Source organism: Nocardiopsis ganjiahuensis DSM 45031, from assembly GCF_000341085.1.
GTDB lineage: Bacteria > Actinomycetota > Actinomycetes > Streptosporangiales > Streptosporangiaceae > Nocardiopsis > Nocardiopsis ganjiahuensis.
In genome coordinates this window covers 1-52,605 of the sequence record NZ_ANBA01000023.1, presented here as the reverse complement: position 1 = coordinate 52,605, position 52,605 = coordinate 1, and the positions used below count along the sequence as shown (strand labels likewise).

The window sequence follows — 52,605 nt, the reverse complement described above, 5'->3', positions numbered from 1 at the left end:
AATCCGGCCAAACCCACCAGCGTCACCACCCCTGACGGGGACACTCTGGAGATGTCCTACGACGACGCGGGCAACCTGAACCGCGCGGTCCAGGAGGACATGGACATCACCGTCTCCGACATCGACTACACCGGCCAAGGCCTGGTCTCCTCGATGACGGACGCTAACGGCAATACCACCAGCTTCTCCTACGACAGTGTCGGGAACCTGACCGAGATGGCCGAACCCGGCCCGATCGGCGCAACCACCTTCGGCTACGACACTTTGTCCCGGGTGACGTCGGTGACCGACGGCAACGGCACCAAGTTGGACTACGGCTACGACCGGCTGGACCGGATCGTGTCCATCTCCCACGAGGGCGACGTGCTCCAGAGCGTGGAGTACGACGGCAACGGCCGCCAGGTCGCCACGCACACCGACCAGGCCACTACTACCTGGTCCTACAACGGTCGCGGCGACCTGACCGCATCCGAGCGCACCGACTCCGCCGGTACGGAAACCACCAGCTACACCCACGACGCGGTCGGCAACGTCACCGCCGTCACCGAACACGGCCAAAAGACCGAGTACGGTTACGACGCCGCGTTCCGCCTCACTTCCCTGGTCGACCACACCGGAGCCGAGACCACCTTCGACTACGACGCCAACAACCAACGCACCACCATCACCCACCCGGACGGTGCCGAGGAGAGCCGCGGCTATGACGCCTCGGGGCGGTTGACGGACATCACCACCACCGGCGCCGCCGACCAGATGCTGGTGGAGGCTTCCTACACCTGGGACACCGCCGAGGGCGAGGACAGCGACCAGCTCCAGTCGCGCACCGTCAACGGCGAGGAGGAGAACTTCTCCTACGACGGCCTGCAGCGCCTGACCAGCAACGGCACTGTGGACTACACCTACGACGACGCCGGCAACCTGCTTACCTCGGGGGAGGAGGAGTTCAGCTACAACGACGCCGACCAGCCCACCCGAGCGCGCGGTGAGGACGTGGCCCATGACGGGGCCGGGAACATGACCGGTCGGGGTGAGTACGTGCTGGACTACAGCGTCACCAACCAGAACACCCGTATCGATGACGGTGAGGGTGACCTGGCCGCGTGGTTGAGCTATGACACCACCGACCAGACCCAGCTGCGGGGCATCACCGACGTGCACGACGGCGACCGGATCGAGCGCCAGCTGTCCAACACCGCCCTGGGGGTCACCAACATCGCCTCCAAAGGCGAGCGCACCAGCTTCGTCCGGGATCCGAACGGTGAGTTGATCTCGATGGTGGCCTGGGAGGGGGAGGAGCGCTTCCACTACACCCTGGACCACCAGAACACCGTCCTCGCGGTCACCGCTGAAGGCTCTGAGGCCGATGCTCCGGACGCGGTCTATGAGTACAGCCCCTACGGTGAACAGAACAGTGACACCCTGGACGGGACCCGGGCGGGGGAGCTGAACCCGTTCGGTTACACCGGCGCCTACCAGTTCCAGGACGGGACCGTGCACCTGTCCCACCGCTTCTACGACACGTTCACGTTGGGCTTCACCCAACCGGACCCCTCTCGGCAAGAACTGAACAACCACACCTACGCAATGTGCGATCCCATCAACAACACCGACCCCACCGGACTGTGCACGGGGAGCTCGGCCTGGGGACTGGCATCAGGCCTCGCAGGACTTGGCATCTGGGTCATTTGGGGTGGTCCTGCCGGTCTCATCGGAGGTGTGGTGGTCTTTGCTGCCGCTGCCATATTCGCCTTGGTTGGGGCAATTCAATTTGGCATATCGTGTGGGCAAAGGGCCAACTGGTAGATAATAACCTTGGGGTGGCCTTTGCTCGGAAAGGTCACCCCTTTGATTGGGGGAAAATTTGAAAAATCAAACCCTGCCCAAGTGGCCTCTGATTTTTGTAGTTGGCTTGTCTTATCCACTTGGTCTTCTGGTGGGTGTCATGTCTGATTCTGCTGCAAACTTGTTTCACTTTGTTGCGGCTCTGGCTATTCTGTCGTCGTTGTACTTCGCTTATTGTGTTTGGTTTTATTCGATGCGAGGAAAGAGAGGACGGTAATGCGCTACTCTGTCGATCTTTTGGGTGAAGTCCAGTTATCTGCGTTGGTGTAAGCGAGAGCAGATGGAATACCAGGGCCTGTTCCGCAGGGATGTGATGGAGAGTTGGGTGTGCCGGGATCGCCTCCCGTCATCCGGGGGAAGTGCGTGAGCCTGAAGGTCGTTCACCCTGGGGTCTGAGCTGGGCATAGCTTCTGCTTCGGTTGTGGGCGGGCACTGGTTGTGGGGGTGTTCGTTGTGTCTGGATCGGGTTGGGTGTACAAGCGGTGCGGGTGCCGTGGTGTGAGGGGTGTGAAGGCTGGGGAGGGTCGGTGCCCCGGGTTGGCGCGTAGGGGGCATGGGAGTTGGTACTTCGCGTTGGAGTTGGACCATCTCCCGGGTGGTCGGCGTCGGGTGCGTCGGGGTGGGTTCGTGTCCAGGGAAGCGGCCCGCCAGGGTTTGCGCCGGGAGCGGGAGTTCGAGGACGGCGATACCGGTACGGCGGTGTTGACGGTGGGGCGTGGCTAGAGCACTGGTTGGCCACCCGCGCCCGGTTGCGGCCGTTGACCCGGACCAGTTATGCCGAGCACATCCACCGCCACCTGCAACCCCATCTGGGGGCTTTGGTCCTGGCGGAGCTGACTCCCGCTGTGGTGGCGCAGGCCTTCGCCTCCATTGCCCGGCACAGGTCGCCTACGGGCGTGTTGTTGTCGGCGGCGACGGTGCAGCGGGTGCGGGCTACGTTGCGAGCGGCGTTGAACACTGCCGTGCACCAGGGGTTGTTGGCCTCGAAGCCGGCCAAGGGGTTGCGGTTGGAGGGCGGCCGTGCTGCGCGGCCGGTGGTGTGGACCGAGCAGGCCGTCGCGGACTGGCGTAACGGTGGGGTGCGGCCGGTGGTGGCGGTGTGGACGGTGGAGCAGACTCGCGCGTTCTTGGACCACGTGTGCGGCGACCGGTTGTACGCCTTGTTTCATCTGGCGGTGATGACGGGATTGCGCCGGGGCGAGAGCGTGGGGTTGCGCTGGCCCGACATCGACCTGGTGCGGGGGACGGCGCGGGTGGAGCGCCAGCTGCAGTCCCACCAGGGCAGGCTGGTGGAGCTGGCTCCCAAGAGCGCGGCGAGCCGGCGGATGGTGTCGGTGGACCACACCACCTTGGGGGTGTTGCGCCGCCACCAGTGGCACCAGCAGCAGGAAACACAGGGTCAGGGGCGGGTGTGGGATCCGCGGGGGTTCGTCTTCACCGCCCTGCGGGGTAGTGCGTTGGCTCCGGAGCGGCTCTCGCGCCTGTTTCGGAAGCTGAACACCTCCAGCGGGCTGCCGCCGGTGCGGTTGCATGACCTGCGCCATGGTGCGGCGACGTTGGCGTTGGCGGCGGGGGTGGAGCTGAAGGTGGTCCAGGCGATGCTGGGCACGCGAGCATCGTGCTGACCGCGGGCACCTACGCCAGCGTGCTGCCGCAGGTGGCGCGTGAGGCGGCGGAGCGCACGGCGTGGCTGGTGTTGCGCGATGCGGGCCGGGTTCGTCGCCAGGTGCGGGGCAGAGCTGTTCGGCCGGGTTCGGCGCCGGTCCTACTTGGGACCCACCGTGGACCCACCACAGGAACAGCGAGGCTGACCGATGCCCAGAGAGGGCTGTGACCTGGGGTTTCATGGCGCACTCGGTAGGATTCGAACCTGCGACCGTCGGATTAGAAGCGTCAGCGCGGTTCAGGCTTGGACCCAGGGTGTGAGGGTTCATAACCTGGTCGGGCATGTCCCCGGGGGATATTAATTTTCGTTAGCCGCTAGGCGCAAGTGCCTTTTTTCGGTGGAGGGTTTATATTTTTAATATTTCTCGCGACAGGGTGATTTTCATGCTAAAGAAAAGACCCTGTCGATCTTTGGAGGTCATTCCGGAGGAAGTCTTGGATAACGCATGCTGGGATCCTGGTGCGTCCTTCAGGGTGTTTGTGTCACCCAGCTCCAGGCTTTTGAGTATCCATAGATCCAGGTATTCAAGTTATCCTGAGCTTGCTCGGGAGAGGTTTGGGTGGATGGGGTTCTTTGGGGCTCTTGAAAACAAGAACGAGTGCGGCCTTTTTGCCATCAGGTCCTCTGAATGGAGGATGATGATTCTCACTGATGGCCGAGTTGGGAAAATTGAGGCTGCAATAGTTGGCCCGCCCAAGTCTTTCATTTGGCCTGAAGGGGCATATAATCTTTGATTGGTATCCTGGTATTTGAATTTAGAATTGTCGAATGAAGTGGCTGGGCATGCTAGGCGGTCCGCTGGTTGTCGTTCCTCGGGGCCTGCTGGGTGTGTGGAGTGGGTCAGGGGATGATTATGGCAGGCTGTGTGAGAACAAGTGCGGCCCTGGCCAGGCCGCCAATTTTTCCCGGACTGACCTCCATTCTTCAGTGGTGGTCACCGTGTGAGTGGGCCTTGAATTCGCCCCGATCGGTGCCGCAGGTTCGGGCGTTTGTGCACCAGGCGCCGATGTGCTCTGATCACCTGCTCCAGCTCCTCGGGATTCCGGAAGAGGAGGGTTTTGAGCACGCGTTTGAAGTGTGACGACAACGTCTCCAACGGGTTCAGCTCTGGGGCGTAGCGGGGCAGGAACACCGCCCGAACCCACTCCAGCGCCGCTCTCATCAGAGAAGGCGATTCATACACCCGAGCTTTCAGTTTCCTCTTTTGGCCTGGGGTCGTGCGTCACCAGTGAACCTCCTCTTCGTTGCGTTCGGGCCCCGGGTGGCGGGCACCTGATGGGAGAAAGCCAGGCGTTGCAGCAGGTGCCAGGCCCCGGAAGGGTTGGCGTAGGCGACGTGGAAGTGGTCCTGCCACCGCACGAGTTTCGTGTCGGGTGTGGTGGAGGCTGGGGTGTGTGCCGGGATCGCCTTCCGTCACTCACAGGAGTGGGCCGCCGCGAAACCTCGATCAGCAGGTAGCCAGTTGGCGTGGTGCCTCGTTGCTGGCCGTGCAGGAGGCGACTGGCTGGTCTTCGTGACTGACGCCGCGGGGCACCGACAGAGTCTGCCGGTACGGGTATGGGCGAGGTATGGGTGGAAGGCCTGGTACCACCTCGGTCACACCCTGGACCCACTGGTGGGACGACCCTGCTGGACCCTGATCTTCTGAGGCTGTGATCTGGGGATTTATGGCGCACCCGGCAGGATTCGAACCTGTGACCGTCGGGTTGGAAGAGCGGCATGCCAACCGCTGTGCGGAAAGCCCGGGGCGCCTTGATTCGAGTCCAGGGCCCGTGCTGTGGAGCTGTTCAGCGGCCTGGCTACCGTCAGCGGGGTCTCGCCCGGGGTGGTGCACGCCGAGCGGGGTGCGGCGACATCTCCGTCGGGATTCGCGGGCAATGGAGCCGGGGCCGAGCAGCTTCATCCCATCTCTTGTTCGAGGTGAACGCGGAATCTGCGTGCGGGTCGTCCCGTGAGGCGCTGGACGGTGTCGGTGATGCGGTCCTCCGCCCCCTCGGCGATGGCACGGTCCATGCCGGCCAGTATCGAGGCGAACTCCAGCGGCACCTGTGCCGTGAGGCGGTCGCGCATCTGTTCGTAGGACAGGCGGTGGTGGTCCACGGGTCGGCCGGTGACCTGGGTGATGGCGGTGGCGATGTCGTCGTAGCTGAGCGCCTCCGGCCCGGTGAGGACGAGATCGGTGTTGGGGGCGTGTTCGTCGGTCAGAGCACGGACGGCGACGGCCGCGATGTCCTCGGCGTCGACGAATCCGACCCGACCACTCCCGGTCGCGGTCCAGAGGGTGCCTTCCTCACGGATGCTCGCGGCATGCGCGTGTGTGCCGGTGAAGTTCTGCATGAACCACGAGGGCCGCAGCACCGCCCACTGTTCGAACAGGTCGGGCAGGGCCTGGTGCACTGTTCCCACCGCAGGGCCGCCCTCGGGGATGGCCGAGGAGCTGAGGAGTACCGCACGGCGCACGCCGGCAGTGCGGGCCTGCCGGAGAAAGGGCAACATGACCGCAGCCGGGTCGGCGTCGCCCACGGGCGGGATCAGGTAGACACGGTCGGCTCCGTCGAGGGCGGCGGCGTGGGTGGCGGGTTCGTACCAGTCGAATGCGACCGGCTCCGCGCCGGGGACGTCGGCTCCGCGCCGGCTGGCGGCTTTGGCGCGGTGGCCGAGGGCTGACAACTGCGCCGCGGTGCGGCTGCCGGTGGTGCCGGTGGCGCCGATGACCAAGGTGGTATCGGTGGTGGTCATCGGTTGCTCCTGGTGAAGTCGGTGCCGGGTTCGAGGACGACGAGGGGGTTCCAGTAGTCGCGGTAGGAGGTGATGTGTCCGTCCCGGACCGCTACGACGGCGATGTAGGTCATGTCGAAGGGGCGGTCGGACTCCACCAGGCGGCCGATGCCACGCATCTCGACCACGATGGTCTCGGGGTCGGTGGTCTCGTGGATTCGCAGCTCGGGGAAGTCATGTAGATCGATGTGATCCGGGTAATGGCGCATGTACTCGGCGATGGCCTCCCTGCTCTCCAGACGCTTCGGCCAGCCGTCCGGGGCGAAGGGAAACTCCATGAGGCCGTCCTCGGCCCACAAGGCGATCCACGCGGGGATGTCCTTGTCCAGTAACAGCCGCAGGCTGTGGCGGTAGAGGTCCGCCGGAGAAGCCGATGCAGACATGGGTGCCCTCCATCTCATAGAATGCGGACCTTGGGTCCGCTTCAACGATACGGACCGTGGGTCCGCTTTGCAAACGGAGGTGCAGCATGACCGAGCGCAAACCCCGCAAGGATGCCGCCCGTAACCGGCAGGCCGTCCTTGCGGCCGCCGACGATCTCTTCTCCCGCTGCGAGAGCCCGGAAGGTGTCACCCTGGCCTCCATCGCAGCGGCGGCCGGCGTCGGTAAAGGCACGCTCTTCCGGTCCTTCGGCGACCGCACCGGACTGCTGCGCGCACTGTACGAAGCACGGCTGGAACCAGTCAGGAAGGCCGTTGAGAGCGGACCTGCGCCCTTGGGCCCCGCGACTCCGCCGCGGCAGCGCGTGCTTGCCCTGCTCGACACGCTCCTGTGCTTCAAACTCGACAACCGCCCCCTCATGCTGGCCCTGGAGGAGAGCGGGAGCGGCAGCCCGTACCAGGCGGATCACTACGAGCGGTGGCACGGCCTGCTGGACACCATGCTGGGACAGATTCCCGGCCTGACCGACAGCGACTTCACCGCTCACGCCCTGCTCGCGGCCGTCCGAGCCGATCTGGTCGAGCACCTGGCCGGGCATGCGTGTGTGCCGCGCGAAAGGATGCGGGCGCAGTTGGCGAACTTCACTGCCGGAGTCCTGGGCGCCGACCCTGTGCGGGGCCTGGCGAACGAGAGCTGATCAAGGGCCGGGGAGCCGACAACCGGCAAGAGCTCCTTCGGAAACCAGGGGCGTCCGATGCCTCCGGGCTCGTGTTTCGTCTCGGCGGCCGTGAAGGCTCGGGAGGATCGGCGCCGGGTACGGGATCTCGAGGCGGCGTCCGGAGTGTGGCCCGACGCTCCGAAGAAAGCTCAGTGTTCATTGAGTGAACAGATGCTGAGCAGAAGCCACGATTCGATCGCCTTCACCTCGGGTGCACCCGACGTTCGTGGTCGACGTCCACTCGCGCCGGGTGGCGGGCCGGCGGGTATCGGGGTCGCCGCGCACCGGCCTGGCTCCGGGCGCGTTGGAGATGGTCGTGTGGAACCGGTCCCATGGCGGCCGCCGGAACGACGGGCTGGTTCACCACTCCGAGAAGGGCGTGCGCCATCTCGCGGTGCGCTGCACCCAACGGTCGGCCGAGGCGAAGGTCTTCCACGACCTCAAGACCGCCCTCGGCCTCGCTCGGCATCCATAGGACCGTCCCGGCACGAAACGATATCGGGATACGATGCCCCAGCGCGCAGTCCGGTGGCTTCCGACGGACCGGCCGGAGCCCTCGCCGCCGCACGGAGCGCGCACCCCACGAGCCGTGCCCAACGCACCAGAGCGCAGCCACGACGGCGACGATGAAACAGAAGGCCCTTCCGTGTCCCTCCTCGAAGCGATCATCCTCGGCCTCGTCCAAGGGCTGACCGAGTTTCTCCCCATCTCCTCCAGCGGGCACCTGCGCGTGGTGTCCGCCTTCTTCGGCTGGCCCGACCCCGGGGCCGCCTTCACCGCCGTCAGCCAGATCGGCACCGAACTGGCCGTGGTGATCTACTTCCGCCAGCGGATCTGGGCGATCCTGTCCACCTGGGCCAGGTCCCTGTTCGACCGGGACCTGCGCGGTGACATCAACGCCCGCATGGGCTGGTACGTCATCCTCGGCTCGCTCCCCATCGTGGTCCTCGGCCTGCTCCTGGAAGACCAGATCGAGAGCGTCTTCCGCGACCTGCGCCTGGTCGCGCTGAACCTCATCGTCTTCGGGGTGTTCCTCGGCCTCGCGGACCGGTACGCGCGCAAGCGCCGGGAACTGGAGGACCTGAACGTTTCCCGGGGTATGGCGTTCGGCATGTTCCAGGCGCTCGCGCTGATCCCCGGTGTCTCCCGCTCGGGCGGCACCATCACGGGCGGGATGCTGCTGGGGTTCAAGCGCAAGGACGCCGCCGAGTACGCCTTCCTGCTGGCCCTTCCCGCGGTCTTCGGATCGGGTGTGTACAAGCTCACCGACATCGGCGGCGACGAGTACGCGGGCTGGGGCGCCACCATCGTGGGCACGGTCGTGGCGGGCGTGGTCGGCTTCGTGGTGATCGCCTGGCTGATGCGGTTCATCTCCACGCACAGCTTCATGCCGTTCGTCTACTACCGGGTGGGCCTGGGAATCCTCATCCTGGCCCTGGTCAGCTGGGGCGCGCTCGACCCGCAGGGAGGCGCGGAGTCGCAGCAGGGCCGCAGTGAGATCGTGGCCGAGTCGCAGGCGCCGGAGGACGACGAGGACTCCCAGCGCACCGAGGCCGAGCCTTCCCCCGAACCCTCGCCCGAACCGACGCAGGAGCCGACGCAGGACCCCCGGATCGACCCGGCGACCGGCTGGGAGATCGATCCCGCTTCGGGACTGCCCCGCAACCCCGACACCGGCCTGCTGCACGATCCCCTGCTGGGCATGGACGTCGACTACGACTCCGCTACCGGCCTGGCCACCAACCCGATGACCGGGGAACAGTACGAACCCGAGCCCGTCGGCTGACCCCGGGTCTCACTCACAGGAGCAGGAGCCCGATCGCGCTGGCCGCGAGGACGACGGCCCAGGCCGGGGCGCGCCACACCGCCAGGGCCACGAACGCCGCCGCGGCCAGGGCCATCGTCGCGGGGGAGACCACGCCCTGGGTGAAGACCGGGTCGTACAGGGCCGCGGCGAGGACACCCACCACCGCCGCGCCGGCCCCGGCCATCGCCTGCCGAGCACGCGGGTCGGTGCGCATCCGCTCCCAGTACGGCAACGCGCCCACGACCAACAGCGCCGAGGGCACGAAGACCGCCACGAGAGCGATCGCGGCCCCCAGCAGCGGGCTCCCGGCGACCGGCATGAGGGCGCCCAGGTAGGCGGAGAAGGTGAACAAGGGTCCCGGCACGGCCTGGGCGGCGCCGTACCCGGCCAGGAAGGACTCCTGGTCCACCGCGCCGCCACCCACGACCTCGGCCTCCAGCAGGGGCAGGACCACGTGGCCGCCGCCGAAGACCAGTGATCCGGCACGGTAGAAGCCGTCCGCCGTCCCCGCGGCCGTACTGCCGGTCAGGGCCGCCAACACGGGCAGGCCCATCAACAGGACGGCGAACGCGGCCAGGCACGTCAGGGCGGTTCGGCGCCGGACGGGGACGGCGGGGCCGCTCGATTCCCGCTCAGCGGGCGCCGTCGTGAGCCAGAGCGCTCCGATCAGGGCACCCGCCGCTATGGCCGCGACCTGGCTCAGGGCCGAGGGAAGCAGGAGGACCACCACGAGGGCGGCCACGGCGATCGTGGCCTGGCGCCGACCGGAGGCCAGGTTCGCGGCCATGCCGAGCAGGGCGTGGGCGACCACGGCGACGGCGGCGGCTTTGAGGCCGAGCAGCCACCCGGCGCCGGGCTCGGCGCCCAACGCCTGCACCCCCAGAGCGAAGGCCACCAGCAGCAGCGCCGAGGGAAGGGTGAAGGCCACCCAGGCAGCGGCCATCCCGGCGTATCCGGCGCGGCGCAGACCGATGGCCATGCCGACCTGGCTGGAGGCGGGCCCGGGCAGGAACTGGCACAGCGCCACCAGGTCGGCGTAGGCGGCCTCGCCGATCCAGCCCCGGCGCACCACGAACGCGTCCCGGAAGTAGCCCAGGTGCGCCACCGGTCCACCGAACGAGGTCAGCCCCAGGAGCAGGAAGACCCGGAACACCTCCCACGGGCTTCCGCCCGCCTGCGAGCCTTTCCCCGGTATGCCCTGTGCAGGGCGTTCATCGGGGGGATCCAGCGGTGGGCTCATGGGCGGGGTCCTTCACGGTGGGTCCGGGGCCAGGCATCGCGTCCCGACATCGGAAGACGATACTGAAGACGGATGTGAGGACACCGTTCAGGGGCGCTGTGAGGCGAACGAGCAAGCCCGGGTGGGAGGTCGCACCCGAACGGAGTGAGAGAGCTGCGGGGAAGGCTGTGTCGTCCCCGTTCCAGGCGAGGGCCCGGCAAGGGGGTCGGCCCGGGGCCGCCGGAGTACTCGGTGTCCTCCACCTCGAGGACACCGTCGAACCGGGCACGCGCGAACGGTTCGACCAGCTGCGCGCCATGGGCAGCCGCACCGTGGTGGTGACCGGTGACCACCGGCGTACCGCCCAGGTCATCACCCGTGAGGCGGGCGTGGACGACGTCCCGGACCGAGCGCGGCCCGGGGGCCGGTTCGCGCTGCTCCGGCGCGAGCAGGCCGGAGGGCTCGTGGCCGTGGCGCGACGGCACCAACGACGCATCTGCCCTGGCCACGGCCGACGCGGCCGAGGACCTCGCGCTCCTGCCGACGGTGTTCGCCGGGGCCTTTTCGGCTCCGGACGTCCTCATCGTCAGGGGGCTGGAGTGCTTCCGTCCGCGCCTGTGCGTGGCCGCTTCGGCCGGGACGCCCCGAACCTGCGCGCTGTCGGCTGCTCGACGAAGCGGAAGAGCAGCCACGCGAGGGCCATGGAGGCCGCCACCTGGAGTACGAACGCCCCGGCGGCCCCGGGAACGCCGTGGAACAGGTGGGAGCAGTAGTGCTCGAACAGCAGCAGGACCGGATAGTGGGTGAGGTACAGCGCGAACGAGATCCGGCCGAGGTGGAGCATGGCCGGTGTCCGCCACAGCGAGGGTGCCCGGCGCAGGTCGAGTGAGGCGGTGCCGAGGACGATCAGCGCGGCGGGGACGACGCTCAGCGCCGCGAAGGTGAAGGGGCGCGGGACCAGCGGTGCGGCGGCGACGCAGGCGAAAAGGACGAGCGAGGGCAGGACGACCCCGACCCTCGGGGCGAAGCCGTGGTGCATCGCGCGCGCCAGCAGGATGCCCAGCAGGAACTCGGGCAGTCGGCTGGCGGGGGAGAAGTAGGCGAGCCAGAACGCTTCCAGTGGTACGTCGATCCAGCCCGGGGCCACGGGCGGTCCGGTGATGGCCGTGGCGGCGGCCGGAAGCGCCCAGATGACAGCGATCGTTGCGGCGATCGGGAGCGGCAGCCACCGGGCCGGGATCCGCCGCACCAGAGGGATGACCAGGGGGAAGAGGAAGTAGAAGAAGAGCTCCACGCTGAGCGACCAGCTCGGCGGGTTCACGCCGTAGAGGAAGGCCGGGTCCAGGACCCAGGTGTGGACGAGCAGCAGGTTGGCGAGGGCCGGCCCCGGCGCGGGCACTCCAGCCGGGGTGAACCCCGGTGCCGGTGACATCGCGGTGGCCGCGAGCAGGACCAGCATGGCCAGCCACACCACCGCGTGGCTGGGGACGATTCTGAAGAACCGTCGGCGCCAGAACACACCGGGCGCTTCCTCCGGTTGAGCCGACCACGTGAGTACGAAGCCGCTGAGGACGAAGAAGAACGACACGGCGACCATGGTCAGCGTCACCGACCACAGCGTCGGGTGCATGTGCCCGACGACCACGGCGAGCGCCGCGGCGAACCGCAGACCGGTGAGCGATTCCAGCCTGCGGGAAGGCGGAGGGAGGCCGGACCCTCGGGACGGCTCAGCCGGGGGCACCATGAGGAGACCTCTCATCCATTTCGTCGCCGGCATCGGACCGGGTGTGCCAGGGCGTGACCGGGCCCCTTCCTCGGGGCGCCTGCCCGGTCCCGGACCGGGCAGGGCGGCCCCCGCGGACACCGGCGTCCGGTGGTGTACGGCACCGGTGACCGCAGGGGGCGCGGTACGGTTCAGCCCCGGTGGACGCAGAACAGCGGGCCGTGGTAGGCGGAGACGTCGAACCCCGGAGAGGAGATGGCGTCCCCGGCCCGTACGGGCCGACTCCACCCCTTCCCCTTGTCGTACCGGGTCCACCACAGCCGTCCCCAGCCGCTGGCGTCCTCCTGGTGGAAGACGCAGTACAGGTAGTCGTTGTAGCGGGTGATCGCCGGGGTGTACGAGGTGCGGACGGGGTTGCCGTCGACGTCCTCGATCCGCCGGCTCTCGCTCCAGTTCCCCGACGCGCTGTCGTAGGTGAGCCAGTGGAGCTGGTCGTCCCCGCGGTCGTGGACGCAGTAGAGCTGGTCCTTGAACCGTTCGACCACCGGGGGGCGGGAGGAGGTGAATCCTCCCGGCACGTCCCGCTCGGTACTCCACTCCTTGGAGCCGGTGTCCTGGGTGAGCCAGCGCAGCCGGCCCTCCGCACTCCTCAGGACGCAGTAGAGGAGGCCGTCGTAGACGGTGAGGGACGCGCCCGATGCCCGTACCTCCCGGCCGTCTGCCGCCTTGACGACGCGGTCCGGCGACCAGCCGGTCTCTCCCTCGATGTTGTAGCGCGCCCACCAGAGCCGTGTGTCGGAGGAGGTGCGGTGGTGCACGTAGTACAGGTAGTCGTTGGCGTGGGAGACCGCCAACGGCCCGTGACTGGGCACCGGATCGCCGAGCGCGTCATGGAGCGCGCGGTCGCCCCGCCAGGCACCGGTGTCCTTGTCGTAGACGTCCCACCACAGGGACTCGTCGTGGAACGTGTTCTGGTGCAGGCAGTACAGGCGGCCCTTGTACGCCTCGACGCCGGGCGCGTAAGGGGACCACGCGTTCGGCACCTCCAGGTCCTTGGACCAGCCCGCGCTCTCCTCGTACGTGAGCCACCGCAGTCCCATGTCGCGTGACTTCGTCCATCGCCGCTGCCGCTTGCGGTCCGGTTTGGCGTCCAGGCACGGGTTGCGCTCGTGCGCGAGGCGACCGCTGACGTAGGTGGCGGCCACGGCCCGGTCGTCGCCCAGCTGCGCGAGGGCGAAGAGCAGGTCGTCCACGGTTTCGCTCGTGGCCGTGCGTGTGGCGAGCAGCTGGGTCGCTGAGGGGTCCAGGACCACGAAGTCGGCCTCGTTGCCCGGAGCGAGCGAGCCCACGACCCCGTCCAGGCCCATGGCGCTCGCCCCGCCGAGGGTCGCCAGGTAGAAGAGCTTGGTCCCGTCCATGGGTGTCACACCGAGCTGGCCCACCTTGTAGGCCTCGTTCGCGGTCTGGACGAGCGACAGGCTGGTGCCGGCGCCCACGTCGGTTCCGAGGCCGGTGCGCACGGGGTGCCTCCGGTCCGTGGCGCTGCGCATGGGGAACAGCCCGCTGCCCAGGAACAGGTTGGAGGTGGGGCAGTGCGCGACCCCGCTGCCGGTGGCGGACAGGCGCCCCCACTCCCGTTTGCCGAGGTGGACCGCGTGGGCGAAGACCGCCCCGCGGCCGAGGAGGCCGAAGTGCTCGTAGACGTCGACGTAGTCCTCCCGTTCGGGGAACAGCGAGCGGACTTCCTCGACCTCCTCCGCGTTCTCCGCCAGATGCGCCTGTAGGAGGGTGCCGGGGTGTTCGTCCCACAGCTTCCCGGCCAGCCGGAGCATCTCACCGGTGCAGGCCAGGGCGAACCGGGGCGTGATGGCGTAGAGGCTTCGGCCGACACCGTGCCATTTGCGGATGAGCGCTTCGGACTCCTCGTAACCCTGGAGGGGGGACGCGTCCAACAGGTCGGAGCGGGCGTTGCGGTCCATGAGGACCTTGCCCGCCGCCACCCGCATGCCCCTGCGGGTGGTCTCCTCGAACAGGGCGTCGACCGAGGCCGGGTAGGTCGCGCAGTTGACCATCGCGGTCGTGGTGCCGTTGCGCAGGATCTGGTCGCAGAACAGTTCCGCGGTTCGGCGGGCGTAGCCCGGATCGGCGAAGCGGACCTCCTCCGGATAGACGTGCTTGTTCAGCCATTTCAGGAGCTGGTCGCCGTAGGCGCCGATGATCCGGGTCTGCGCGTAGTGCACGTGGAGGTCGACGAACCCGGGCAGGATCACCTTGTCCCGGTAGTGGACGACGGTGGTGCCCGTGGGAAGGCGGCCGATCAGCCTGTCGTAGGGCCCGGCGTCGGTGATCTTGCCGTCCTGGCAGACCAGGAGGCCGTCCTCCACGTACTCCAGCGCCTGTTCGCTGGAGGTGTGGAAGGGATCGGAACCGAACCAGACCAGGGAGCCGCGGACCGCGGTGACGGTGGGGCAGCCGCCGGTTCCCACGGGGGCGGTGGGGTCGTTCATGTTCGGCCTCCCTCGCGAGCGCCCACCGGCCGGCCGGGCTCTCGCGTTCTCGTGGTGCCGTGCGCCATGTCCGCCTCCTCGCGTCGGTGTCCGCGGTGATCCGCGGTCAGTAGCCGCGAGTACCCAGAGGTCGGCGACCGGGAAACGTCCGTGCCCGACACCGAGGCGGGCGGGGGTGGTTGTGCGGTGTTCGTGCCTTTTGTTGCGCGGCAGTCACGGGAAACGGACAGGACGAAGTGCGGAATCCTCCTCGGCTCGAATGGAATTCGTCCGGTCGGTCGTGTCCGGTGTCCGCGGGGTCCTGTTCCTGAGAAAGCGACGGACTGTGCGGTTCCGCCCCCGACGTGAATATTCTTCTTTGTCTGTGAAATGAGAGTTTTTTGGCCTCGTGGGACTGTGGGGAAATGAGGAAAGGCGGAGGGGTCTCCCGCTGGGTGGCCTCGGAAGATCTGGTTGGGTCCGGTATTTGCAAAAGGAGAGCCGAAACGGGTTTCCTGCGCGTGTGCATAAAGTGAAAATCGGTACTTTTCTTCCTCCGGCGAGAGAATGAACGTTCTCATCTGTTGTCCTGGCGGGTGCTGGCGGGGAGAGTGGGAGGTGCGCGGCGCCTTCCCTTTCCGTGGCCGTGTTCGTCCTCGTGAAGACCCTTTTCAATTCAAGAGGTTTCCATGCTCCCCACCATGTCCCGTGCCGAGCGAGAGGCCTTCCTGGCCGACGTCCACGTCGGTGTCCTCGGCGTGGACGATCCCAGGAACGGCGGGGCTCCGCTGGTGGTCCCCATCTGGTATTCCTACGCGCCCGGCGAGACGGTCGTCGTGCAGACGGGCCGTGACTCGGTGAAGGCGCGTCTCATCCGCACGGCGGGCAGGTTCAGCCTGTGCGTCCAGCAGGAGGCGCCCCCGTACCGCTACGTGAGCGTGGAAGGGCCGGTCGTCCACGTGGCCGATCCGGCCGACCCGGCCGACCGGGAGGCCATCGCCGTCCGCTACCTGGGGGCGCGGGAGGCCGAGGTCTACCTGGCGGCGACCGCCGACCAGCTCACCGACGACATCACCCTCCGGATGCGCCCCGAGCGATGGCGAACCGCTGATTTCACCTCCTTCTCGGAGTCGGTGTTCGCATGAACCCCTTGACCGCGCGGTTCGACGAAAGGAACCCCACGTGATGACGGGACCGGCCATGGGCACGGTGTCGACGACGGACCTGCGGGGCCCCGCCACCGACTTTCCCCGCGATGCGCTCCTGCACGAACTCTTCATTGACTGTGCGGGTCGGAACCCGAACGCTCCGGCGGTCCGCCACCGCGGCCGGGAGCTCTCCTACGCGGAAGTGGACCGCCGGTCCCGGGAGCTCGCGGTGCGGCTCCTGACGGCCGGCGTGCGCCGGGGCGACGCCGTCGGCGTGTGCGGCAGCCGTTCCGCCGAAGCCGTCATCGCCTTCCTGGGGGTGTTGCGCGCCGGCTGCGCCTACGTGCCGATGGACGACGACCTCCCCCCGGCCCGGATCAACGCCATGGCGGAGGACGCCGGTGTGCGCGTGGCGGTCGTCCTGCCCGGCTCCGTGTGCCGAGTGCGGCGTCTGGCGGCCCGGATCGATCTGGGCACCGCGGGACCGCCGAGTCCTCAGCAGCTGCCCGCGGCCGACACCACCGCGGACGAGTGCGCCTATGTCATGTTCACCTCCGGCTCCACCGGCCGGCCCAAACCGGTCGCGGTGCCGCATCGGGGGGTCGTACGGTTGGCGGCCTCCGATCCGAGGCTGCCCCGGCCCGGCGTCGGAGACCGCGTTCTGCACGGGTACAGCCCCTCGTCGGACGCCTCCACCATCGAGATCTGGTCGGCGCTGGTGGGCGGCGCCTGCCTGGTCGTCGTCGACCGTGAGGAACTGCTCTCGCCCGAGGCGCTGCACCGGAGGCTGCGGGAGGAGGACGTCGACATCGCCTACCTGACGACGAGTGTCTTCCACCACGTGGCACGGACGGTTCCGGAGGCGTTCGCCGTACTGGACTTCGTCTCGGCCGGCGGGGAGGCCATGGACCCCGGCCTGGCACGCGCGGTGCTGCGCACCTGCCCGAACACCGAGGTCGTCAACTTCTACGGCCCCACCGAGAACACGGTGGTGTCCACGTTCCACCCCGTCAGCGGCCTGGACGACGAAGCCCGGTCCGTGCCCATCGGTACTCCGCTGGCCAACTCCAGCTGCCGCGTCCTGCGCTCCGACGGCACGATCGCGGAGATCGGGGAGGAGGGGGAGCTCCTCGTCGGCGGTGACGGCCTGGCGCTGGGCTACCTGGGCGACGCCCGGCTGACCGACGAGCGCTTCGTGGAGCTCCCGGACGGCGAGCGGTTCTACCGGACGGGGGACCGGGCCCTCCTCGACCGCGAGGGGCGGCTGGAGTACCGGGGCCGGATGGACCGGCAGGTGAAGATCCGCGGCCACCGCATCGAGCCGGACGAGGTCGAGGCACGCCTGCGCGCGCACCCCGACGTGGCCGACGCCGTCGTCCAGGTGCGTTCGGCGCACCTGGAGGCCCACATCGTCCCCGCCGACCCCGGGCGCGGGATCGAGACCGCCGGGCTACGCGGGTTCTGTGCCTCATGGCTGCCCGCGGCCGCCGTACCCCGTGCCTTCCACACCTGGGAATCGTTCCCGGTGTCCGTGGCGGGCAAGGTGGACCGCGCCCGTCTCGCCGCGGAGGCCGCGGTGGAGGTCGAGCCCGTCCCTCCCGGGCCCGAGGGGGGAGTGAACAGTGTGCGGGACGGTGTCGTCTCGGCCTGGCGGGCCACGGTCGGGGTGACCCCCGAACCCGGGGACGACTTCTTCCTCATCGGGGGCGACTCCCTTCTCGCGGCGGAGGCCGTGAACCGCACCCGGGCCGCGCTGGGGGTGGGAGCCGAACACGGCAGCGCGCTCATCCGCGCCCTGATCGAACGGCCCGAGCTGGAGGAGTTCACCAGGAGCGTCGGACGGCTCCTCTCCGGTTCCGTCGACGTCGCCCCCGAGACGTCGACCGACTTCGAGGTGGAGGCACGCCTCGGGCTCGACCTGCCGCCGCAGCGGGGGCCCGCGCCCGACCCGGGCGATCCGGCGGAGGTGCTGCTCACCGGGGCCACCGGTTTCGTCGGCGCCTACCTGCTGGATCGGCTGCTGTCGCGAACCGGGGCCCGTGTGCACTGCCCGGTTCGCGCCCGCGACGCTCAGCACGCCCACCGCAGGGTCCTGGCCAACCTGGCCCGCTACGGACTGTCCGCGCCGGGAGACCAGGACCGCCTCGTCTGCTTCCCGGCGGACCTGGGCGCCGAACGGCTGGGACTGGACGAGTCACACGCGGCTCACCTGGCGGATCGGCTCGACCTGATCCTGCACTCGGGGGCGAGGGTCAACTTCGTCTATCCGTATTCGGCACTGCGGGCGACCAACGTCGAGGCGACCCGTGAGCTCGTGCGGTTGTCCGCGCCGCGCCGAGTGCCCGTCCACTTCCTCTCCACCATCGCCGTCCTCGCCGGGTTCGGCAGCGCCGGGGTGGGGCACGTGGCCGAGGACACGCCCCTCGCGTACGCCGACCGGCTCACCATGGGCTACGCCGAGAGCAAGTGGGTCGCGGAGCGCATGCTGGGTGAGGCGGGCCGGTCGGGGCTGCCGGTGACGGTGTACCGGCCCTACGAGATCACCGGGGACCGGGAGAGCGGGATCTGCAACACCGAGACGGCGATCTGCTCGATGTTCAAGATGATCGCCGAGACGGGGGTGGCCCCCGATATGGACCTGCCGATGGACTTCGTGCCGGTGGACCACCTGGTCGACACCATCCTGCACGTGGCCACGGGGTCCTCCCCGCCCAGGCCCGTCTACCATCTGACCAACCCGCGCCCCGCCCGGCTGTCCGACGTCGTGCGGCGTATGCGCGCCGCCGGGTGCCGTATCAGGACCCTGTCCTACCAGGACTGGGTCACCGAGCTGGTGCGTCATGTCGCCGAGGACCCCACCAGTCCCACCGCTCCCTTCGTGTCCCTGTGCGTGGACCGGGGGAGGGGAACCGACCTGTCCGTCAAGGAGCTGTACCTGGAGGAGGTCTTCCCCGGCCTGGGCAGGGCCAACGCGGAGGCTGCCGTGGCCGAGGCGGGCTTGACCTGCCCGCCGGTCGACGACGCCCTCATCGACCGCTATCTGGACTTCATGTTCGGCTGCGGTTTCATCCGCAGGCCCTCCCGGGTCGAGCCCGTAGCGGTGGCTCACGCGGGCACAGCGCTGTCGAGGGGGCGAGGATGAACGCCGCCACCGACCGGGTGCCGGAACTCCCCCTGGTACCCCAGGCGGAGCCCGGATCCGCGGGATCCCCCTGCGCCTACGCCGCTCTGAGGGCCGAACGTCCGATCTCCCGTGTGCGGCTGCCCACGGGAGAGCCGGTCTGGCTGGTGAGCCGGTACGCGGACGTGCGGGAGGCGCTCGCCCATCCGAGGCTGGTCCGGCCCGTCATCGCGACCTGGCCGCCGCAGGACGCCGAACCGTGGCCCCGGAAGGTGCTGACCCTGCTGGAACTGCGCGGGGACGTCCACAAACGGGTACGGGGGGCGGTCGCCCCCGCGTTCACACCACGGCGTCTGGAGGCGCTCGCCCCCCGGATCCGGGCGGTCGCCGACGAGCTCGTCGACGAGCTGCTTCGCGAAGGGCCCCCGGGGGACCTGGTCGAGGGCTTCACCGAACCGTTCCCACTGCGCGTGCTCTGCGAGTTCCTCGGTGTCGACCCCGCTGAGTGCGCCGCCTTCACCGAGCACACCGAAACGGTCCTGGACGCGACCCGGGTGCCCCTGGAGCGGACTCTGCGCGCTCTGGACGCGTTGCGGGACTTCGCCGCCGACCTCGTCGACGAGTGCCGGCGCGGCGGCGGAAGCGGGCTGCTGGGGCAGCTGGCCCGGGCCGCGCGGGACGAGGGCGGGCTCGACCGCGACGACCTGATCAGCGTCACCATCAGCATGCTCATAGCGGGGTACAAGACCAACGTCCAGCACTTCGGCTCGGCGCTTCCGACCCTGCTCGAACGCCCCCGGCTGTTGAGCCGCCTGCGCCTGCACCCGGACCTGATACCGGACGCCGTCGAGGAGCTGCTGCGCCACGTCCCGCTGATGAACGCGATCGTCGTCCTGGTCGCGACCGGGGACCTCGAACTCGGAGGCCGACACATCCGCGAGGGCGAGGCGGTCATGCCGGTCATCGCCTCCGCCAACCGGGACGCGGAGACCTTCGGCCGGGCCGACGAGTTCGATCCGGAGCGCAGCCCCAACCCGCACCTGGCCTTCGGCAGAGGACCGCACTACTGCCCCGGAGGGCACCTGACCCGGATGCAGTTGCGCATCGCGCTGGAGACCCTGCTCGCCCGCCTGCCGGGTCTTCGTCCTGACACGGCCGTGGACCGGCTGGAGTGGGACGAGGACGCGCCGCTGCGCGCTCCACTGCGGCTGCCGGTCCGCTGGGACCGGTGCTCGTCCGGGTCCCGTGGCCCCGGCGGTGTCCGCCCGTGACCAGCAATCCTGAGAGGAACGCAGAGATGACAGCCATCGACCCGGGCCTGCCGCGCTACCCGTTCAGCACCCGGGGCGACCGCCTGGCCGAGGAGCTGCGCTCCGGGTGCCCGATGCTTCGCGTCACCACGAACGCGGGAGACGAGGCCTGGCTCGTCACCGGCCACGCCGAGGTCAGACAAGTGTTGTCGGGGGCGCGCTTCGCGCGTGCCCAGGTGGCCGACGGGGACAGCCCGGTGCAGGACGTGCCGCTCCTGGCCCCGGAACTGCTCGACGCGATGCCGTACCTGCGCAGGGCGGGCATGTACGACGAGATCCAGCGCTCCCTGCACGACATGGCGGATCTGCCCGATCCCTGGCTGCGTGCCGTCATCCAGGAGGCGGTCGAGGAGACGGTCGCCCAGGGGGCGCCCTGTGACCTGCAACGCCACTTCTCCGAACCCGTGGCCGGTCGGGTGATGTGCCGCCTGTTGGGCCTGCCGGAGTCGGACCTGTCAGAGCTCAAGGTCTGGGCCGACACCGATCTCACCATGCGGTTGCCCGAGGAGACGGTCCACCGCAACTGGGGGCGGCTCCGGGACCACATGCTCGAACAGTTCGAGCGCGACGGTCTCGCCGCAGCCACCGGTCTGCTGCCGAGGCTGGTGACGCGCAACCGGGGGGAGGGGGCCCTCACGCCGGAACAACTCGCCAACATCCTCGGTGTCGTCTTCGTCGCCGGATACGAGGACCTGGCCAGCTTCCTGGGCGTGGCGTCCTTCCACCTCGCCCAGATGCCGCAGGTCCTCGCCCGCCTGCGCGGTGAACCGGAAACGGTCGACGGCGACGTGGAGGAACTGCTGCGCTACAGCGTGGTGCTCGGAAACGCCTTGGCCCGGATCGCGACCGAGGACACCGACCTGGCCGGACACAAGGTGCGTACCGGCGAAATGGTCCTGGTCTCCACCGACGCGGCCAACTTCGACACCGCCAGGTTCGCCGAACCCCACGCCTACGACCCCGGCCGGCGCCCCAACCCCCACGTGCGGTTCGGCCACGGGCCGAACTACTGCCCCGGAGCCCGCCTGACGCGCCGGGTGAGCGCGCTCGCCTTCGTCGCCCTGGCGGGCCTCGGGGACCTACGGCTCGCGGTACCGCCCCGGGAGGTCGAATGGGTCCCCGACCGGATGGCGATCACACCCGTAGCGGTGCCCGTGCTCTGGGAGGACCCAGCCGCGACGGCGCGAGCGCGATGACCGATTTTTCCGCCCAGCACGAGGAACAGGGATGACGTACCTGGTCAAGGAGATCTTCTACACCCTTCAGGGAGAGGGCGCCCACGCGGGCCGTCCCGCCGTCTTCTGCCGTTTCTCCCGGTGCAACCTGTGGACCGGGAGGGAGAAGGACCGGCACCGGGCGATCTGCAAGTTCTGTGACACGGACTTCGTGGGCACCGACGGGCAGAACGGCGGGCGCTTCGCCACCCCGGAGGACCTGGCCGACGCCGTGGAGGCGCAGTGGTCTCCGCGTACCGCCGAGCGACGGTTCGTCGTCTGTACCGGGGGAGAACCGCTCCTACAGCTCGACGAGCCCGCGATCGACGCCCTGCACCAGCGCGGATTCGAGGTCGCGGTGGAGACCAACGGGACCCGGGTCCCCCCGCGGGGCATCGACTGGCTGTGTGTGAGCCCCAAGATCGGCTCCACGCTCGTCGTCGAGCGTGGCGACGAGCTCAAGCTCGTCTATCCGCAGGAAGGCGGGGAGCCCGAGCGGTTCGAACACCTGACCTTCGGATCCTTTCGGCTCCAGCCCATGGACGGGCCCGAGACCGCCGCCAACACCGAGGCCGCGCTCAAGTACTGCATGGACCATCCGCGCTGGAGCCTGTGCCTGCAAACCCACAAGTACCTGGGGATCGAATGACGGAAACCACGAGCACCGCGACCCGGACCGACCGGCACGGAGTCACCGTGCGACACAACTTCGAGACCGCGCACCGGTTGCCGCACCTGGGCGGGAAGTGCACGAACCTGCACGGCCACTCCTGGTGGGTCGAGGTGTCCGCGGTCGCGCCGACGCTCGACTCCGGCACGGTCGTCGAGTTCGGCACCTTCAAGTCAGCGCTGCGCTCCTGGATCGACACCTATCTCGACCACGGGGCCATGCTGGGCTTCGACGACCCGATGGCCAAGCTCCTGGCCGACCACGGCAGCAAGCTGTTCCGCTTCGGGGCGCCTGACCCGCTGCCGGCCGAGGAACCGGCCGGCGATCTTCCCCACCCCACGGTGGAGGCCGTGGCGGTGCTTCTCGGACGGGTGGCCGAGGAAGCCCTGTCCGGGCTGGCGCACGTGCCCGGGGCCCGGATCGACACGGTCAGCGTGACCGAGACGCACGTCAACAACGCCGTGTGGCGGAACGGGCCCCGGTGACCGAGCGGCCACCCCTGTCCCTCGAGCACAACCAGTGAACTAGGAGCCGCATCCGTGACCACCACGACCACAGAACTCCCGGAGCACACCGTTCCCGATGTCCACGAGGCGTCCGCCGTCGGTCACGCTCGTGCGATGCTCGTAGCCCTCGGTATCCGATGCGACACCGACTCGATGCACCGCACCCCCGAGCGCTACGTGCGGGCCATCGCGGAGATGACGCACGGAATGCGACTCGACCCGGCCCGGCACCTGGAGGTGCAGTTCCGGCCGGAGTCGGCCAACCAGGGGGTCATCGCGGCTGTGAACGTGCCGTTCGTGGCCCTGTGCGAGCATCACCTGCTGCCGTTCCCCGGCCGGGCCACGGTCGCCTACCTGCCCTCGCCCGGGGCGCCCATCGTCGGCCTGTCGAAGCTGGCCCGGGTCCTGCAGGAGTACGCCGCGCGCCCACAGGTGCAGGAACGGATCGGGGAGCAGACGGTGGCGGCGCTGGTCAAGCGCCTGGACGTCCGCGGTTCGGCCTGCCTCATCCGATCGCGACACGCCTGCATGACCCTTCGGGGGGTGGAGGCGCACGGGGCCTCGATGCTCACCACGCACCTGGCCGGTGAGCTCGAGTCCGATCCCGCGCTGCGGGCCCAGGTGCTGTCCTACACGCCCACGTGCGACTCGGAGTAGTCGCACCGCCGACCGGCCGGGTGGAACGGTGTCCCCGTTCCACCCGGTCCGCGTCCGGTCAGGGCACGTGACCGGACGCGGGTCCGCGCGGGCCTAGACGACCTCGGAACGCCAGAACGCCGTGTCGGCGTAGGAGGTGGGATCACTCAGGCCGGCTACGTGGAAGGCCTCGGCGCGCTCGACACAGGTGCCGCACCGCCCGCAGTGGGTCTCCCCGCCCTCGTAGCAGGACCAGGACAGGTGCACGGGGGCTTCGACCCGGTGGCCGAGCGCGGCGATCTCGGCCTTGGCCATGTCCACGAACGGCGCGGTGACGGTGACCTGCCCGTCGGTGCCCGCCTCGGCGGCACGGGCGACGGCCTCCACGAACTCGGGCCGGCAGTCGGGGTAGACGGGGTGGTCGCCGGCGTGCACGGCGGTGGCGACACCGGAGTGGCCCCGCGCCGAGGCGACACCGACTGCGACCATCAGCAGGATGGCGTTGCGGTTGGGGACCACGGTGGCGGCCATGGTGGGTTCCGCGTAGTGGCCGTGGGGCACGTTTCCACCGTCGCTGGAAGGGGTCAGGGCACTGGTCAGATGCGAGCCCAGCACGGACAGGTCGATGACGTCGTGGCGCACGCCCAGCGCCGCCGAGACCTCCGCGGCGGCCTCCAGCTCACGGACGTGGCGCTGCCCGTAGTGGATGGTGAGGGTGTCGACCGAGTCGGCACCGTGTTCCCGGACGATGGAGGTGGCGAGCACGGTGGAGTCCAGGCCTCCGGAGAGCAGGACGGTGGTATTGGCCAAGGGAATTGCCTTCCTTTGATCGAGTACGTGTCGAGGGTGAACACGAATTTCCGTTTTGATTGGATTTATCTCGTTCGTTTGCTCGGCATGCGCCGGTGGCGCGTTTCCTGTATAACACGGGCGAAGCATTCTGTGTTTTAATGATTTCCCATTATGGGGTCGGGTGGGTCTCCGAAATGCGAAACCCAGGTGTTCGGCCGGGTTCGTCCGATCCTTTTCCGGGTGTCCTCGGCCGACTCCCTTGTCCGGGCGCCGGGCGGCCGGGTTCAATGGTGGAGTTCCGGTGTGGTGCTGCTTGCTCACCGGTCCTAGGAAATGCGATGCATGGTTTCATTGCGCGGATTCGGGGGGCCGGCCGTTCCTCCACGGCCGGCCGTGTACATGCGTTCGCCCGGTGAATCGTGCCGAATCGAAAGGGGTGGTCGTATGAGCGCCGCCGCACACACCGGTGGAATCCTGCTGCGTGACGCGGCCTTGGTCCTGACGATGGACCCGGCGTCGGGAAACGGGCCCCTCGGAGCGCTGGAGCACGCCGACGTCCTCATGGAGTCGGGCGTGATCACCGCGGTCGGTGCCGCGATCCGTCCCCCGCCGGGCACGGAGACGGTCGACGCGGGCGGGCGCCTGGTGCTCCCCGGCTTCGTGGACGCGCACACGCACCTGTGGCAGAGCGCCATTCGCGGGCGCGGTTCCGCCCTGGGTTTCTACGAGTGGTTCAGCGCCTGTGTGTGGACGGCGGTGCCGAGGATCGGACCCGAGGACATGTACCACTTCGTGCGGCTCTCCGCGGCCGACACCCTCCAGTCGGGCACCACCACCGTGGTCGACTGGGTCCCCGCCCTCGACTATCCCGTCTCGGAGGCCTACGTCGAGGCCGTGTCGGACAGCGGCCTGCGCTTCGCGCACGCCACCTACCAGGAACTCCCGGATATCGAGCTGGTGTCCAAGGTGCTGCAGGACCTCGTCGGGCCCCACCCGCTGGGCACCGGGCAGGTGGCCACGTGCGCCACCCGGCAGGATGCGGAACAGGTGCGCGTGCACGCCGAACTCGCGCGGGAGTTGGGGGCGGTGCTCAACCTCCACCTCCTCGAAGATCCCACCGACCGGCTCGACGACCCGGTCTCCCTCCTGGCGGAGTCCGACGCCCTGGGGCCCCGCACCCTGCTCAACCACGTCATCCACGTCACCGAGAACGAACTCGACCTGTTGGCGGGCCACGGGGCCGCGGTGGTGCACTGCCCGTTGAGCAACATGCGGTTGGGCACGGGGGTCATGCCGATCGCGAAGGCGCATCGGCGCGGTATGCGGATCGGGCTGGGGCAGGACGGGGGCGCGAACGACTCCGGGGACATGTTCGCCTCGATGAAGGCGGCCGTGGGGCTCCACCGCGCCGTGTCCCTGGACGCCTCGGCCTACCCCGGACCGGAGGAGGTCCTGTACATGGCGACCATGGGCGGAGCCCGGGCGATCGGGGAGAGCGACCGTATCGGTTCGATCACCCCGGGCAAACGGGCGGACGTGATGGTGGTGGAACCCAGGGCGCTGAACTTCGCGCCCCGCGGTGACTGGATCGCCCAGCTCGTCTTCAACGGCCGTCCCGAGAACGTCACCGACGTGTTCGTGGACGGGGTGGGGCGCAAGCGCGGGGGCGAGCTGACCGGTACCGAACCCGCGCGTCTGGTCGCCGGGGCCGAGGCCGCGGCCCGCCGCGTCTGGTCCTGACGGGCCCCGGTGCCCGCTTTGTGGCGCGCGGTACCGTGAGCCGGTGAAATCACCGATTTCTTCCTCGTTCTCCGAAGAGGGGGAGAGCGCGCCGCGGTTCGCTGCTCTTCTCCTCCCGGCGGCCGGGCCCGGACGCCGAGACCAAGGGTGCCGCCGCCGTCTGGCGTCTGCCCGAGCACGGCGACGGTGACCTGGCCACCAGCCTGAGCTCTGACACCACCGACCAGACCCAGACGTGCGGCGTCACCGACGTCCTTGATGGCGACCGTATCGAGCATCAGCTGTCCAACACCGCCCGGGGCCGACAACCTCGCCTCGGACGGGGAACGCACCAGCTTCGTCCGGGATCCGAACGGTGGACTGATCTCGATGGTGTCGACCTTCTTGCCCGCGTCCTTCTTGCCCGCGTCACAGTCCCGGTTGGGTCGGCCGACATCAGCGACCCAGCCGTCCCGGGCCGGGACGGCCGGGTCGCTCAAGACGAAGGCGTCGCCCGGCGGGGTTACTCGTCCAGGGGGTGCACGGCGATGGCGATCTTGCCGCGGGGGCGTTTGCGGCCTTCGCCGGAAGAGCCGCCCTCCAAGAGCGCGTGCGCCTGTGCGATGTCGGCCAGCGGCAGCACAGCACCGATCACCGGCCGGAGTTCGCCCTGGTCGACCAGGTGGCCAAGGGCCTCGAGCTTCGCCCTGCCGGGGCTGACGAAGAGGAGGTGGTAGGTCGCGTTCAGCCCCCACGCGGCGAGCAGGTTCTGGGGTTCGGGGGTGTCCACGATGGACACCACCCGGCCTCGGTCGTTGAGGACCTCCGGGCTGCGGGTGAGGGTGTCCCCACCCACCGTGTCCATCACGACGTCCACCCCGCCCAGCTCACGGACCCGCGGCACGTAGTCACCGGCCGAGAAGTCGATCGCGACGTCGGCTCCCAGGCCGGTGACGAACTCGTGATCCCTGGCCCGTGCGGTGGTCACCACCTCGGCTCCCAGTGCTTTGGCGAGCTGGATGGCGGCCGAGCCGACCCCGCCCGCTCCACCGTGCACCAGGACCCGTTCCCCGGCCTGCACCCCGGTGCGTTCGACCAGCGCTTCCCAGACCGTCATGCCCACGAGCGCGAGACCGGCGGCCTCGACGTGTGACAACCGTGCAGGCTTGCGGGCGACCAGGGACTGGTCGACCACGTGGAACTCGGCGTAGGTTCCCTGGCCGGCGAAGATCGGCGCCAGGTACCAGACCTCGTCACCCGGCTGGAAGTCGTTCGCCCCGGGGCCGGTCTCGACCACCACGCCGGACACGTCGTTGCCGATCACCGCGGGCAGCGCCATCTGGTCTCGGTAGTCGCCGCGCCGGGTCTGGAGGTCGAGGGGGTTCACGGACGTGGCCAGCACGCGCACCAGTACCTGGCCGGGGCCGGGGGCGGGTCTCGGCAGCTCTCGGCCGGCGAACGCGGTGTCGGCGTCACCGAAGCGGACGAGTTCCATCACACGCATCGAAGTAGACATGCGCCGACCTTAGATCGTCATATCACGAATTGTCAATATGATTCAGATCGCCATATCCCGAATCGTCGATGAACGCGCGTCACGATCGCCACATGTTCTCGGAAGCGGAGCTGACGGCTGTGTTCCGGGCCCTGTCCAACCCGGCCCGCCGCCAGATGCTGGTGTGGCTCAAGGAGCCGATGAGCTTCCCCGGCCAGGAGAACGGGGGCCGACCGCAAGGTGGTTCGGGCAGCGCTCGCTCAGGCCGAGATCGAGCTCCGTCGCTGAGCGAGGAGCGCGCACCGTGCGCGAAGCCCGCTCGGCCCCAGGCGTCCGAGCAGACCGGCTTCGGCGCGATGCGGTCTGGTCGGCCGGCACGACGAGTGGCGCTCGGCCGACCGACGCCACTTCAGCGAGAACTCCGCGAAGATCATCACCGACATCCCCAGGACGTGGCCGCCGGCTGGGATCGACGCGGCATAGACTCAGCCCACCGACCCGCACCGCGGCCGAAGAACTCACCACACTGCGGGACGTCACCTTTGCGGGGTGAGAGGCAAAGCATGCGGAGTCGACGGGCTCCGGCGTGCTCAACACGGTTCTGCCGCTGTCTGGGGGGCCGGATGGTCGGTGTGGGCCCTCGGGCAGCCGAGCCCCGGCGCAGAGGTGTGTGCGGCGCTCACCGAGACGACGGACCCCGGGGGTGGCCCGCGGACCTCGTCTCCGTGCGTGGTGGGAACGAACGTGTGAAGACGTTCGCCGAAGGGCCCATCGGGTGGGGTTCATCGAAAAAGGCGCGCGTGGGGAACCCGGTCCGCATCGGAAACAGTGCCAGGACGTTGACCGCGGTGGAGATTGTGCGGTCGTACAGCTGAACGGAAGGTCTCACCATGACCACTCAAAGGCAGCGAGTCGCCATCATCACCGGTGCGGGAAGCGCACGGGGAATCGGGTTCGCGGCAGCCCGTCTTCTCGGCTCCGGCGGAAGCCGTGTGGTTGTCACGTCGACGACGGATCGCATCTTCGACCGGGTCGCGGAACTGCGCGCCGCCGGTATCCGAGCGGAAGGGGTGGTCGCTGACCTCACTGATCAGACCGGTGTGGACGCCGTCGTCACGTGCGCGTCGGATGCGTTCGGCGGCGTGGACATCCTCGTCAACAACGCCGGAATGACTTCCGTGTCCGACTCGTATGCTTCGGGCGCGGTCGGCGGTCTGCCCCTCGACCACTGGCATGCCTCGCTCGAGCGAAACCTGACCACGTCGTTCCTGATGACCCGCGCGGTGGCGGGCTTCATGCGGGCTGCCGGCTACGGCCGCATCGTCAACGTGTCATCGGTGTCGGGGCCCGTCGCCGCTTACCCCGGCGATGTCGCCTACCACGCGGCGAAGGCCGGCATGGTCGGACTGACGCGCGCGACGGCGATCGACACGGCCGCGGCGGGCATCACGGTGAACGCCGTCGCTCCGGGGTGGATCGACACTCCGTCCGCCTCCGACCACGAGCGGGCGATGGGCGCGGCCGCACCCGTCGGCCGGTCCGGCACCGCGGACGAGGTGGCGTCCGTGATCGCGTTCCTCGCAGGTGAAGGCGCGTCGTACATCACGGGTCAGCTCATCACGGTCGACGGCGGGAACTCCATCAGCGAGGAGCGCGGGCGTTGAGGCCCTGAGCGAAGCCGCCACCGCGCTTCGACGCGGTTGCGGCGTACTCCTGCGCCAACGCGCGACCTTGTGAACTGAAGGGTCGGGGCTGACACCCGGACGCCGTGTTCGAGGGGGCGGGAAAGGCCCTTCTCTTCGCCAGGTTGCTTCTTGGATTTCAGGGATGTCTGAGCGGTGACTTCACCGATGCCGTCCCCGGTGTGTCTTCCGAGGTCGGAGTCGACGTGAAACTCCGCTGGAGCCGAGGCGGTCTGCCGGGGTCCCGCGGGGTGTGGTCGCGGGACCCCGGTGGTCGGCGGGTCAGATGGTGGTCGAGGACCGTCCGCCCAGGTGCCGGGCCAAAAAGCGCTCGAGCCTGCCGTACAGCTCGATGTTGCTGTCGGCGTTGACGAACCAGTGCCCCTCGTTCTCGTTCAGCAGGTACTCGACCTCGGCGCCACGGGCGCGCAGAGCCTCGAAGACCCGGTCGGCGTGGCGGCGCGCCACCCGGACGTCGTTGGCGCCGTGGATCAGCAGGACCGGCGCGGTGATGTCGTCGACCCGGCTGATGGGGGAGCGGGCCAGCATGTCGGCCCGATCCTCGGGGACCTCGGGGTCACCGAAGTAGCGCAGGTAGTTGTTCACGAGGCTGCGGCGGGCGAACGGGACGATCCCTTCGGTCAGCTCGGCCAGGTCGCTCATGCCGGTGTAGCTGACCGCGGCGGCGAACCGGTCCGGGGTGAACGCGGCGCCCACCAGGGCGGCGTAGCCGCCGTAGGAGGAACCGTAGATGCCGACCCGGTCGGGGTCGGTGTAACCCTTGGCGACGGCCCAGTCCACGGCGTCGAGCAGGTCGTCGTGCATCTTGCCCGCGAACTCACCGATCGCGGCCTGGGTGTGCGCCTTGCCGTATCCGGTGGAGCCGCGCATGTTCACCTGGAGCACCGCGTAACCGCGGTTGGCCAGCAGCTGCACCTCGGGGTCGTAGACCCAGCTGTCGCGATACCACGGCCCTCCGTGCACGAGCACCACCGTGGGCAGTTCGCGCTGTCCGCCACCGACCGGCAGGGTCAGGTGGACGGGCAGGGCCAGGCCGTCGCGGGCGGTCAGCGTGACGGGGGTGACCGGGGCCAGCTGGGCCGGGTCCAGGTGCGGGAAGGGCCGGAACAGGCACCGAGCCCGCCCCGTGCCGTGGTCGTAGAACCAGGTCACACCGGGGTCGCGGTCATGGGTGAAGTCCACGACCCACTTCTGGCCGGTGGCGTCGCAGGACACGAACGCCAGATCGCCGTCGGAGAGCTCGGTCAGGTGCGGCAGGACCTCGGCGAAGTGCGCGTCCAGCGGGTGGATCTCCTGGCGGGCGCCGAGGTAGCGGGCACCGAGCAGTTCCCCGGTGGTCGAGTGCACGATCACCGATGAGGGGTAGCGAGGGTCGGCCTCCGGGCGCGGGGTGTCCAGGTCGAAGGCGGGGTGGCTGTCCACGTCGGTCCGCTCGCCGGTGTCCAGATCGAGGTGGACCAGGCGCGTGCGGTCCGAGCCGTGGGCCGAGCCGATCCACAGTCCGTTGCCGTCCGGGGTGGGCACGATCGGCGTGATCCCGAAGGGCGCGTCGGTGCCCAGGAACCGTGCGATCGGGCGCGGCTGGCCCTGGTCCCACCGCGAGTAGACGTGGTCGCCGTTCTCCTCGATGGTGTGGGACACCACCCGGCGGCCGGTGGCCACCCAGCCGAAGACGTCGCCCGGGTTCTCGGCGACAGTGGTCAGTCCACCGGTGTCCAGGTCGAGTTCGAACAGGTCGACCAGGTCCGGGCGGCGTTTGTTGAGCTGTACGTACGCCGTCCCGGGCCGGTTCGGGTGGAGAGACGCGCCGAGCAGCCGCACCCCTTCGTAGGGGGTGAGGTCGGCCTCGGGTTCCTCGGGGCGGGTGAGGTCGACCCGGTACAGGTGGGCGTTCTCGTCGCCGTCCTTGTCCTGCTGGAAGAGCAGGTAGCGGCCGTCAGCGTTCCAGAAGGCGGCCTCGATGTTGCGCTGGGTGTTGGCGGTGACGCGCCGCGCCCCCGAGCCCTCGGTGTCGTCGGGGGTGGACCAGTCCGAGTCCAGGTCGCGGACGAACACGTTGAGCCGCCCTTGCCAGGGGGCGAGGTAGGCGACCTGGGTGCCGTCCGGGGAGAGCACGGCCCGGCTGCGGGCGGGCGGGGCGAAGAACTCTTCGACGGAGATCAGCTTCGACGGGGCGGTCATGGCGGGTCCTCACGGTCGGTGGACGCGGACATCCCCGAGTGAAAACTCCGACGTCGCGTCGGAGTCAAGGCTGCATTTCATTTTCTTGGTCACAGTGCTCGGCGGGGTCGGGGCAGGGCGAAGCGCCGACCGGCAGGCGGGCCGCAGACCATTCGGGCCGCACAGGGGGCGGAGTGAGCCCGGCCGCCGTGTTTGGAGCGCGTTCAGTCCTGTCCGGTTCCGGCCGACCGCTGCTCGTGCTCCAACCGATGCAGGATCCTGCGCATTACCCGGTGCTGGACGGGTTTGAGGGCCTGCTTGTTCAGTTCGTCCAGCAGGGCCGAGACCTTCGAGTCGGGCGCGGACGAACTGGCCAGTCGCGCTGACAGCGGTTCCAGCTCGGTGACCCAGGCGTCGATCAAAGCCGCGACCTCCTCGTCCGGGGTGTCGGACCCGAGGGCGTAGAACCGCGCCGTGAGCGGTTCCAGCCGCTCGAGCATCTTCCTGTCCACCTCGTCGAGCAGGAGGGCGAGCCCTGTCGGGCCGTCCGTGTCGAGCAGGTGCCCGAGCAGGATCAGCTGTTCGTGTTCGTGTCGGGCCATCTCCTCGGGCACCCCGGCCTCGGGGCCGGAGCGCAGCACCGACAGCTCCGGGGGCAGGTCGGGCGGTGTGCCGCTGCTGCGCAGGGCGGCGATGTCGGCCCGTCGGGCGTTGAGCCGTTCGATCTCGGCGGCCGCCTGGCGGTCGAGATCGTCCAGCAGCGCCTCCGTGGCCGCCGGGTCATCCAGCACCGACGGGAGCACGGACAGGGGGACGCCCAGTGCGGTCAACCTCGTGATCCGCAGGAGTCGTACGAGGTCGCCGACGTCGTAGCGCCGGTAGCCCCCGGCCGAGCGCGGGGGTTCGGGCAGCAGCCCGATCTGGTGGTAGTGGCGCAACGTGCGGACGGTGACCCCGGCGAGTTCGGCGAGTTCACTGCTGAGCATCGGACGGCTCCTCGGAGTTCGGAACGCACGGCGCGTGACGGTCACACCCGGCGGAGGGGAAGGTCGAGGGGATCAGCCCGCCTGGCTCCCCGGCAGCCGCGCGCGGTGCTCGCGGGCGGTGTCCATCAGGGCGTCCAGGGCCTTCCGGGCCCGTAGGAGATCCTCTATGTCGCTGGTGATGCGCCGGCGCTCCTGGGCCAGGCGTTCCATCGCGCTGTCGAAGGTCTCCTCGAGAGGTGTGTCGAAGCAGGGCATCATCTCGGCGATGGCACGGCTGGTCGCCCCCGTCGCGAGGAGTCGGCGAACGAACTCCACGCGTGGGACGGCGTCCTCTGTGAAGTGGCGCTGCCCGCTGGAACTGCGGGTACTGCCGATCAGGCCCTTCTCCTCGTAGTAACGCAGCAGTCGGATGCTCGCCCCGGTCCGTCGTGAGAGCTCCCCGATCCTCATGCCGATCCCTTCGTCAACTACCCGTGGCTGAAGCCACGGGCTTGTGGGTAGACGCCCACCTGGCTGGTGGGTCCGGCCTCCCGCGTCCAGCACCCTCCTATCTGGAGGGTGCGGGGGCGGTTGACGGGCGCCCCGCGGTCCACACCGCCTCGCCCCGGTGGGCGAGGTTGCGTGAAGCATTGACATCGGCGTGCAAGATGACTCCACAACCCCGACAGACGAACCGGGCCCGCGAGGGCCGGTTGCCTCTGCTGGTGTGGTCGCACTCCGAGCAGGTTTGGGAGGTGTAGGCCGCCTCCACGACCACGACCGGTACCCCCGCCCTGCGCGCTTTGTAGGTGATGAAGTCGCGCAGCTGCGCGAAACTCCACGCATGCAACGCGGAACGATTCCTCTTGGCCTGCCGTACCCGGCCACGGATGCCCTTGAGGTCTTCCAGGGCGATCCCGTGGCCGGTGCGTTCGGCCTGTCCCACGATGCTCTTCGAAATCCGATGGTTGACATCCCGCGCCCGCCGGGACTCCTTTCGGCGCTGGCGTTTGAGGACCCGTTTGGCGCTCTTGGTGCCCTTGGCCTGGAGTTTGGCGCGCAGCCGCATCTGGCGGCGCCGGTACCGGTTCAACTGCCGCCCGGCATGGCGCTGGCCGGTGGAGGTGGTGGCGATCTCCACGATCCCCAGATCCACCCCGATGAACCCCTCCGGGGCCTCGTTGAGCGGTGCTTCGGGGACCTCGCAGACTGCTGCGAGGAACCAGGCCCTGTCCTGGAAGATCAGGTCGCTCTCGCCCTGGCGGTGCTCGGCCAGCATTTTGAGTTGGTCCGGGGAGCTGGTGAAGCCAAGGTTCTTCAACCGGCCCGACACCGTCCAGATGGAGACGGTGCGGGCGTCCATCTGCCAGGACAGACACCGGTCGTCGAAGGGTTGGGCGGCGTCCGCACGGAAAGCGATCGGAGTGGCCTCCACCCGCTGGCGGCTGGCTGACCCCTTCGGGCCCAGGTTCCCGGCCTCCAGGTTCGCGGCACGGGTGGTGTAGGCGTCGGCGACCTTGCCGATCACCCGCACCGCGGGCTGCGCCGACAACCCGAAATCCGATTTCAGCTGGTGGTAGACCTTCTCCTGCAGGGCGTACTTGTGCCGGGCCCCGCTGTCCTGGGCCACCTGCGAAGCGTGGTTCGCCGCCCGGTTGCAGGCGTGCAGGGTCGCCGCAAGCGCCCTCGCCTGCTCCGGCGAGGGCAGCAGTTTCACCCGCACGACCACCTTCATGATCGAACACACTAACGACACCAGCCCCGCCCGCGGGGCCGAACCACAAAACTCCTCCGAAACCCGCCGCGCACTGCCGCCTGCGCTCATGATCCAGCGGGCACGGCAATTCCTCCCGGGCGTGAACGCCCGGGCTTCCTCGCCGACAAGCAGGTGAACTGTGACACAGCCCTTGCCTCTCACATCGATGTGAGGTTTTAGCGTCGCCAACGTACCCGCCTCGGCCGCGATTCCACGACCGTTCCCGACCGGGGCCCCGTTCCACCCACCACCGAGGAAGCTCTGCTGCCATGAATACCGAGGGACCGACCATCGACACGGAGCCTTTCCGTAAGAACCTGTTTCGGCGAGGGCGGGTGAAGCGCGATCTGGCAGCACTCCTGCTGGCGCTCGCCATCCCGATGACGGGCTGTGCCGCGCTCGGCATCGGCCAGGGACCGTCGTCGGACACCGGTGCTCCCGACACGAGCGTGTCCGAGTCCGGACCGGAACTCACGGTCTCCGGCGACGAGCTGGCAGCGGCGTTCGAGTGCTTCGAAGGCCCGGAGGACAGCGAAGCCGCTCCCGTCCTGCTGATCCCGCCGACCCTGCTCACGGCGGACGAGACCTTCTCCTGGAACTACCTTCCCTGGCTGAACGAGACCCGCACGGTCTGCACCGTCGAGCCGCCCGAGAGTTCCACGGCGGACATGCAGATCTCGGCCGAGTACGTCACCCACGCGATCCGCGGCGCCCACGAACAGCACGGGGAGCGGATCGACGTCCTGGGGTTCAGCCAGGGCGGGGTCCTGGGCCGGGCCGCACTGCGCTTCTGGCCCGACACCAGGGGCATGGTCGACGACCTGGTGACCCTGGGCTCGCCGCACCACGGCAGCACCATGACCCACTGCACCACCGACGCCGAATGCCCGCCCGCCCTGTGGCAGATGGACCCGGACGCGCGCTTCATCGCCGAACTCAACTCGCCGCAGGAAACCTTTGCCGAGGTCAGCACCACCAGCATCCTCAGCACCACCGACGACACCGTGCATCCGGCCACCGCGGACGAGTCCGGGGCGTCGGTGCTGACCGGTGAGAACGTGCGCAACGTGGCCGTCCAGCAGGTGTGCGCAGGCAACGCGTCCGACCACCTGGTGCTCGGCACGACCGACCCCGTCGCCGCGGCCCTGGCCCTGGACGCCTTCGACAACCCGGGGCCGGCCGATCCCGAGAGGATCACCGGCGAGGTGTGCGCCGCCGAGGCGCCCCAGGTCGACGCCGAAACCGCTGCCGAGGGCCTGGAGCGGATGGGGGCCGCCATCGGAGAGACCCTGATGGGAACGCCGACGGTGGCGGAGGAACCGCGGTTCGTTCTTCCCACTGACTAGGACCGGTCGCCCGACAACCGGGTGAGCGCCTTCACCCGGTGCCGCGGCGGCCACCGCGGGGAACGGACGCTTCGGCGCGGCCGAGGATCCGGGCGATCCGGATCCTCGGCCGCCGGGGTTCGTCGGCATCGTCACGCATGCTCTATTAGGTGAGGTGTCAACATCTTCGTTACACTGCGTCCATGAATGAGACACCGAGCGGGCTCGCCCCGGACGAACTGGCCGCCTGGGAGAGTTTCATCCGTATGGAGGAGATCCTCATAGGGCGGCTGTCCCGCCTCCTTCGGGCCGACTCCAACATGTCCGCGTCCGACTACCTCGTGCTCGTCAAGCTCACCGAGGCGCCTGACGGGGAGATGCGCTTCCTGGAACTGGCCAAAATCGTCGAGTGGGAGAAGAGCCGTATGTCCCACCAGGTCTCGCGGATGGTGAAGCGCGGGCTCGTGGCCAAGAGGGAATGCCCCGAGGACGCGCGCGGAGCGTTCGTCGTCGCCACCCCGCTCGGCTACAAGGCGATCCAGGACGCCGCACCCATGCACGCCCAGCACGTCCGCCGCCTGTTCGTCGAGGCCCTGACGCCGAACCAGCTCAACACGTATGCCCGGCTCTCCCAGCGCATCATGGAGCACGTGAAGAAGCAGGCGGACTGAGTCGGCGACACGGCGTCCACACGCATCCGCGGACCCCTCCCCGGGGTGGTCACGGATGGTCAGCGGTGTTCGGGGTTGGCGTTGTCGGGACTGCAACCGGCGTCCCAGGCCGCGCGCTGGTTGCCGTAGGCCGGGAAGCCGCCGGCGTGTCGGAGCATCGAGGCCGTGTGCATCAGGTTGTGGGTCATGAAGCTGATGTTGCGGTTGGCGAAGTCGTTCTCCGGGCCGCCGGAGCCCTCGTCCAGGTAGGACGGGCCGGGGCCGACCTCACCGATCCAGCCCGCGTCGGCCTGGGGCGGGATCGTGTAGCCGATGTGCTGCAGGCTGAAGAGGATGCTCATCGCGCAGTGCTTGAGACCGTCCTCGTTGCCGGTCAGAAGAGCGCCGCCGACGCGCCCGTAGTAGGCGTACTGGCCCTGTTCGTTGAGAACACCGGAGTATCCGTAGAGCCGCTCGATCACCCGGCGGGTCACCGAGCTGTTGTCGCCCAGCCAGATCGATCCGGCGATGACCAGGATGTCAGCGGCCAGGACCCGTTCCAGCAGCGCGGGCCACTCGTCGGTCTCCCACCCGTGCTCGGTCATGTCCGGGCGGACACCGGTGGCGATGTCGTGGTCGACGGCGCGGAACTGGTCCACGCTGACCCCGTTCGCCTCCATGATCGCCACGCTGCGGTCGATCACGCCCTGGGTGTGGCTGCGCTCCGGAGAGCGGTTGAGGGTGCAGTTGACGTAGAGCGCGCGCAGTCCGGTGAAGTCGGGCTTCTCGCTCGTGGGTGCGGTCATCGGGTGTCCTTCCGGAGGTTCGGTCGTACTTTCACGTCGAAGGTTCGGCGGGTGACACTCAACCGGCCTCGAAGGTCGCCTCGATGGCGGAGTAACCGCCGGCCGGGGCCGAGACGGTCCTGTCGACGACGAATCCGGCGGTGCCCAGGAGCGTCGTGTACTCCGACCCGGTGCGTTCCCGTCCGCCCGCCATCGTCAGCATGATCAGATCGCTCAGTTTGCTCGGGTGCGGCTCGTCGTCCAGGGGTAGCAGCGACTCGATCACAACGAGCCGGGCGCCCGGTCGGGCCGCCTCCGCGATCCGTCCGAGCAGCCGTACGCAGTCCTCGTCGGACCAGTCGTGCAGTACTGCGGAAAGCAGGTAGACGTCGGCCGAGGGTACCCCGGTGAAGAAGTCGCCGCCGACCGTACTCACCCGTCCGGCCAGTCCGGCCTCGCTCATCCGGGCGGTGGCGGCGGGGACGACCTCGGGCAGGTCCATGACGATGCCGCGTCGTCGGGGATCGTCGGCCAGGAGGGCGGCGAGCACCGAGCCGTCGGCTCCGCCGATGTCCGCGACGACCTCGCCCTCCGGCAGCCGGTAGCCGGCCAGCAGGGCCTGACGCGGCCCCCCGTTCAGTTCGGCCATCGCGGAGGTCAGGCCGGGCAGGTGTTCGGGGTGCTCGCGCAGGTAGGGGACGAACTCCTGGCCGTGACGCAGCGCGAACCCGGTGCTGCCGGTCCGCAGGGTGCCGAGGAGTTCCCCGAAGGCCTCGTAGTGGGTCTCCATCCACAGCAGCGCGGTTCCGCGCAACGAGCCGGGGGTTCCCCCGGCCAGGGTGGCGCCCAGGTCGGTGACGGCGAAGCGGTCGCCCTCCCGGTGGGTCACCACACCGACGCCGCTGAGAGTGTGCAGGACCCGGCGCAGCGGATCCTCCAACACGTCGGACTCCTTCGCCAGCTCGGCCGGGGTGCGCGGCCCCGCGAGCAGCTTCGCCGCGAGGTCCAGCTTGGCGACCACGTAGAGGGCCTGGGAGACGGCGAACCCCGACAGCATCTCCGCCATCTGGGCGGAGGCCGCTCCGGCGGGTCGCTCGCCCGAGGGGGCGGGGTCTCTTCTGAGGCCATGGTGCATCTCGTTTCACTGAGGTCGGGCAGCACGCTCAGCAGGGTGTCGCCCCGCTGTCGGCCAGAATTAAGGTTAGACAGCCTGCATTGAATGCGTCAAGTGTGTAGAAGTTAGACTCCGGACGTGTCTTCCGAGCCCAGGACCTATCGCTCTCCCCGCCGTGAACGCGACGCCGCCCGCACCCGCGAGGAGATCCTCCAGGCGGCGCGCACGCTGTTCGTCAGCCGCGGGTACCTGCGCGTGACCATGTCCGATATCGCTCGTGAGGCCGGTACGGCGGTCAAGACCGTGTACGCCAGCGCCGGCACCAAATCCGAACTCCTGCGCGAGCTGCTCAGGCTGGACGTGGCCGAATCCGCGGCCCCTGCGACCATCGAGGAACTCCGCGCCGTTCCCGACCTCGCGGCGGCCGCCGCCTGCCTCGCCCGGGGAACCCGTTCCGACCACGAACGCTTCAGCGACTCGATCGATCTGCTGTACGCCTCGCTGGGTGACGAGGACGCCGACCGGATCTGGAAGCAGGTCATGGAGAGCTACCGCGGCGCGCTGCGTGAAGCCGCGGTCGTCCTCGTCACGAAGGGGTTCGTGTCCGAACACCTGGATGTCGATGGGGTCTCGGACCGCCTCTGGTTCTGCTTCGGGATCGCTGCCTGGCGCACCCTGCTCAACGAATGCGGCTGGGACCACGGGCGGGCCGAATCCTGGCTCGCCGCCCAGGCGGTGGCGGCTCTGGGGGAGTCGGAGCCCGGCTGAACCCGTCTGTCGGATCGTCCTTCCCCCCAACACCCTCCTAGCGACCGGGCCTTCGGTGCTCCGGTGGTGACGCTACGTATGATTACACACCATTGGTTGACCAGTCATCAAGTAATGGTGTTGTTGAAGTATGCCAAAGCAGCTCTGATATGGGCCTTTAGTACTGAAGAAGTCGGTGTCGGTCGGCTAATTTTTGACAAGTAGGTTGATGCATCAACTGCTTGTTGTTAGTGTGATGGCTGGATCACACCAGAACGGACCAGACCGTTCCAGGCCGACCGAAGGCGGGTACCGCGATGACGGGGGCAGGCATGAGTGGCGGATCCGGAAGCTCGTCGGAACCATCACGGAGGCATGACCGTGACCCACAGCAGCTTCTCGGCTGGTGGGGCGGCGCGTCAGGCCGCGCCGACCCGAAGCGCTGTTCCCCTTGACCCGGCTCCGGGAACAGGGTCTCTCCTAGGCCACGCCGCCCGGTGAAAATGCGGCTTCGGTGCGAACACGCCCTGTCGCCGTGCAATCCGAACGCTGAAAGAAGGCAGACCATGGGTTACGTCACCGTCGGAAACGAGAACAGCACCCCGGTCGAGATCTACTACGAGGACCAGGGAACGGGCCGGCCCGTCGTGCTCATCCACGGGTACCCGCTGAACGGCCACAGCTGGGAGCGCCAGACCCGGGAGCTGCTCGCGGCCGGATACCGCGTCATCACCTACGACCGGCGCGGATTCGGGAAGTCGTCCAAGGTCGGCTCCGGCTACGACTACGACACCTTCGCCGCCGACCTGGACACCCTGCTCAACACCCTCGACCTGCGTGACGTGGTCCTCGTCGGCTTCTCGATGGGCACCGGAGAGCTCGCCCGCTACGTGTCCCGGTACGGCCACGAGCGGGTCGCCAAGCTCGCCTTCCTCGCCGCGCTGGAGCCCTTCCTGGTCGCCCGGGACGACAACCCCGAAGGGGTGCCGCAGGACGTCTTCGACGGCATCGAGGCCGCTGCCAGGGAGGACCGCTACGCCTGGTACACGAATTTCTTCGCCGACTTCTACAACCTCGACGAGACCCTCGGCGTCCGGATCAGCCAGGAGGCGGTCACCAACAGCTGGAACGTGGCGGTCTCCAGCGCTCCGGTGGCAGCTTACGCGGTCGTCTCCGCCTGGATCGAGGACTTCCGCACCGATGTCGAGGCGGTCCGCGCCAGCGGCAAGCCGACCCTGATCCTGCACGGCACCGCGGACAACATCCTGCCCATCGACGCCACGGCCCGCCGGTTCCGCCAGTTCCTGCCCCAGGCGCGGTACGTGGAGGTCGACAACGCCCCGCACGGGCTGCTCTGGACGCACGCCGAAGAGGTCAACTCCGCGCTCCTCGAATTCCTCGAGTAGCGGCCGACCGCTCCCCGGCCGCCCGGGGCCGCCGATCCCTCGAAGTACCTGTCCGGATCCGAGCGGTCCGACGACAACGCCGTCGTCGGACCGCGCTGTGTGGCAGCGGCCCGAGGCGTACCCATGCGGATTCCCCAATGGTTGATAAATCAACTAACTTGGGTCAGTGTGCCGCTGGCCTGAAGTCTTCAGAAGGAGTGAGTATGACTGTCGAAGTGAGTGACGTGCCCGAGGCGAAGCGCTACGAGGCCCGTGTCGACGGGGCGTCCGAGGTGGCGGGCCTGGCGCAGTACATCCGCACGGAAGAGCTCGTCGCGTTCGTGCACACCGAGGTGGCGCCGGAGTACGAGGGCAGGGGGGTCGGATCGGCGCTGGTGCGCACGGCTCTCGACGAGACCCGGGCCGCGGGCCTGCGGGCACTGCCGACCTGCCCCTTCTTCGCGGGCTGGATCTCCCGTCACCCCGAGTACCAGGACCTGGTGTACCAGTCCCGGAGCAAGGTCAGCGACTGACCGTACTCCTGCCGGAGAGCGGTCCGGCCGGACGGGGACCTTCGCACCGGTGGCGGGCTCGGACACCCCCTCGACGCGGAGGCCCTTCTTCCCGTGCAGCCGTGCCGCCTGCGTGGTGTCCCGGCCCCTCCACGGCCGGGTGACCTCCCGGGGTCCTCGGAGACGGTCCCACCCGGGGCGGCGGCCGCGATAGTGACGCCACGTCATGTCCTTGCCCGTACGAACGTCATGACGAGCTGTTGACACGGCTGCACTACTCGGTGCGCGGCCCGACAGCTTGAATCGCAGTACACCCGACCACGAGCGACGCCGCGGAAGCAAGGACTGGAAAACATGGCACTTCCCAAGCTCCACACCATCGAGGACCTCTTCGATTCGCCGCGGCGCACCAGCGCGTCGATCTCTCCGGACGGCACCCGGATGGCCTTTCTCGCGCCCTGGAAGAACCGGCTCAACATCTGGGTCCAGGAGCTCGAGGACGGCTCCGAGCCGCGGGCCGTCACCGCCGACGAGACCCGCAGCGTGCAGAGCTTCGAGTGGGCCGACGACCCGCGCTGGCTGCTCTACCTCCAGGACGACGGAGGAGACCAGAGGTGGCACCTGTACCGGGTCGACCTCGACTCTCCGGGGTCGGAGGCGGTCGACCTCACCCCCTTCCCCGGAGCCACGGTCATGGGGTTCGGTCCCTCCCCGGTCCGCCCGGGGAAGGTGACCCTGCTGCTCGACACCCGAGCCGCCGGGATGTTCGACTCCCACGAGCTCGACATCGCCACGGGCGAACTCAGCCTGCTGGCCGAGAGCCCCGGTCCCGGCAAGATCTGGGTCCAGGCCGGTGACGGGGCGATGTTCCTGTCCGAACTGACCGCCGAGGGCGACGTGGAGTTCTCTCGCCGTGACCCCGCCACCGGTGAGCCACACAGGGTCCTGGAGTGGAGGGGCGCCGACTACCCCGTGGGGTCGCCGTGGCAGATCACGCCGGACGGGACCGGCATGTGGATCGTCTCCAACCGGGGTACCGATCGCACCCGCGTGGTCCGGGCCGACCTGACCACAGGCGAGGAGACCGAGGTCGACAGCCACCCGGTCTTCGACGTCGACGCGCGCATGATGGTCAACCCCGCCGTGCCCGAACCGCTGATCCGCGACCACCGGGGGGAGCTTCTGGGGGTGCGTTACCTCGGCGAACGCCAGGTCGTCCACGCCCTGGACCCGCACTTCGCCGAGGTCCTGGCCAACCTGGAGAAGCTGTCCGAGGGCGACCTGTCCCACGTGTCCTTCGACCGGGACGGCCGGCGCTGGGTCGTCTCCTTCGAACACGACCGCGACCCCGGCGCCACCTGGTTCTACGACCACGCCACGGGGGAGTCCCGACTGCTGTTCCGGCCCTTCCCGCACCTGGACCCGGAGACCCTGGCGCCGATGCGCCCGGTCACCATCACCGCCCGGGACGGGCTGGAACTGCCCTCCTACCTCACCCTGCCCGTCGGGGTGGAGCCCGCCAACCTGCCGCTGGTCCTGCTGGTCCACGGCGGCCCCTGGTCCCGCGACTCCTGGGGGTACTTCCCCCCGGCCCAGCTGATGGCCAACCGGGGTTACGCGGTGCTGCAGGTCAACTTCCGCGGCTCGACCGGGTTCGGCAAGGCGCACACCCAGGCCGCGATCGGTGAGTTCGCGGGCAAGATGCACGACGACCTGATCGACGGCGTGGACTGGGCGGTGGCCCAGGGCTACGCGGACCCGGACCGGGTGGCGATCGTCGGCGGCTCCTACGGCGGGTACGCGGCGCTGGTGGGCGCCGCGTTCACCCCGGACCGCTTCGCCGCCGCCGTGGACGTCGTCGGGATCTCGGACCTGGCGAACTTCATGCGGACCCAGCCCGCGTTCGTCCGGCCCGGCCTGATCAACAACTGGTACCGGTACATCGGCGACCCCGAGATCCCCGAGCAGGAGGAGGACATGCTCGCCCGCTCACCGATCACCCGGATCGACCAGGTCCGCACCCCGCTGATGGTGGTGCAGGGAGCCAACGACCCGCTGGTGGTCAAGGCGGAGTCCGACAACATCGTCGAATCCCTGCGCTCGCGCGGTGTGGAGGTGGAGTACATGGTCGTCGAGGGCGAGGGGCACGGGTTCGTGAACCCGGAGAACCAGATGGCCGTGTTCGAGGCCGCCGACCGCTTCATCGCCCAGTACCTGGGCGGACGGTCCGGGCGGAGCTGACCTCCCACGCATCGCACCGCAGCACACCACCACCCCGGCGAGCCCCCAGGCAGGAGCATCCGACGTGGACTTCCACGAACCCGCACGTGACGTCACCAAGCAGGCCAGAGTCGCGAACACCGACCACCACGACCGCACCGACCACCACGACCGCACTGACCACCACGACCGCGACGAACCGCCCGCGGACCTGAAGCAGGAAGTGCTCAAGGGTCTGGGCGGGGTGTCGGGGATGGTGTACTCCGCCCTGCCGGTCGTGGTCTTCGCGGCTACGGTCCCCTTCGCCCCGCTCACGGTCGCGATCAGCGCCGCCATCGCGCTGGCCCTGATCCTGGGGGCGTACCGGCTGTGGCGCGGGGAGCGGCTCATGCCCGCGCTGGGCGGGGTGATCGCCGTCGCGGCCGCCGGCGGCATCGCGGCCTCCACCGGTTCGGCCAACGACTTCTTCCTGTTCGGGATCTGGAGTTCCCTGGTCCTGGCCCTGCTCACCCTGGGCACGGTCCTCGCGCGCCGCCCGGTGACCGGTCTCGTCTGGAACCTTCTCCACGGCAACACCCACCCCTGGCGTCGGGACCGGCCCTCGCTGCGGGTGCACGACCTGGCCACGCTGGTGGTGACGGCCGTGCTCGCCGCCCGGTTCGTCGTACGGCAGTGGATGTACCTGGCCGACTCCACCACCGGGCTGGCCGTCGCCGACACGGTGACCGGGTTCCCGCTCACGGTGGTGGCGGTGCTCGTCATCGTCTGGGCGTTCCGCCGCACCACCAAGCGGCTGGTCGCGCCGGACGGCTCCGCGGCCGTTCCGCGGGGCTGACCGGTTCGTCTCCAGCGGCTCCGTGCTTCACGGAGCCGCTCCATCAGCTCGCGCGTGCCCGCCGTCCCGGGCACGCGCGACCGACTCCTTGAGGGGGCCGACCACGGTGCGCCGCAGTCCGACGATCTACTTCACCTCCTACGCACTGTCCCTGTTGGGATCCGGGATCGCGAGCGTGGTGATCCCGCTGCTGGTGCTCGACCGCACCGGTGACGTCCTCGCGGCGGGGATCATGGCGACCGTGGGCATGGCCGTCTCCGCGCTGACGGGGCTCTTCTCCGGGCTGCTCGTCGACCGGGTCGACCGCCGCGCGGTGTCGGTCACCGCCAACCTGCTCACCGCCCTGTCGATGGCGGCGCTGCTGTTCATCGACCTGACGTGGGGTCTGAACCTGGCCTGGTTCCTGGCGTTGGCCGTGGTCGGGGCGTTGATCCGGGTACCGGGGATGACCGCCCAGGAGACCCTGCTGCCCGCCCTGGCCCGCCTCGGTGAAACGGAGCCGGGCCGGGGCGGGCGCCCGGTCCGGCTGGACCGGCTGGTCGCGGTCCGCGAGACCGTGGGCAACGTGCTCCTGCTGGCCGGGCCCGGACTGGGCGGGCTGCTGGTCGCGCTGTTCGGCCTGTCCCCGGTGATCCTGCTCGCCGCCGCCGCGACCAGTCTGCTCGCCGCGGTGAGCACGCTCGTGCTCGACCCGCGGGCCGGACGGGTCCCGCCCCGGGATCCCGTCCCGGCCGACGCCGCACGGGGCTCGCTGCGAAGGGCGGCGGCCGACCTGGCCGACGGGTGGCGGTTCTTGTTCCGCAACCGGCTGGTCCTCGGTTCGACCCTGGTCACCGGGGTCTTCATCGCGGTCCTGAGCGTTCTGCAGACCACTCTCATGCCCGCCTACTTCACCGAGCAGGACCTTCCCGCGCTGACGGGACTGACCCTGAGCGCGATCGCCGCGGGCAGCATCGGGGGCTCGGCCCTCTACGCCGCCTTCGCTCTCCGGGTGCGCCGACGGGTGTGGTTCGTGATCGGGATGCTGGGCGCGCTGGCCGGGTTCGCCGCGGTGGGCAGTATGGCCTCCCCGTGGTTGGTGCTGGGCGGTGCGGCTCTGGCCGGCTTCCTCTTCGCTCCGGCCGGAGGCGTGCTCGGTGTGCTGACGATCGAGGCCACCCCGGACGCCATGCGCGGCCGCGTGCTGGGCGCGCAGAACACCGTGATGTTGTCCGCGCCCGCCCTGACCAGCGCCCCGCTCGCGGCGGTGGCCTCGACGGCCGGGCTGCCCGCGGCGGGGGCCGTGATCGCGGCCCTCGTCGGAGTCACGGCGTTGGCCGCCCTCGCTGCTCCGGCGTTCCGCTCCATCGACGACCTGGGCTCCGAGGAGAAGGACGCCGCCTCTGACGCCCCGGTCGAAAGCTGAGGGTGTTCGAACGGAGTCCTCCCCAGAAACCCGAGTTCAGGAAGCAGAGACCAGGCAATGGGAATCGAGAAGCAGCCGCGGCGACCGGCCGCTACCGCTCTGGCGGGCGCAGGCGCCCCTCGCAGGGGCAGGACCCCGCGGTACTGGCTGCCGATCCTGCTGATCGCGGTGGTCGCCGGTGTGCTCCTGTGGCTCAACCAGAGCCCCTGGTGGGGGTGGGCACTGATCGCCGTGCTGCTCGCGGCCCTGGCCGCGACGGCCGGCTGGTGGCTGCGTGGCCACTGGCTCCGCCGGACCGGGGCGTGGCTGCTCGCGGGCGTACTCGTGTGCGCCACGGCGGTGGCGGCCCATCCGGCGCCGCAGAACCGGCTCGCGGGCGGTCAGGACCGCGCACCTACCGAAATCGTCGACACCCGGGAGGGGCCGGTCCGAGGGGTCCTCGACGACCCGGGCACGGTCGAGATCTTCGCGGGCGTCCCCTACGCCCAGCCGCCGGAGGGAGAACTGCGCTGGCGGGCGCCCCGACCGCCCCTGCCGCGTACCGAGGTGTTCGAGGCCGACCGCTTCTCCGACGTCCCCGTCCAGAGCGAGTCCACCTTCACCACCCGAGCGCTCTCCCAGGTCGTCGACGTCCCGCTGGAGGGCACCCTCCTCAACCCGTATCCGGTCAGCGAGGACAGCCTCACCCTCAACATCTGGCGGGGGACGACACGCAGCTCGGAGTCGCTGCCCGTCCTCGTGTACATCCCCGGCGGCGGCTTCATGACCGGCTCCGGCGCGCTGCCGCTCTACGACGGCGCCGCTCTGGCCTCCCGGGGCGAGGTCATCACCGTCACCCTCAACTACCGGCTGGGCGTCCTGGGCTTCCTCGCCCATCCCGATCTGGCCGAGGAGTCCGGGGGCGAGGCCTCGGGCAACTACGGGATCCAGGACCAGATCGCCGCCCTGGAGTGGATCCGCGACAACATCGCGGCCTTCGGCGGCGACCCCGGCCAGGTGACGGTCGCGGGCGAGTCGGCCGGTGGCGAGAGCGTGTGCGTCCTGGGCGCGGCACCACCGGCCGAAGGCCTCGTGGACGGCCTCATCGCAGGCAGCGGGGCGTGCATGGGAACCACCGGCGACACCGAGCACGGCGACCAGTTCGACACGAGGGAGGCTGCCACGGACGCCGGGCTCCGCCTGAGCGAGCAACTGGGTGGAGCCACTCTGGACGAGATGCGGGCGATGCCCCTCGACCGAATCCTGGAGGCCGCGGAGCCGCTGGCGAGCCACTGGCGCCCCTTCGTCGACGGCCACGTACTGCCCGCCTCACCGCCGGACATCTACACAGCCGGGGAACAGCTGGACCTGCCGACCCTGGTCGGCAGCAACGCGGACGAGGCCTCCCTGGCCCTGGCTCTGCCTCCCGACGCCGACGTCGACGAGTACCACGAGACAGTGCGGGCCGAACACGGCGCGGACGCGGAGCGGTTCCTGAAGCTCTACCCCGGACAGACGCAGGAGCAGGTCCTCGACTCGCTCCTGCGGGCCCAGACCGACAAGGTCATGACCAGGGCGATGCACCGATGGGCCCGCCTGCAGACACGGACCGGCGCATCGGACGCCTACCTCTACCACTTCTCACACGTCCCACCGGAGGACGGGCTGGAGGAGTACGGCGCCTACCACGGGGCGGAGGTGGCCTATGCGTACGACAACCTCGGCGCCGACAGCGACGCCGATTACACCGAGACCGACTACCGGCTCCGGGACCGGATGAGTGCCTACTGGGTCAACTTCGCGCGCACCGGCGACCCCAACGGGAGCGGTCTTCCCGCCTGGCCGACGGTGGAGGAGGCTCCCGGCCTGGTCATGGAGTTCGACGGCGGCAGCTCGATGTCACCCCGCCCGCGTCCGGAGGCCGTCGACTTCTGGATGGAGTACGACGGACCGGTCCCCTGACACGGAGGCCGCGTTCATGACGCGTTTGCGCTTCGCCGACGGCGGTGCGGGCGGCGTGCTCGTGTCCTCGTCGCCGGAGTGAGCGGCGCGGCCGAACAAGGGACCTCCCTCAGCCTCCGCCCGCGGCCGGGCGCGGGGGCTGCCGTGCCTGCTTCCGGAACTGTGCGGGCGATGAGCCGACCACGCGGCGGAACGCGGTGCTGAACGCGCTCTCGGACAGGTGGCCCGTGGCCCGTGCGAGCTCGGAGAGCGACAGAGTTCTGAGCGGGCAGCACACAGCGGGCTGCGTCTGAAGCGCCCCGGGTTCCACGCCGCCGCCTCGGGAGGAGGTACCGGGGAAGAGGAGGTACCGGGGAAGAGGTACCTCCTCCCGTGTGCCCTGCCACCGGCGCGGGGCACACGGGAGGCGGACACGCGGTGAGGGGCGGCGTCGGTGAGACCCGGGACCGCGTGGGCCTCGGCGGTACGAAGCACCTTCTCCTACCGTTTGATCACGGGATGTCCGCTGGCGATCGAGATGCGGTTGAACGCGTTGATCAGGGTGGTGGTCCACTCCACCGCGGAGATCTGTGCGGTGGTCAGGTGGGCGGCCGCGCGGGCGTTGACGGCCTGCCGGTCGATGGTCGGGTCGATCACGGTCAGGGACTCCGCCAGTTCGAGCGCGGCCCGCTGCTGATCCGTGAACAGCTTCGTCTCGCGCCACGCGGGCAGCACGTCCAGGGTGCTCTGCTCCACGCCCGCCTTGAGCGCCTTCGGGAAGTGGATGCTCAGGCAGGTCGGGCACCCGTTGATCTGGGACACCCGGATGTTGACCATCTCGATGAGGTCGTCGCCCAGACCGGCCTCGTGAGAGGCGGTCCGGGAGGCCGTGGCCGCCTTGAGCATCGCCCCGTAGACCTTGGGGTGCTCCTTGTCGATGTAGGGGCGCTCCGCGTTCACGCGTCACCCGCGTTCTCGACCGTCTCCTTGGCCAGCGCGAGGTCGGCCGGCCTCGGGCGGCGGAACTGCCCGCCCTCGGCCGTGTACTCGTCGCCGTGCTCGCGCAGGTGCTTGGCGAAGAGCGGGCACACGGGCACCACGGTGAGGTTCCTGCGGATGCTGTCGGCCAGGGCCTCCCGGACGAGCAGTCCGGCCAGGCCGCGGCCGCCGAACTCCGGGGCGACCTCGGTGTGGAAGAAGACGCGCTCCTGGGGCGTCCGGGGCGGGTCGACGAAGTCCGCGCGTCCGGCGAGGACGCCCTCGTCAACGCTCACGGTGTAGGCGCTGATGGCGCGATCCTGGTCGAGTGTGACGGACACGGGCGCACCCGTCCTGTCCGTTCGCTGTTCGGTCATGTCGGACACCTCTTCTTGTTCGTCTGCGGGCACGGTGTTCGGCCCGGTCCCTGATGGGTGCGTTGGACGCGGCTGTCCCCGCTCCCTGGCGGGGTTCGTGTGCGCGGTGCCGGTCAGCCGTCGAACTGTGCGTGCGGTGGCGGGTTCTTCCTGGGGCGCATCTGCACCGGCGGCAGTTCCGGGGCCGGAATCCTCGCCATGCCCTCACGGTTCCTGCCCGGGCCGCCGTGCCCCACGTAGCCCTCCACCTCCCCGAACCGCTCGCCGTGGTTCTGCCATTCCTCCCGGTAACGGCTGATCTCCTCCGTCGTGCGGCCCAGGAAGTTCCACCACATGAGGACCTCCTCGCCGAAGGGGGCGCCTCCCAGGAGCACGAGCCTGGCCTGTTGGTCGCCCTCGTTGGCCACCCGCAGGGTTTCGGCCCCGACTCCGGTGTAGCCCACGGCGTCCTTGGGCACGCGCACGCCTTCGAGCCTGACCTGATCGCCGGTGTCCACCAGCAGGCCGTGCTCGAACCCGGGATCGACGGGCAGGTCGAGGACACCGCCGGGGTGAAGCCTGAGCTCGGCACCCACCAGCGGCGTGTACATGCGCACCGGCGACCGCGAACCGAGCAGGGAGCCGAGGAACACGAGCGCCGTGCCCGCGTCGAACTCGACCGGCTCGGGCGCGTAGTGCTCGAACCCGCGCTCCGGGCTGTGCCGGACCTCGTCGGGCAGGGCGACCCAGAGCTGTACGCCGTGGATCCGGACCGCCTCCGGGGTGGAGGTCTCGGAGTGGCAGATTCCAGCGCCCGCCGTCATCAGGTTCATCTGCCCGGGCAGGATGGTGCCCGCGTTCCCGCCGGAGTCGTTGTGGGCGATGACGCCGTCGAACAGCCAGCTGACCGTCTGCAGCCCCGTGTGCGGGTGCGGGGCCACGTCCATTCCGCCGGTGGCCGCCACCTCGTGCGGGCCGAAGTGGTCGACGAAGCACCACGCGCCGATCAGCGAACGCTGCCGTTGCGGAAGGGTGCGGCGGACGTTGATCGCGCGTGGCCCGCCCAGGGGCACGGTCCGGGCGGTGATGATCTCGACCGGGACTCCGCCCTCGCACGCGGCCAGGGGGCCGGGTAGGCCGCCTTCGCTGCACACGAAGGTGTCCGGACGGGTCTCTGTGTTGGTCATTGCGGTTCTCCTCCTGATTCACGGACACGGACACGGGCACGACCGCGGCGGGCCCCTCCGGGCCGGAAAGGGGATCCGCAGCGCGGGTTCGTCATCGCGTCTCAGCCCGTCACCGTCGCGGAGGCCTCCTCTGCGGCGCGAGCGGCCAGCAGCGAGGCGTGGGTGGGGGCGTCGGGCACGTGGGCCGGCCGGTTCTTGGCGAATTCCTCCCTCAGGACCGGCAGGACCTCCTCGCCGAGGAGGTCGAGCTGCTCCAGCACGGTCTTCAGGGGAACCCCGGCACCGTCGACGTTGAACAGCTGGCGCTGGTAGTCGCCGAAGTTCTCGCGGAAGGTGAGGGTCTTGTCGATGACCTGCTGAGGACTGCCGACGGTCAGCGGGGTCTCCTCCATGTACTGCTCCAACGACGGCCCGCCGCCCATCAGGGGGGAGTGGTCGAAGTAGGGGCGGAACTCGCGTACGGCGTCCTGGGAACTGGACCGCATGAAGATGTGGCCGCCGAGTCCCACGATCGCCTGGTCGGCCTTGCCGTGGCCGTAGTGCTCGAAGCGGCGACGGTAGAGGCTGATCAGCTTCTGGAAGTGCTGTTTGGGCCAGAAGATGTTGTTGGCGAAGAAGCCGTCTCCGTAGTAGGCGGCCTGCTCGGCGATCTCCGGGCTGCGGATGGAGCCGTGCCAGACGAAGGGGGGCACGTCGTCGAGCGGGCGCGGGGTGGAGGTGAAGCCCTGCAGCGGGGTTCGGAACTTGCCCTCCCAGTTGACGACGTCCTCGCGCCAGAGGCGGTGCAGGAGGTTGTAGTTCTCCAGGGCCAGCGGGATGCCCTGGCGGATGTCCTTGCCGAACCAGGGGTAGACCGGGCCGGTGTTGCCGCGCCCCATCATCAGGTCCACCCGGCCCCCGGCCAGGTGCTGGAGCATGGCGTAGTCCTCGGCGATCTTGACCGGGTCGTTGGTGGTGATCAGGGTGGTGGACGTGGACAGGATGATCCGCTCGGTGCGTGCCGCGATCCAGCCGAGCATGGTGGTCGGGGACGAGGGCACGAACGGCCGGTTGTGGTGCTCGCCGGTGGCGAACACGTCCAGCCCGATCTCCTCGGCCTTCTGCGCGATGGTGACCATCGCCTTGATCCGCTCGTGCTCGGTCGGTGTCCGGCCGCTGGTGGGGTCCTGGGTCAGGTCACCGACGGTGAAGATCCCGAACTGCATTGCACCCATCTCCATCTGGTTGCTGCATCGACTGGTGTGGTGAACGAGGTGTCGGGCCCGGTCGCTCCTGTCCCGTCATCGTCACCGTCCGGTGGATCAGTCAACTGTAGACTTCGGATATTTGATTGATCTATCAACAATATTCGTGCTTGCTTGCTGATCGTGGCCACCGGTCGCCTCCGGTGGCCACCCGGTCAGCTTCCGTCGCTCCCCGCGGTCGCGTTGGTCCCGTGCCATCGGAGGGGGTCGTCCTCGAGTGCGCTGCGGTCCCAGTGGCCGAGGTTCGCGGCGGCCCCGTAGGTGCTGTGCAGGAACTCGGCCACGGCGCGGTCGGGGTCGGGTGCGGTGCGGGCGGCCTCGTAGGGGAAGAGGAACTGCTGGAACTCGGTGCTGTAGTACGCGCCCTCGGGGCCGGCGGGCTGGTCGGCGAACCCCTCGGGCGCGGGGTAGGCGTAGGAGTAGAAGGCGCCCTCCTCGCCGCCGCCGGGCCAGAACCCGCAGCTGGACAGCTCCCGGGAGTAGCCCTCGACCATGACCCAGTCACCGCAGTTGGGCGCCCCGCCCGGATGCGGCGGTGCGGAGCGCCCCGAGAAGCGGGTGCAGGCCAGGTCCATCCCTCCCCAGAAGAAGTGCACCGGGCTGACCTTGCCGACGAAGTGCGACCGGAACTCGCCGATCACCCGGTCGGCCTGCAGGAGCTGGCGCCAGAACAGGGTGACGGCCTCGGCGTCGTAGGAGGCGTGCTCGTGGTCCTGGGCGAAGGGGATCGCCGGGTCGACCTCGTTGGGGACCGGTCGGATCGGCGCGTCGATCCCGAGCTGGTCGAGCAGGTCCAGGACCTGGGCGTAGAACGCGGCGACGGTCATGGGCCGCAGCGGGAAGCCGCGGGTGCCGGTGTCGCTGCTGCGGACCTCGAGCCGGTGGCCGACGAAGTCGAATTCGATCTCGAAGGCCCCGGTGCGGTAGGGGACGGTCGAGGTGGTCAGCCCGCGCGGGCTGACGTACAGGGGCACCTGCCACCAGTGGTTGACCAGTGGGGCGTGGGCCATGCGGATCTTGCCCACGATCTGGGTCCACATGTGCAGGGTGTCGCGGGTGTCCGTCCAGTCCGAGGCCCGCAGGCTCGGCCAGTTCGTGGTCGATGAGTCACTCATCTGGTTCTCGCTTCCTTCGCGGTGTCATCCGGGGTCGTGGGGTCGTGTCCTGCCCACGGGGACCTGTGGTCGCGGTGCCCCCGGTTCGGCACGGGGCCCGAAGGTGATTGACGCGTTGTCCAGATAGTAGATGATGGGTCAACTTCATGGCCAGGCCTGCGCCTGGCCCCGGGGGCGGGGCAGGTGCCCGTATTTTGTTGACACGTCACTAAAAAATGTTAATTTGGATGATGTGTCATCTACTTGGGCGGCGACCCGCCGCCCGAGCCCCCAGAACACGAACCCCCGGAGGTACCGCCATGAGCGCCAAGGCCAAGAACGGGCTCGACGCCCTGCTCACCCCGGAGGAGAGCGTCCTCCTCCTGATCGACCACCAGCCGTTCCAGGTCGCCAACCTGAACAGCCACGAGCCGTCCGTCGTCCTCAACAACGCCGTCGGCCTGGCCAAGGCGGCCAAGCTGTTCGACGTCCCGACCATCCTGACCACCGTGATCGCGGAGCGCGGCGGCCACCTCATCCAGGGGATCCAGGACGTCTTCCCTGAGCAGAAGCCGATCGACCGCACGCTCATCAACACCTGGGAGGACGAGCGGGTCGTCGAGGCCGTCAGGGCAACCGGCCGCAAGAAGGTGATCATGGCCGGTCTGTGGACGGAGATCTGCGTTGCCATGCCGGCGATCCAGGCGGCCGGTGAGGACTACGAGGTCTACGCCGTCACCGACGCGTCGGGGGGTGTGTCGGTGGAAGCCCACGAGATGGCCGTGCGGCGCATGATCGGCGCCGACGTGACGCCGCTCAACTGGCTGGCCGTCGTCGCGGAGTGGCAGCGCGACTGGGCCCGTGAGGAGACCGCGGCGGGACAGGCCGAGATCCTGGCGCAGCACGGCGGCGCCAGCGGTGTCGCCTTCGCCTGGGAGATGCAGCTGCTGGCCACCCAGCTCTGACACCCCGACACCGCTCCGCGAACGGGCTCCGCTCCACGAACGGGTTCCTGGCCGCGATCGGCGCGATC

The 52,605-nt window shown here is 69.3% G+C and carries 42 protein-coding genes and 1 pseudogene; 25 read left to right on the top strand and 18 right to left on the bottom strand.

Annotation, left to right across the window (positions count from 1 at the left end; all coding sequences use genetic code 11):
* The coding region (locus D458_RS34405; protein WP_017589973.1) for an RHS repeat-associated core domain-containing protein at positions 1–1,803 on the top strand (1,803 nt) is incomplete at its 5' end.
* A 770-nt stretch (positions 1,804–2,573) separates the two neighbouring features.
* Positions 2,574–3,467: a site-specific integrase gene (locus D458_RS34400; protein ID WP_017589972.1), complete on the top strand. Its 894-nt coding sequence runs from the start codon at positions 2,574–2,576 to the stop codon at positions 3,465–3,467.
* Between the two features lie 1,940 nt (positions 3,468–5,407).
* Here D458_RS34400 and D458_RS0127670 read toward each other — a convergent pair.
* Together D458_RS0127670 and D458_RS0127665 are read right to left on the bottom strand one after the other, a co-directional pair.
* A complete protein-coding gene (locus D458_RS0127670; protein WP_017589970.1) occupies positions 5,408–6,247 on the bottom strand; it encodes an NmrA family NAD(P)-binding protein in 840 nt (279 codons plus the stop codon).
* Entirely contained in the window at positions 6,244–6,669 is a 426-nt protein-coding gene (locus tag D458_RS0127665) for a nuclear transport factor 2 family protein (protein WP_017589969.1), read from the bottom strand. Before D458_RS0127665 ends, D458_RS0127670 begins: the two co-directional genes overlap by 4 nt.
* Before the next feature lie 86 nt (positions 6,670–6,755).
* Between D458_RS0127665 and D458_RS0127660 the strand changes: the two genes are divergently transcribed.
* From D458_RS0127660 to D458_RS0127650, 3 genes are all read left to right on the top strand, one after another.
* The gene (locus D458_RS0127660) at positions 6,756–7,364 is read left to right on the top strand and encodes a TetR/AcrR family transcriptional regulator (RefSeq protein WP_017589968.1); all 609 of its coding nucleotides are present in this window, start codon (positions 6,756–6,758) and stop codon (positions 7,362–7,364) included.
* A 232-nt stretch (positions 7,365–7,596) separates the two neighbouring features.
* On the top strand, positions 7,597–7,860 hold the full coding sequence (locus D458_RS34395; RefSeq protein WP_017589967.1) for a hypothetical protein: 264 nt from the start codon (positions 7,597–7,599) through the stop codon (positions 7,858–7,860).
* Positions 7,861–8,031: 171 nt separating this feature from the next.
* Positions 8,032–9,171, top strand: coding sequence for an undecaprenyl-diphosphate phosphatase (locus tag D458_RS0127650; protein ID WP_017589966.1), 1,140 nt, complete (start codon positions 8,032–8,034; stop codon positions 9,169–9,171).
* A 13-nt stretch (positions 9,172–9,184) separates the two neighbouring features.
* On the opposite strand, the gene chrA is transcribed toward D458_RS0127650, so the two are convergent.
* The gene (gene chrA / locus D458_RS0127645; RefSeq protein WP_017589965.1) at positions 9,185–10,345 is read right to left on the bottom strand and encodes a chromate efflux transporter; all 1,161 of its coding nucleotides are present in this window, start codon (positions 10,343–10,345) and stop codon (positions 9,185–9,187) included.
* A gap of 47 nt (positions 10,346–10,392) precedes the next feature.
* On the opposite strand from chrA, the pseudogene D458_RS38115 reads away from it, so the two are divergent.
* Positions 10,393–10,800, top strand: a pseudogene (locus D458_RS38115) (HAD family hydrolase); the annotation flags it as partial.
* A 197-nt stretch (positions 10,801–10,997) separates the two neighbouring features.
* On the opposite strand, the gene D458_RS34390 reads toward D458_RS38115, so the two are convergent.
* Both D458_RS34390 and guaD read right to left on the bottom strand, forming a co-directional pair.
* Positions 10,998–12,155, bottom strand: coding sequence for an acyltransferase family protein (locus tag D458_RS34390; protein ID WP_017589964.1), 1,158 nt, complete (start codon positions 12,153–12,155; stop codon positions 10,998–11,000).
* Positions 12,156–12,325: 170 nt separating this feature from the next.
* Positions 12,326–14,641 carry a guanine deaminase gene (guaD, locus tag D458_RS35855; protein WP_017589963.1) on the bottom strand — a complete coding sequence of 772 codons (2,316 nt, stop codon included), beginning with the start codon at positions 14,639–14,641 and terminating at the stop codon, positions 12,326–12,328.
* Positions 14,642–15,309: 668 nt separating this feature from the next.
* Here guaD and D458_RS0127630 point away from each other — a divergent pair.
* From D458_RS0127630 to folE, 7 genes are read left to right on the top strand one after another with little or no spacing between them, the layout of a single operon-like run.
* Positions 15,310–15,765 (top strand): pyridoxamine 5'-phosphate oxidase family protein, encoded by a 456-nt coding sequence (locus tag D458_RS0127630; protein ID WP_017589962.1) that lies wholly within the window; start codon positions 15,310–15,312, stop codon positions 15,763–15,765.
* A 40-nt stretch (positions 15,766–15,805) separates the two neighbouring features.
* On the top strand, positions 15,806–18,910 hold the full coding sequence (locus D458_RS0127625; protein ID WP_017589961.1) for an amino acid adenylation domain-containing SDR family oxidoreductase: 3,105 nt from the start codon (positions 15,806–15,808) through the stop codon (positions 18,908–18,910).
* A complete protein-coding gene (locus tag D458_RS0127620) occupies positions 18,907–20,160 on the top strand; it encodes a cytochrome P450 (protein ID WP_017589960.1) in 1,254 nt (417 codons plus the stop codon). Before D458_RS0127625 ends, D458_RS0127620 begins: the two co-directional genes overlap by 4 nt.
* A 26-nt stretch (positions 20,161–20,186) precedes the next feature.
* Positions 20,187–21,395, top strand: coding sequence for a cytochrome P450 (locus tag D458_RS0127615; RefSeq protein ID WP_017589959.1), 1,209 nt, complete (start codon positions 20,187–20,189; stop codon positions 21,393–21,395).
* Between the two features lie 31 nt (positions 21,396–21,426).
* Complete coding sequence (queE, locus tag D458_RS0127610; protein WP_017589958.1) at positions 21,427–22,062, top strand: 7-carboxy-7-deazaguanine synthase; 636 nt, start codon at positions 21,427–21,429, stop codon at positions 22,060–22,062.
* A 47-nt stretch (positions 22,063–22,109) separates the two neighbouring features.
* Complete coding sequence (locus tag D458_RS0127605) at positions 22,110–22,568, top strand: 6-pyruvoyl trahydropterin synthase family protein (RefSeq protein WP_026119738.1); 459 nt, start codon at positions 22,110–22,112, stop codon at positions 22,566–22,568.
* Positions 22,569–22,622: 54 nt separating this feature from the next.
* On the top strand, positions 22,623–23,246 hold the full coding sequence (gene folE / locus D458_RS0127600; protein ID WP_017589956.1) for a GTP cyclohydrolase I: 624 nt from the start codon (positions 22,623–22,625) through the stop codon (positions 23,244–23,246).
* 93 nt (positions 23,247–23,339) lie between these two features.
* Here folE and queC read toward each other — a convergent pair whose 3' ends face one another.
* Positions 23,340–24,035 (bottom strand): 7-cyano-7-deazaguanine synthase QueC, encoded by a 696-nt coding sequence (gene queC, locus D458_RS0127595; RefSeq protein ID WP_017589955.1) that lies wholly within the window; start codon positions 24,033–24,035, stop codon positions 23,340–23,342.
* A 426-nt stretch (positions 24,036–24,461) separates the two neighbouring features.
* Between queC and D458_RS0127590 the strand changes: the two genes are divergently transcribed.
* Positions 24,462–25,757: an amidohydrolase family protein gene (locus tag D458_RS0127590; RefSeq protein ID WP_017589954.1), complete on the top strand. Its 1,296-nt coding sequence runs from the start codon at positions 24,462–24,464 to the stop codon at positions 25,755–25,757.
* 502 nt (positions 25,758–26,259) lie between these two features.
* Here the strand turns inward: D458_RS0127590 and D458_RS0127585 are convergent.
* Positions 26,260–27,252: a zinc-binding dehydrogenase gene (locus tag D458_RS0127585; RefSeq protein WP_026119737.1), complete on the bottom strand. Its 993-nt coding sequence runs from the start codon at positions 27,250–27,252 to the stop codon at positions 26,260–26,262.
* An 869-nt stretch (positions 27,253–28,121) separates the two neighbouring features.
* On the opposite strand from D458_RS0127585, the gene D458_RS0127580 reads away from it, so the two are divergent.
* Positions 28,122–28,895, top strand: a complete 774-nt coding sequence (locus D458_RS0127580; protein ID WP_026119736.1) for an SDR family NAD(P)-dependent oxidoreductase — start codon at positions 28,122–28,124, stop codon at positions 28,893–28,895.
* A gap of 300 nt (positions 28,896–29,195) precedes the next feature.
* On the opposite strand, the gene D458_RS0127575 is transcribed toward D458_RS0127580, so the two are convergent.
* From D458_RS0127575 to D458_RS0127560, 4 genes are all read right to left on the bottom strand, one after another.
* On the bottom strand, positions 29,196–31,115 hold the full coding sequence (locus D458_RS0127575; protein ID WP_017589951.1) for a S9 family peptidase: 1,920 nt from the start codon (positions 31,113–31,115) through the stop codon (positions 29,196–29,198).
* Positions 31,116–31,318: 203 nt separating this feature from the next.
* Complete coding sequence (locus tag D458_RS0127570; protein WP_017589950.1) at positions 31,319–32,080, bottom strand: MerR family transcriptional regulator; 762 nt, start codon at positions 32,078–32,080, stop codon at positions 31,319–31,321.
* 72 nt (positions 32,081–32,152) lie between these two features.
* Positions 32,153–32,530: a MerR family transcriptional regulator gene (locus D458_RS0127565; RefSeq protein ID WP_017589949.1), complete on the bottom strand. Its 378-nt coding sequence runs from the start codon at positions 32,528–32,530 to the stop codon at positions 32,153–32,155.
* A gap of 97 nt (positions 32,531–32,627) precedes the next feature.
* Positions 32,628–33,794: an RNA-guided endonuclease InsQ/TnpB family protein gene (locus tag D458_RS0127560; protein ID WP_040702871.1), complete on the bottom strand. Its 1,167-nt coding sequence runs from the start codon at positions 33,792–33,794 to the stop codon at positions 32,628–32,630.
* Positions 33,795–34,084: 290 nt separating this feature from the next.
* Here D458_RS0127560 and D458_RS34380 point away from each other — a divergent pair, with 290 nt between their 5' ends.
* Both D458_RS34380 and D458_RS0127550 read left to right on the top strand, forming a co-directional pair.
* Positions 34,085–35,161: an esterase/lipase family protein gene (locus tag D458_RS34380; RefSeq protein ID WP_083936444.1), complete on the top strand. Its 1,077-nt coding sequence runs from the start codon at positions 34,085–34,087 to the stop codon at positions 35,159–35,161.
* A 182-nt stretch (positions 35,162–35,343) separates the two neighbouring features.
* A complete protein-coding gene (locus D458_RS0127550) occupies positions 35,344–35,811 on the top strand; it encodes a MarR family winged helix-turn-helix transcriptional regulator (protein WP_017589946.1) in 468 nt (155 codons plus the stop codon).
* 59 nt (positions 35,812–35,870) lie between these two features.
* Here the strand turns inward: D458_RS0127550 and D458_RS0127545 are convergent, their stop codons facing one another.
* Positions 35,871–36,596: a flavodoxin family protein gene (locus D458_RS0127545; protein WP_017589945.1), complete on the bottom strand. Its 726-nt coding sequence runs from the start codon at positions 36,594–36,596 to the stop codon at positions 35,871–35,873.
* A 58-nt stretch (positions 36,597–36,654) separates the two neighbouring features.
* Positions 36,655–37,641, bottom strand: coding sequence for a methyltransferase (locus tag D458_RS34375; protein ID WP_017589944.1), 987 nt, complete (start codon positions 37,639–37,641; stop codon positions 36,655–36,657).
* 186 nt (positions 37,642–37,827) lie between these two features.
* On the opposite strand from D458_RS34375, the gene D458_RS35010 reads away from it, so the two are divergent.
* The 7 genes from D458_RS35010 to D458_RS34365 all read left to right on the top strand — a co-directional run bounded on the left by D458_RS35010 (position 37,828) and on the right by D458_RS34365 (position 46,734).
* Entirely contained in the window at positions 37,828–38,457 is a 630-nt protein-coding gene (locus D458_RS35010; RefSeq protein ID WP_017589943.1) for a TetR/AcrR family transcriptional regulator, read from the top strand.
* A gap of 545 nt (positions 38,458–39,002) precedes the next feature.
* Complete coding sequence (locus D458_RS0127530; protein ID WP_017589942.1) at positions 39,003–39,842, top strand: alpha/beta fold hydrolase; 840 nt, start codon at positions 39,003–39,005, stop codon at positions 39,840–39,842.
* Between the two features lie 203 nt (positions 39,843–40,045).
* Positions 40,046–40,354: a GNAT family N-acetyltransferase gene (locus D458_RS0127525; protein WP_017589941.1), complete on the top strand. Its 309-nt coding sequence runs from the start codon at positions 40,046–40,048 to the stop codon at positions 40,352–40,354.
* A gap of 333 nt (positions 40,355–40,687) precedes the next feature.
* Positions 40,688–42,574: a S9 family peptidase gene (locus D458_RS0127520; protein ID WP_017589940.1), complete on the top strand. Its 1,887-nt coding sequence runs from the start codon at positions 40,688–40,690 to the stop codon at positions 42,572–42,574.
* A gap of 64 nt (positions 42,575–42,638) precedes the next feature.
* The gene (locus tag D458_RS0127515) at positions 42,639–43,388 is read left to right on the top strand and encodes a DUF3159 domain-containing protein (RefSeq protein WP_017589939.1); all 750 of its coding nucleotides are present in this window, start codon (positions 42,639–42,641) and stop codon (positions 43,386–43,388) included.
* Positions 43,389–43,494: 106 nt separating this feature from the next.
* A complete protein-coding gene (locus tag D458_RS0127510; protein WP_017589938.1) occupies positions 43,495–44,793 on the top strand; it encodes an MFS transporter in 1,299 nt (432 codons plus the stop codon).
* A gap of 57 nt (positions 44,794–44,850) precedes the next feature.
* On the top strand, positions 44,851–46,734 hold the full coding sequence (locus D458_RS34365) for a carboxylesterase/lipase family protein (RefSeq protein WP_017589937.1): 1,884 nt from the start codon (positions 44,851–44,853) through the stop codon (positions 46,732–46,734).
* A gap of 480 nt (positions 46,735–47,214) precedes the next feature.
* On the opposite strand, the gene D458_RS0127500 is transcribed toward D458_RS34365, so the two are convergent.
* The 5 genes from D458_RS0127500 to D458_RS0127480 form a co-directional block, all read right to left on the bottom strand.
* Positions 47,215–47,673 (bottom strand): carboxymuconolactone decarboxylase family protein, encoded by a 459-nt coding sequence (locus tag D458_RS0127500; RefSeq protein ID WP_017589936.1) that lies wholly within the window; start codon positions 47,671–47,673, stop codon positions 47,215–47,217.
* Positions 47,670–48,068, bottom strand: coding sequence for a GNAT family N-acetyltransferase (locus D458_RS0127495; RefSeq protein WP_040702872.1), 399 nt, complete (start codon positions 48,066–48,068; stop codon positions 47,670–47,672). Before D458_RS0127495 ends, D458_RS0127500 begins: the two co-directional genes overlap by 4 nt.
* 113 nt (positions 48,069–48,181) lie before the next feature.
* Positions 48,182–49,234: a pirin family protein gene (locus tag D458_RS0127490; RefSeq protein WP_017589934.1), complete on the bottom strand. Its 1,053-nt coding sequence runs from the start codon at positions 49,232–49,234 to the stop codon at positions 48,182–48,184.
* Positions 49,235–49,335: 101 nt separating this feature from the next.
* Entirely contained in the window at positions 49,336–50,439 is a 1,104-nt protein-coding gene (locus tag D458_RS0127485) for an LLM class flavin-dependent oxidoreductase (protein ID WP_017589933.1), read from the bottom strand.
* A gap of 194 nt (positions 50,440–50,633) precedes the next feature.
* Positions 50,634–51,593 (bottom strand): DUF5996 family protein, encoded by a 960-nt coding sequence (locus D458_RS0127480; RefSeq protein ID WP_017589932.1) that lies wholly within the window; start codon positions 51,591–51,593, stop codon positions 50,634–50,636.
* A 299-nt stretch (positions 51,594–51,892) separates the two neighbouring features.
* Here D458_RS0127480 and D458_RS0127475 point away from each other — a divergent pair, with 299 nt between their 5' ends.
* Entirely contained in the window at positions 51,893–52,537 is a 645-nt protein-coding gene (locus D458_RS0127475; protein WP_017589931.1) for a hydrolase, read from the top strand.
* The last annotated feature ends 68 nt before the right edge of the window (positions 52,538–52,605 follow it).

What these genes read in the sequence shown, in the direction of transcription:
- D458_RS0127670 (WP_017589970.1), bottom strand. Translation starts at nt 6,247, where the DNA reads ATGACCACCACCGATACCACCTTGGTCATCGGCGCCACCGGCACCACC.
- D458_RS0127665 (WP_017589969.1), bottom strand. Translation starts at nt 6,669, where the DNA reads ATGTCTGCATCGGCTTCTCCGGCGGACCTCTACCGCCACAGCCTGCGG.
- D458_RS0127660 (WP_017589968.1), top strand. Translation starts at nt 6,756, where the DNA reads ATGACCGAGCGCAAACCCCGCAAGGATGCCGCCCGTAACCGGCAGGCC.
- D458_RS34390 (WP_017589964.1), bottom strand. Translation starts at nt 12,155, where the DNA reads ATGGTGCCCCCGGCTGAGCCGTCCCGAGGGTCCGGCCTCCCTCCGCCT.
- guaD (WP_017589963.1), bottom strand. Translation starts at nt 14,641, where the DNA reads ATGAACGACCCCACCGCCCCCGTGGGAACCGGCGGCTGCCCCACCGTC.
- D458_RS0127630 (WP_017589962.1), top strand. Translation starts at nt 15,310, where the DNA reads ATGCTCCCCACCATGTCCCGTGCCGAGCGAGAGGCCTTCCTGGCCGAC.
- D458_RS0127625 (WP_017589961.1), top strand. Translation starts at nt 15,806, where the DNA reads ATGACGGGACCGGCCATGGGCACGGTGTCGACGACGGACCTGCGGGGC.
- D458_RS0127620 (WP_017589960.1), top strand. Translation starts at nt 18,907, where the DNA reads ATGAACGCCGCCACCGACCGGGTGCCGGAACTCCCCCTGGTACCCCAG.
- D458_RS0127615 (WP_017589959.1), top strand. Translation starts at nt 20,187, where the DNA reads ATGACAGCCATCGACCCGGGCCTGCCGCGCTACCCGTTCAGCACCCGG.
- queE (WP_017589958.1), top strand. Translation starts at nt 21,427, where the DNA reads ATGACGTACCTGGTCAAGGAGATCTTCTACACCCTTCAGGGAGAGGGC.
- D458_RS0127590 (WP_017589954.1), top strand. Translation starts at nt 24,462, where the DNA reads ATGAGCGCCGCCGCACACACCGGTGGAATCCTGCTGCGTGACGCGGCC.
- D458_RS0127585 (WP_026119737.1), bottom strand. Translation starts at nt 27,252, where the DNA reads ATGTCTACTTCGATGCGTGTGATGGAACTCGTCCGCTTCGGTGACGCC.
- D458_RS0127580 (WP_026119736.1), top strand. Translation starts at nt 28,122, where the DNA reads ATGACCACTCAAAGGCAGCGAGTCGCCATCATCACCGGTGCGGGAAGC.
- D458_RS0127575 (WP_017589951.1), bottom strand. Translation starts at nt 31,115, where the DNA reads ATGACCGCCCCGTCGAAGCTGATCTCCGTCGAAGAGTTCTTCGCCCCG.
- D458_RS0127570 (WP_017589950.1), bottom strand. Translation starts at nt 32,080, where the DNA reads ATGCTCAGCAGTGAACTCGCCGAACTCGCCGGGGTCACCGTCCGCACG.
- D458_RS0127565 (WP_017589949.1), bottom strand. Translation starts at nt 32,530, where the DNA reads ATGAGGATCGGGGAGCTCTCACGACGGACCGGGGCGAGCATCCGACTG.
- D458_RS0127560 (WP_040702871.1), bottom strand. Translation starts at nt 33,794, where the DNA reads ATGAAGGTGGTCGTGCGGGTGAAACTGCTGCCCTCGCCGGAGCAGGCG.
- D458_RS34380 (WP_083936444.1), top strand. Translation starts at nt 34,085, where the DNA reads ATGAATACCGAGGGACCGACCATCGACACGGAGCCTTTCCGTAAGAAC.
- D458_RS0127550 (WP_017589946.1), top strand. Translation starts at nt 35,344, where the DNA reads ATGAATGAGACACCGAGCGGGCTCGCCCCGGACGAACTGGCCGCCTGG.
- D458_RS0127545 (WP_017589945.1), bottom strand. Translation starts at nt 36,596, where the DNA reads ATGACCGCACCCACGAGCGAGAAGCCCGACTTCACCGGACTGCGCGCG.
- D458_RS34375 (WP_017589944.1), bottom strand. Translation starts at nt 37,641, where the DNA reads ATGGCGGAGATGCTGTCGGGGTTCGCCGTCTCCCAGGCCCTCTACGTG.
- D458_RS0127530 (WP_017589942.1), top strand. Translation starts at nt 39,003, where the DNA reads ATGGGTTACGTCACCGTCGGAAACGAGAACAGCACCCCGGTCGAGATC.
- D458_RS0127525 (WP_017589941.1), top strand. Translation starts at nt 40,046, where the DNA reads ATGACTGTCGAAGTGAGTGACGTGCCCGAGGCGAAGCGCTACGAGGCC.
- D458_RS0127520 (WP_017589940.1), top strand. Translation starts at nt 40,688, where the DNA reads ATGGCACTTCCCAAGCTCCACACCATCGAGGACCTCTTCGATTCGCCG.
- D458_RS34365 (WP_017589937.1), top strand. Translation starts at nt 44,851, where the DNA reads ATGGGAATCGAGAAGCAGCCGCGGCGACCGGCCGCTACCGCTCTGGCG.
- D458_RS0127495 (WP_040702872.1), bottom strand. Translation starts at nt 48,068, where the DNA reads ATGACCGAACAGCGAACGGACAGGACGGGTGCGCCCGTGTCCGTCACA.
- D458_RS0127490 (WP_017589934.1), bottom strand. Translation starts at nt 49,234, where the DNA reads ATGACCAACACAGAGACCCGTCCGGACACCTTCGTGTGCAGCGAAGGC.
- D458_RS0127485 (WP_017589933.1), bottom strand. Translation starts at nt 50,439, where the DNA reads ATGCAGTTCGGGATCTTCACCGTCGGTGACCTGACCCAGGACCCCACC.
- D458_RS0127480 (WP_017589932.1), bottom strand. Translation starts at nt 51,593, where the DNA reads ATGAGTGACTCATCGACCACGAACTGGCCGAGCCTGCGGGCCTCGGAC.
- D458_RS0127475 (WP_017589931.1), top strand. Translation starts at nt 51,893, where the DNA reads ATGAGCGCCAAGGCCAAGAACGGGCTCGACGCCCTGCTCACCCCGGAG.